Origin of the sequence: Wenzhouxiangella sp. 15190 (genome assembly GCF_003417465.1) — a bacterium.
Lineage (GTDB): Bacteria > Pseudomonadota > Gammaproteobacteria > Xanthomonadales > Wenzhouxiangellaceae > Wenzhouxiangella.
In genome coordinates, this window is record NZ_QVMV01000027.1 from 1 (window position 1) to 57,374 (window position 57,374).

General features: G+C 62.8%; 55 protein-coding genes and 1 tRNA gene (1 of these 56 running past the window's edge). 15 read left to right on the top strand and 41 right to left on the bottom strand.

Translation table 11 applies throughout. The annotated features are described in order from the left end of the window. From DZK26_RS06165 to DZK26_RS06210, 10 genes are all read right to left on the bottom strand, one after another. Positions 1-282, bottom strand: a 282-nt coding sequence (locus DZK26_RS06165; RefSeq protein WP_147316862.1) for a hypothetical protein, incomplete at its 3' end; no start/stop codon positions are given. Position 283: 1 nt separating this feature from the next. After that, positions 284-886 (bottom strand): energy transducer TonB, encoded by a 603-nt coding sequence (locus tag DZK26_RS06170; protein WP_181935615.1) that lies wholly within the window; start codon positions 884-886, stop codon positions 284-286. After that, positions 883-1,293, bottom strand: a complete 411-nt coding sequence (locus DZK26_RS06175; RefSeq protein WP_117238636.1) for a biopolymer transporter ExbD — start codon at positions 1,291-1,293, stop codon at positions 883-885. Before DZK26_RS06175 ends, DZK26_RS06170 begins: the two co-directional genes overlap by 4 nt. A 15-nt stretch (positions 1,294-1,308) precedes the next feature. Next, on the bottom strand, positions 1,309-2,292 hold the full coding sequence (locus DZK26_RS06180; protein ID WP_117238637.1) for a biopolymer transporter ExbD: 984 nt from the start codon (positions 2,290-2,292) through the stop codon (positions 1,309-1,311). A gap of 22 nt (positions 2,293-2,314) precedes the next feature. Further along, entirely contained in the window at positions 2,315-3,766 is a 1,452-nt protein-coding gene (locus DZK26_RS06185; RefSeq protein WP_117238638.1) for a MotA/TolQ/ExbB proton channel family protein, read from the bottom strand. Between the two features lie 18 nt (positions 3,767-3,784). After that, positions 3,785-4,576, bottom strand: a complete 792-nt coding sequence (locus tag DZK26_RS06190) for a DUF3450 domain-containing protein (protein ID WP_116898182.1) — start codon at positions 4,574-4,576, stop codon at positions 3,785-3,787. A 340-nt stretch (positions 4,577-4,916) separates the two neighbouring features. After that, a complete protein-coding gene (locus DZK26_RS06195) occupies positions 4,917-5,912 on the bottom strand; it encodes a class I SAM-dependent methyltransferase (protein ID WP_116898183.1) in 996 nt (331 codons plus the stop codon). Positions 5,913-6,059: 147 nt separating this feature from the next. Continuing rightward, the gene (locus tag DZK26_RS06200; protein ID WP_181918382.1) at positions 6,060-8,861 is read right to left on the bottom strand and encodes a TonB-dependent siderophore receptor; all 2,802 of its coding nucleotides are present in this window, start codon (positions 8,859-8,861) and stop codon (positions 6,060-6,062) included. A 286-nt stretch (positions 8,862-9,147) separates the two neighbouring features. Beyond that, positions 9,148-10,893, bottom strand: a complete 1,746-nt coding sequence (locus DZK26_RS06205) for a phosphoenolpyruvate carboxykinase (GTP) (protein ID WP_116898185.1) — start codon at positions 10,891-10,893, stop codon at positions 9,148-9,150. A gap of 139 nt (positions 10,894-11,032) precedes the next feature. After that, positions 11,033-12,295: a 6-phosphofructokinase gene (locus DZK26_RS06210; protein ID WP_116898186.1), complete on the bottom strand. Its 1,263-nt coding sequence runs from the start codon at positions 12,293-12,295 to the stop codon at positions 11,033-11,035. A gap of 374 nt (positions 12,296-12,669) precedes the next feature. On the opposite strand from DZK26_RS06210, the gene DZK26_RS06215 reads away from it, so the two are divergent. Then, the gene (locus DZK26_RS06215) at positions 12,670-13,230 is read left to right on the top strand and encodes an adenylate kinase (RefSeq protein ID WP_116898187.1); all 561 of its coding nucleotides are present in this window, start codon (positions 12,670-12,672) and stop codon (positions 13,228-13,230) included. Here DZK26_RS06215 and DZK26_RS06220 read toward each other — a convergent pair. Further along, positions 13,199-13,462, bottom strand: coding sequence for a sulfurtransferase TusA family protein (locus DZK26_RS06220; RefSeq protein WP_116898188.1), 264 nt, complete (start codon positions 13,460-13,462; stop codon positions 13,199-13,201). The genes DZK26_RS06215 and DZK26_RS06220 overlap by 32 nt on opposite strands. Here DZK26_RS06220 and DZK26_RS06225 point away from each other — a divergent pair. The 3 genes from DZK26_RS06225 (at position 13,461) to DZK26_RS06240 (ending at position 16,294) form a co-directional block, all read left to right on the top strand. Next, the gene (locus DZK26_RS06225; protein WP_116898189.1) at positions 13,461-13,955 is read left to right on the top strand and encodes a hypothetical protein; all 495 of its coding nucleotides are present in this window, start codon (positions 13,461-13,463) and stop codon (positions 13,953-13,955) included. The genes DZK26_RS06220 and DZK26_RS06225 overlap by 2 nt on opposite strands. A 396-nt stretch (positions 13,956-14,351) precedes the next feature. Beyond that, positions 14,352-15,710, top strand: coding sequence for a UDP-N-acetylmuramate:L-alanyl-gamma-D-glutamyl-meso-diaminopimelate ligase (gene mpl, locus DZK26_RS06235; protein WP_116898190.1), 1,359 nt, complete (start codon positions 14,352-14,354; stop codon positions 15,708-15,710). Further along, positions 15,707-16,294, top strand: a complete 588-nt coding sequence (locus DZK26_RS06240) for an LON peptidase substrate-binding domain-containing protein (protein WP_116898191.1) — start codon at positions 15,707-15,709, stop codon at positions 16,292-16,294. Before mpl ends, DZK26_RS06240 begins: the two co-directional genes overlap by 4 nt. Here DZK26_RS06240 and DZK26_RS06245 read toward each other — a convergent pair. Further along, complete coding sequence (locus DZK26_RS06245; protein WP_116898192.1) at positions 16,257-18,263, bottom strand: VTT domain-containing protein; 2,007 nt, start codon at positions 18,261-18,263, stop codon at positions 16,257-16,259. The genes DZK26_RS06240 and DZK26_RS06245 overlap by 38 nt on opposite strands. Before the next feature lie 87 nt (positions 18,264-18,350). Here DZK26_RS06245 and DZK26_RS06250 point away from each other — a divergent pair, with 87 nt between their 5' ends. Then, on the top strand, positions 18,351-19,172 hold the full coding sequence (locus tag DZK26_RS06250; protein WP_116898193.1) for an NAD(P)-dependent oxidoreductase: 822 nt from the start codon (positions 18,351-18,353) through the stop codon (positions 19,170-19,172). Between the two features lie 220 nt (positions 19,173-19,392). Here the strand turns inward: DZK26_RS06250 and DZK26_RS06255 are convergent, their stop codons facing one another. Continuing rightward, the gene (locus DZK26_RS06255; protein WP_116898194.1) at positions 19,393-20,682 is read right to left on the bottom strand and encodes a citrate synthase; all 1,290 of its coding nucleotides are present in this window, start codon (positions 20,680-20,682) and stop codon (positions 19,393-19,395) included. Between the two features lie 182 nt (positions 20,683-20,864). On the opposite strand from DZK26_RS06255, the gene DZK26_RS06260 reads away from it, so the two are divergent. Continuing rightward, positions 20,865-21,605, top strand: coding sequence for a hypothetical protein (locus DZK26_RS06260; RefSeq protein WP_116898195.1), 741 nt, complete (start codon positions 20,865-20,867; stop codon positions 21,603-21,605). Between the two features lie 93 nt (positions 21,606-21,698). After that, positions 21,699-22,799: a hypothetical protein gene (locus DZK26_RS06265; RefSeq protein ID WP_116898196.1), complete on the top strand. Its 1,101-nt coding sequence runs from the start codon at positions 21,699-21,701 to the stop codon at positions 22,797-22,799. A 114-nt stretch (positions 22,800-22,913) separates the two neighbouring features. Here DZK26_RS06265 and recG read toward each other — a convergent pair whose 3' ends face one another. The 7 genes from recG to DZK26_RS06300 form a co-directional block, all read right to left on the bottom strand. Further along, the gene (gene recG / locus DZK26_RS06270) at positions 22,914-24,971 is read right to left on the bottom strand and encodes an ATP-dependent DNA helicase RecG (RefSeq protein ID WP_181918383.1); all 2,058 of its coding nucleotides are present in this window, start codon (positions 24,969-24,971) and stop codon (positions 22,914-22,916) included. A gap of 28 nt (positions 24,972-24,999) precedes the next feature. Continuing rightward, positions 25,000-25,389, bottom strand: coding sequence for a RidA family protein (locus tag DZK26_RS06275; protein ID WP_116898197.1), 390 nt, complete (start codon positions 25,387-25,389; stop codon positions 25,000-25,002). 104 nt (positions 25,390-25,493) lie between these two features. Further along, positions 25,494-25,859, bottom strand: coding sequence for a four helix bundle protein (locus DZK26_RS06280; RefSeq protein WP_116898198.1), 366 nt, complete (start codon positions 25,857-25,859; stop codon positions 25,494-25,496). A 75-nt stretch (positions 25,860-25,934) separates the two neighbouring features. After that, positions 25,935-28,043, bottom strand: coding sequence for a bifunctional (p)ppGpp synthetase/guanosine-3',5'-bis(diphosphate) 3'-pyrophosphohydrolase (locus tag DZK26_RS06285; protein ID WP_116898199.1), 2,109 nt, complete (start codon positions 28,041-28,043; stop codon positions 25,935-25,937). 54 nt (positions 28,044-28,097) lie between these two features. Continuing rightward, positions 28,098-28,370, bottom strand: coding sequence for a DNA-directed RNA polymerase subunit omega (rpoZ, locus tag DZK26_RS14650; protein WP_116898200.1), 273 nt, complete (start codon positions 28,368-28,370; stop codon positions 28,098-28,100). Positions 28,371-28,441: 71 nt separating this feature from the next. Then, entirely contained in the window at positions 28,442-29,089 is a 648-nt protein-coding gene (gene gmk, locus DZK26_RS06295) for a guanylate kinase (protein ID WP_116898201.1), read from the bottom strand. Then, the gene (locus DZK26_RS06300; protein ID WP_116898202.1) at positions 29,079-29,948 is read right to left on the bottom strand and encodes a YicC/YloC family endoribonuclease; all 870 of its coding nucleotides are present in this window, start codon (positions 29,946-29,948) and stop codon (positions 29,079-29,081) included. Before DZK26_RS06300 ends, gmk begins: the two co-directional genes overlap by 11 nt. 122 nt (positions 29,949-30,070) lie before the next feature. On the opposite strand from DZK26_RS06300, the gene rph reads away from it, so the two are divergent. Together rph and DZK26_RS06310 are read left to right on the top strand one after the other, a co-directional pair. Next, positions 30,071-30,793 carry a ribonuclease PH gene (rph, locus tag DZK26_RS06305; protein ID WP_116898203.1) on the top strand — a complete coding sequence of 241 codons (723 nt, stop codon included), beginning with the start codon at positions 30,071-30,073 and terminating at the stop codon, positions 30,791-30,793. After that, complete coding sequence (locus DZK26_RS06310; protein WP_116898204.1) at positions 30,783-31,382, top strand: XTP/dITP diphosphatase; 600 nt, start codon at positions 30,783-30,785, stop codon at positions 31,380-31,382. Before rph ends, DZK26_RS06310 begins: the two co-directional genes overlap by 11 nt. 23 nt (positions 31,383-31,405) lie before the next feature. Here DZK26_RS06310 and DZK26_RS06315 read toward each other — a convergent pair whose 3' ends face one another. Both DZK26_RS06315 and DZK26_RS06320 read right to left on the bottom strand, forming a co-directional pair. Continuing rightward, a complete protein-coding gene (locus DZK26_RS06315; RefSeq protein WP_116898205.1) occupies positions 31,406-31,822 on the bottom strand; it encodes a type II toxin-antitoxin system VapC family toxin in 417 nt (138 codons plus the stop codon). Beyond that, positions 31,819-32,073 carry a FitA-like ribbon-helix-helix domain-containing protein gene (locus DZK26_RS06320; protein WP_116898206.1) on the bottom strand — a complete coding sequence of 85 codons (255 nt, stop codon included), beginning with the start codon at positions 32,071-32,073 and terminating at the stop codon, positions 31,819-31,821. The genes DZK26_RS06315 and DZK26_RS06320 overlap by 4 nt, the downstream gene beginning before the upstream one ends. A 35-nt stretch (positions 32,074-32,108) precedes the next feature. Between DZK26_RS06320 and DZK26_RS14165 the strand changes: the two genes are divergently transcribed. The 4 genes from DZK26_RS14165 (at position 32,109) to DZK26_RS06335 (ending at position 36,118) form a co-directional block, all read left to right on the top strand. Beyond that, positions 32,109-32,300 carry a hypothetical protein gene (locus DZK26_RS14165; protein ID WP_147306654.1) on the top strand — a complete coding sequence of 64 codons (192 nt, stop codon included), beginning with the start codon at positions 32,109-32,111 and terminating at the stop codon, positions 32,298-32,300. After that, positions 32,300-33,490 (top strand): radical SAM family heme chaperone HemW, encoded by a 1,191-nt coding sequence (hemW, locus tag DZK26_RS06325; protein WP_116898207.1) that lies wholly within the window; start codon positions 32,300-32,302, stop codon positions 33,488-33,490. The genes DZK26_RS14165 and hemW overlap by 1 nt, the downstream gene beginning before the upstream one ends. Before the next feature lie 92 nt (positions 33,491-33,582). Then, positions 33,583-34,875: an MFS transporter gene (locus DZK26_RS06330; RefSeq protein ID WP_116898208.1), complete on the top strand. Its 1,293-nt coding sequence runs from the start codon at positions 33,583-33,585 to the stop codon at positions 34,873-34,875. A 52-nt stretch (positions 34,876-34,927) separates the two neighbouring features. Next, a complete protein-coding gene (locus tag DZK26_RS06335) occupies positions 34,928-36,118 on the top strand; it encodes an ATP-binding protein (RefSeq protein ID WP_116898209.1) in 1,191 nt (396 codons plus the stop codon). 110 nt (positions 36,119-36,228) lie between these two features. Here DZK26_RS06335 and DZK26_RS06340 read toward each other — a convergent pair whose 3' ends face one another. The 19 genes from DZK26_RS06340 to DZK26_RS06430 all read right to left on the bottom strand — a co-directional run bounded on the left by DZK26_RS06340 (position 36,229) and on the right by DZK26_RS06430 (position 56,167). After that, entirely contained in the window at positions 36,229-37,278 is a 1,050-nt protein-coding gene (locus tag DZK26_RS06340; protein ID WP_147306655.1) for a sensor histidine kinase, read from the bottom strand. Between the two features lie 29 nt (positions 37,279-37,307). After that, positions 37,308-39,311, bottom strand: coding sequence for a PilX N-terminal domain-containing pilus assembly protein (locus DZK26_RS06345; protein WP_116898211.1), 2,004 nt, complete (start codon positions 39,309-39,311; stop codon positions 37,308-37,310). A gap of 32 nt (positions 39,312-39,343) precedes the next feature. After that, complete coding sequence (locus DZK26_RS06350; protein ID WP_147306656.1) at positions 39,344-40,078, bottom strand: PilW family protein; 735 nt, start codon at positions 40,076-40,078, stop codon at positions 39,344-39,346. 10 nt (positions 40,079-40,088) lie between these two features. After that, the gene (gene pilV, locus DZK26_RS06355) at positions 40,089-40,628 is read right to left on the bottom strand and encodes a type IV pilus modification protein PilV (RefSeq protein WP_116898213.1); all 540 of its coding nucleotides are present in this window, start codon (positions 40,626-40,628) and stop codon (positions 40,089-40,091) included. An 11-nt stretch (positions 40,629-40,639) separates the two neighbouring features. Continuing rightward, positions 40,640-41,143: a GspH/FimT family pseudopilin gene (locus DZK26_RS06360; protein WP_116898214.1), complete on the bottom strand. Its 504-nt coding sequence runs from the start codon at positions 41,141-41,143 to the stop codon at positions 40,640-40,642. A gap of 2 nt (positions 41,144-41,145) precedes the next feature. Beyond that, complete coding sequence (locus DZK26_RS06365; RefSeq protein WP_116898215.1) at positions 41,146-41,535, bottom strand: type IV pilin protein; 390 nt, start codon at positions 41,533-41,535, stop codon at positions 41,146-41,148. A gap of 326 nt (positions 41,536-41,861) precedes the next feature. Further along, positions 41,862-42,113 carry a type B 50S ribosomal protein L31 gene (locus DZK26_RS06370; RefSeq protein WP_116898216.1) on the bottom strand — a complete coding sequence of 84 codons (252 nt, stop codon included), beginning with the start codon at positions 42,111-42,113 and terminating at the stop codon, positions 41,862-41,864. A 93-nt stretch (positions 42,114-42,206) separates the two neighbouring features. Continuing rightward, complete coding sequence (locus DZK26_RS06375) at positions 42,207-44,366, bottom strand: primosomal protein N' (protein ID WP_116898217.1); 2,160 nt, start codon at positions 44,364-44,366, stop codon at positions 42,207-42,209. 47 nt (positions 44,367-44,413) lie between these two features. Beyond that, the gene (locus DZK26_RS06380) at positions 44,414-46,579 is read right to left on the bottom strand and encodes a carboxy terminal-processing peptidase (protein ID WP_116898218.1); all 2,166 of its coding nucleotides are present in this window, start codon (positions 46,577-46,579) and stop codon (positions 44,414-44,416) included. A 16-nt stretch (positions 46,580-46,595) separates the two neighbouring features. Continuing rightward, positions 46,596-47,261 (bottom strand): lipoyl(octanoyl) transferase LipB, encoded by a 666-nt coding sequence (lipB, locus tag DZK26_RS06385; RefSeq protein WP_116898219.1) that lies wholly within the window; start codon positions 47,259-47,261, stop codon positions 46,596-46,598. Positions 47,262-47,416: 155 nt separating this feature from the next. Then, entirely contained in the window at positions 47,417-47,686 is a 270-nt protein-coding gene (locus DZK26_RS06390) for a YbeD family protein (protein WP_116898220.1), read from the bottom strand. Then, positions 47,686-48,855, bottom strand: a complete 1,170-nt coding sequence (locus tag DZK26_RS06395; protein ID WP_116898221.1) for a D-alanyl-D-alanine carboxypeptidase family protein — start codon at positions 48,853-48,855, stop codon at positions 47,686-47,688. Before DZK26_RS06395 ends, DZK26_RS06390 begins: the two co-directional genes overlap by 1 nt. A gap of 9 nt (positions 48,856-48,864) precedes the next feature. Beyond that, positions 48,865-49,650 (bottom strand): septal ring lytic transglycosylase RlpA family protein, encoded by a 786-nt coding sequence (locus tag DZK26_RS14655; protein WP_116898222.1) that lies wholly within the window; start codon positions 49,648-49,650, stop codon positions 48,865-48,867. After that, a complete protein-coding gene (gene mltB / locus DZK26_RS06405; RefSeq protein WP_116898223.1) occupies positions 49,647-50,618 on the bottom strand; it encodes a lytic murein transglycosylase B in 972 nt (323 codons plus the stop codon). The genes DZK26_RS14655 and mltB overlap by 4 nt, the downstream gene beginning before the upstream one ends. 92 nt (positions 50,619-50,710) lie before the next feature. Continuing rightward, positions 50,711-51,805 (bottom strand): rod shape-determining protein RodA, encoded by a 1,095-nt coding sequence (gene rodA / locus DZK26_RS06410; protein WP_116898224.1) that lies wholly within the window; start codon positions 51,803-51,805, stop codon positions 50,711-50,713. Between the two features lie 5 nt (positions 51,806-51,810). Then, positions 51,811-53,610 carry a penicillin-binding protein 2 gene (gene mrdA / locus DZK26_RS06415; protein ID WP_116898225.1) on the bottom strand — a complete coding sequence of 600 codons (1,800 nt, stop codon included), beginning with the start codon at positions 53,608-53,610 and terminating at the stop codon, positions 51,811-51,813. A gap of 23 nt (positions 53,611-53,633) precedes the next feature. Continuing rightward, positions 53,634-54,125, bottom strand: a complete 492-nt coding sequence (gene mreD, locus DZK26_RS06420) for a rod shape-determining protein MreD (RefSeq protein WP_116898226.1) — start codon at positions 54,123-54,125, stop codon at positions 53,634-53,636. After that, the gene (gene mreC, locus DZK26_RS06425; protein WP_147306657.1) at positions 54,122-55,087 is read right to left on the bottom strand and encodes a rod shape-determining protein MreC; all 966 of its coding nucleotides are present in this window, start codon (positions 55,085-55,087) and stop codon (positions 54,122-54,124) included. Before mreC ends, mreD begins: the two co-directional genes overlap by 4 nt. Positions 55,088-55,120: 33 nt before the next feature. Then, positions 55,121-56,167 carry a rod shape-determining protein gene (locus DZK26_RS06430; RefSeq protein WP_116898228.1) on the bottom strand — a complete coding sequence of 349 codons (1,047 nt, stop codon included), beginning with the start codon at positions 56,165-56,167 and terminating at the stop codon, positions 55,121-55,123. 166 nt (positions 56,168-56,333) lie between these two features. Between DZK26_RS06430 and DZK26_RS06435 the strand changes: the two genes are divergently transcribed. Both DZK26_RS06435 and DZK26_RS06440 read left to right on the top strand, forming a co-directional pair. Then, on the top strand, positions 56,334-57,275 hold the full coding sequence (locus tag DZK26_RS06435; RefSeq protein ID WP_116898229.1) for a carbohydrate kinase family protein: 942 nt from the start codon (positions 56,334-56,336) through the stop codon (positions 57,273-57,275). Between the two features lie 68 nt (positions 57,276-57,343). Further along, positions 57,344-57,374: transfer RNA gene (locus tag DZK26_RS06440), tRNA-Met, on the top strand; it runs 46 nt beyond the window's last position.

Here is a 57,374-nt window from a genome sequence, read left to right on the forward strand (position 1 = left end):
ATTCTCCAGTTCGATGTGTGCTGAGCCGCGAATCTGCAGGACGTTTGCGCGATCGAAATCCTTCAGATCTTCGCCGCGCTCGTTCATGAGTTCGTTGAGCTCGTCCAGAGCGCCCGCCGGGTCGTCTTCCTCCATTAACTCGTAAGCGCCGAGCAGGTCTTCAGCAACGCGCGGATCGAGCATATCGGATTGCCCAAACGCTGGTGCCGCGCACAGAAGGAAGGCTGTGCCCGAAAACAGCAGTACGGCAACGAACGTCAGGCGATTGCAAACGAGGCTCACACTATTCCTCCAGAGTGAAATCGATGGCCGTGCGCACGCCGTATCGCGGCTGTGCCACATCGTCAACGATCTTGGGGTTATACCGCCAGCGCTGAACCGCCCTCAACGCTGCACGATTCAAGCACGAGTTGGTGGATTCAATAACTTCCGGGTTGACGACACTGCCTTCGGGTGTGACATCGAATTGGAGCACCACGGTTTCAACAGGTTCCGCCCGGCCCATACACCGCTGGGGATATTGCGGCGGGATGCGCACCAGCGGCTGGGCGTCCCGGTCCGGGTTGAAACCGGTACCGATATCGACATCCACGCCAGACAGGTCCGGCATGGCGGCCATCTGCACATTCGACGACGGCCGGAAATCGGGATCGCTGACCGTAGGCGGCGGGGGCGGCGGCTGGTCCAGGACCGGACGCTGCATATCCTGCCTGCGCCGGTCGCTCGTGTCCTCGATCTGTCGAGTCACGTTGATTTCGACCGACACGTCGTCGTCGAGCTGAACGTCCTGTTGCTGTGTGATGACCGTAGCCAGCAGCAGGAACAACCCAATGGTAACGATCGCGGCCGTCGGGATGCCGCCAAGAAGTCGAAGAACAGTACTCACGTTTGCTTAACCGAAACTGCAACCACATCATCAACGCCCGCAGCGCGAATCTGGTCGAGCACATCAACCAGATATTCGCTGTGAGCACCACCATCTGCCTGAATCACTGCGCTGCCGCGCGGGTTCTCACGCCGCAGCCGCTCGACGGCGGAGCGCACTCCTTCCATCGGCACCTGTTCCTGGTTGATCCAGATGGTATTGTCCGAATCAATCGCCACCAGAATGGACACCAGACGCTGAGCCTCCGCGGTGTCGGCATCGGGTCGATCGACCTCTACGCCAGGCTCCTTGATAAAGGTAGCAGTGACAATGAAAAAGATCAGCATGATGAATACGATATCAAGCAACGGTGTAACGTTGACATCGCTATCCTCACCGGAAGATCTTCTTTTGCTTCGTCTCGGCATAGTTCAATCAGACCTCTAACCGTCGTCGCGTTGTTGAATGGCGATCGCAGGATCGACACCCGCCTGTCTGGCCTGGTCTAGCACCAATACGCTTGTTTCGACCTCTGCATCCGGGGCCGCGTTCAACAGGACCACGCCTCTGGGATTTTCGGCTTTGAACGCCTCGAGCACCGGCTTGACCGAACGGGGGTCGATCATTCTTCCACGGTCAACCGTTACGAAGCCGTCATTGCGAACGCTGAGCACCATGCTTGGCGGCGGCCGGGTTTCCTCCTCGGGAGGATCGTCCTGCGGCGTCTTCATACCAATGCCGATCTCGTCGAGGAAAGTCGCCGTGACAATGAAAAAGATCAGCAAAATGAAAACGATATCGAGCAGCGGTGTGATATTGACTTCCGCCTCGTCGGTATCTCTGTCGGTCAAGCGGCCGGTGCCGCCATAGCCGTAAGCCATGGCGGTCTCGACTTCGAGCTCTTCGGAAGCTCGCTGCGCAACGATCTCGTTCTTGCGGTCGAGATAGCTCATCGAAAACACGCCGGTGAGGGATACGGCCAACCCCGTCATGGTTGGAATCGTGGCTTTCGATATCCCGTCGGCCATGGCGCGCGCATTCGACGCTCCCGTGTCCACGATTACCTGGAAGACCTCGATCATCCCGGTCACCGTGCCCAGCAGCCCGAGCAGGGGCGTGATCACGATCAGCGCCCTGATCGCACCCATGTACCGCTCGTTTTCAACCTGCACCTCGGAGATCAGGCGCTCGCGGAAAGCGTATTGCTGCCAGCTGCTGTCGTATTCCCGCCCCTCCCAGCGCTGACGCTGGCTCTTGCACAGCCGGGGGCCGCTAAACCAGAAATACAAAAGACGCTCTCCGATCAGCAGCCACATCAGCGCGGTGCTGCACAACAGCACCAGCACCACGGGGCCACCGGCATCGAGATAGCCGCCAATCGTATCAGCGATATGCGCTGGATTAAGCAGTTCCGCAAACACGGTCATTCAGCCTCGTATGCAGCCTGAGTTATTTATGGGCAGCGTCGGCAACGAAGCTGACCGACTGCTCTTCGAGAATCTGCGACAGTCGCCGCGAGGCGCCGGCCGCAAAGGCATGGAGCAGCAGAAGCGGCACTGCCGCGATCAGACCGAGTACCGTCGTAATCAGGGCTTGCGAAATACCGCCAGCCATGAGCTTGGGATCGCCGGTGCCGAACAGGGTAATCGCCTGGAAGGTCACGATCATGCCGATCACGGTACCCAACAGACCCATCAGCGGCGCGACGGCGGCCAGTACCTTGACGATATTGAGGCCACGCTCGAGCTTCGGAAGTTCCTCCAGCACTGCATCATCCAGATGCAGTTGCAGCGTCTCAAGATCCTCTGTCTTGTGTTCGTCGTAAGCCAACATGATGCGGCCCAGCGGGTTGGACTTGGACGGCGTCGAGGACTTGACCTGTGCCTTGACCTGCATCGAGGTGATCATCAACATCACCCAGCGATAGAGGGCCAGCAGGATACCGAAGATGGCCACAACGATAATCGTGTAGCCGATCCAGCCACCCTGGTCGATACGCTCGCGCAAAGTGGGCGTTTCCTTGACCAGGTCGAGCAGCGAGCCGAGTGACGGATCAATCATCCCGCGCACCACGCCGGAGCCGGAATGATTGTAGACGCGCTGTGCGGCTCGGACGGCGCCTCCGCCAGGCTGGCGGACAAGATATCGGAGCTGTCCGCCCTGATTGACCAAATAACCTTCTTCAGTAAAGGCTGAAAAGGGGCCAACCCGAACGACGGTTTGGCTTTCCGAGCGGTTGTCACCGAGGATGACCGGTGCGTCATAACGCACTATTTGGCCCTGCGCGCCGGCTTCCTGAAGCATGGTGTACCACAGGTTCTCGAGCTGATCGACAGTCGGCAGCGAGCTGGCCTGCGCCATTTCCGTAAGTTCTTCGCTACGCCCCTGGAACTGCGTCGAAATCAGCGAATCCTCGAGCTGTTCGGCCAGGTCTGTCGCGGCGGCCCGCGCCACACCGAACAGCTCGCCGAATTCACCCTGTCGCTCGGACAACTGCTGGCGCATCTCTTCAAGCTCGCGGTCGAGCTCGTTACGCAGGTTCTCCAGGCGACTGGCCTCTTCCTCGGCCGCAGCAACTTCGTTGCGTACCCGGTTCAGCTCTTGCTCCTGGTTCTCTTGCTGGCGAAGGAAACGTTCCTCGCGCTCCTGATTCTCCTGAGACACCTCCTGGCGCTCATTCTGCATAGCACGCAGCACCTGCTGGAGCGTCTGCGGCCCCTGCTGATTATCTTCCTGCGCAAGCAGGCTCGATGACAGCGTCGTCAATGCCAGTGCCAGGATGGCGACAAGCATCACGGCACGCGTGGCACTCCGGCTAAAGGTGGTGCGCTTGGATTTGTTGGAAGCCATAGTCACCCTTCCTTGGGGCATTTGATTCGCATTCATTTCAAAGTGGTTCATCACTGGTCCATGCCTCCCTTATTCCGCGTCTTTCGGAGCGCGCACGGGAACGTACATCAGCTCAGGCGGAATCTGTTCGCGCGCGATACGCGAAGCGGTCCTGATGTCCTGCAGGTAAGACGGGTCCAGATCGACCCAGCTGTCTTCTTCCGGCACGTAGCGCTTGAGCACTTCGTCGTTATCGGTGCGGAAGATCAGCGCCACCCGCCCGATGCGAAGGAATTCGACGTTTTCGTAGACCCGCCCGCCGGTTTCAATATCGCCGCGATAGGTCTCGATGGTACGGCCGTACTCGTTTTCGATCTGGTAGGCCTCGATCACCAACCGGAAGCGCTGGGCCGGCGACAATTCGGGGTCTTCGATGGCAGCCTGAAGCCGCTCGATGCGCGAACTGCGCTCATCCATCAGGAAGGGCAGATCGGCCTCGACCAGCCTATCCAGCGCACCAACCATATCGTCCATGAGCGGCTGCATAGCGCGCTGCAGGCTGGCGATATTGTTGATGTCTTCCTCGAGAGAGGCCAGTTCCTCACGCTGCGATTCAATCTGACGCTCCTGAGAAGCGTTATAGCGCTCGAGCTGCTCGAGCTGCTTGAGATTGGCCCGATAGTCGTTGAGCATCCGCTGGGTTTCAGAATCGATTTCGTCAATACGCTCCTGCGATCCAGCCGTATCCTCGGCCGCCTGGCGGCTCGTCTCAAGAATTGGATCGATTTCCTGCGTGTGAACGCTGAACGTGGCCAGCATTAGCGCGCTTCCGATGGCCGCTAAGCCGAGGCCGAGATTTCGTCGTTTGGTCAGTATCTTCATGCCCAGTCCGTCGTGTGGTTTGGGTGGTTGAGTTCTTGCGTGCCAGGGGCGCGCGTGGAAAGCTCGACATTCTACGCAGGTATCAATGGCTGACGCAAGTGAACCTGAAATATTAACGTCCGGCTTACAAATCGGACCCTCACTGAGTTGTGCGGGTAGCCGTCAGGATGCCCTTGCAATGCTTCTTGACCATTCGGGCCATTTTCTTCAAGGGCCTAGCCTGAACGTCCGGATTGTACCAGCACTTTCAGGCGCCGCGAACCCGAATTATCGCCCAGGCCCGGCCGGTCCACAAGCAGGCCGGTTCAACGGCTGAATGGCGCTGCGCGGGCGAGAAGGATCAGTCGTCTCCGGGGCCGTGCGGTGGGCGATGAAAAATATGGTATCTGCCAACCCGGTGACGCGCCTTGTAGAGCAATTCCCCCTCATCCACCAGCGTCAACCCCGCGTCCAGCCACGGTTGGTACCAGTTTTTGTCGGCCATCAACTGGTTGACCCGCAGCATGTCGTCAAGTCGGCCACGGCCGCTGACGAGCTGCTGCCAGGCGTCTTCCAGGGCGCCACGATTGTGCCGGAGGTCCCGTTCGCTCATCGCATTGACCCGGCGGGCAACATCCAGCACAAAACCCAACAACGGCGAGCCGCTGGCACGCGCCCGGGGCACAATCTCGCTCGCAGCCCGGTGGAGCCTTCGCCGAAAACCACCGGAATCAAGCTGCCCGGCGAGCCAGGACTGAATCAACCTGGGCACGCGCGACTGCTCCAGCAAGGCGTAATCATCGGCCTCGCGGCTCATCGTCGAGAGCATGTCCGATGAGAGCGCATGGCACAGCATGGCCAACCTGCCGCCGGGCTTGAGCATGGCGGTCAGGCGTGGTGCAACCCTTGACTGCTCGCAGTACTCAAGACCGTACTGACTGACGATCAAGTCGAGGCTGTTTTGCGGGCAATCCCACTCTTCCAGGGGGGTATGGTCGATAAAGGTCACCCGTGGAACCAGGGGCGCCAGCGAAGGATACGATTCGAGCAAGCGGTCCGGCGAAATCCGGGCGGCATCCACCGCGAAAATGGACCAATCGCGGTCATGCTGTAAGGCAAACTCGGCAGCCAGGAGGGCCAGAGCGCCATTGCCGGCACAGGCGTCTACGACGGCAGCACCGTCTTCCAGGTCGCGGAACAGGCTGTTCCAGAAAGCGGCTATCTCACCATCATAATTGCTGCGGAAATCTTCCGGCAGCGATGTCAGGACACCACTCGCCCAATAGCGAGACCAGTGTTCATGACAGCGGGATGCATTTCGGGAGTGCGGCTTGGCGCCGGGCGGGGACTGAGGCATGGGTAGTAATTATCCCACCGCTTATCGGCAACGTGCAAGACGAAGGCAGCAGCCGCCTGCATGAACGAGGCACAAAAAAAACCCGCCCTCTCAGTGGAGGGCGGGCAAAGGTTTTACCTTGGTTTGTCTTGCTATACAGCAATCAGCTTAGAAGCGCTGGTTGTACTCCACCATGTACTGGCGGCCGACAATCGGATAGAGCGACGTATCGACCGTCATGCTTTGGTCGATGATGGGATCCTTGTCGTTGACGTTGTTGATCCCCAGCGTCACCGTGCTGTTAAACGGCGTGTTATAGCTGTAAGACAGGTTGTGATGGGCCCAGCTGGCACGTTCGACCTTTTCGCCACCCGAGGTAGAGCATTTGGCCTGCAGGGTATCGATCTGGTCGATATCCAGCACGGCCGTCTCACAGTGCCCCGGAATGAACTGCGTGTGCCAGTTCAACTTGTGGTCACCCAGGCTCCAGGTCAGCGTCAGGTTGCTGCGGTATTCCGGCACCGTAAGCTCGGTGTAGTCCTGCAGTTCAGACGCCGGCGTAAAGCGCTGGTTGTACTCCAGAACATAGCTGGTCTGGAAGTTGACATCCAGATAGCCGGCACCCGCCATGTCGAGGCCATAGTTGAGCTTGACATCGAAGCCCGACGTATCGAACGAGCGGAAGTTGGTGGGCTGAGCCTGGTGTTCACTACCCGGCACAGCCGGCGTGGTGCTGTAGCAGGCACCGCCGTCGTAGGAGCCGTCGGAACACAGGGGAATGCCACCGCTGAAGTACATCCACATGACGTCCTGAGCACTCACAGGCGTAATCGCATCGTCGATCTCGGTGTAGTAGTAGTCAAGCGCCAGCGTGAGATCCTGGTTCATGACTTGACTGAAATCGAAGACCGTGCCCACCGAGTACTGCGTGGAGTCTTCGGCATCCAGATCCGGATTGGCACCGAAAACGGTTGCATTCTGAGTTTCCCAGGCAGCACCTGAACACTCTGCAAGATTTTCGTTAAACCCGGGCAGACCCTGCACATCCGCGAGCTGCGCGCGCTGATCCAGGCCGTAGAGCTCCTGCATGCACAGCGGGATGTTGTTGGCGAATGCCGCCGACCAGGAACCGGCCTGGAAGAGCTGATCCAGACTGGGGGCGCGGAAACCCTGGCCCGCGGAAGCACGGACGACCGCCCAGTCGGCAGCCTGCCAGCGCAGCGAAAACTTCGACGAAAGGTTGTCACCGAAGTCGCTGTAGTCGTCGTAACGCACCGCCACGCCGGCTTCAAGGCCGTCGACCAGCGTCACCAGCGACTCGCCGAACAGCGCCCAGCGGCTGCGATCACCGCCGGAACTGCCGCCGGAGCTACCAAGTACGTTGCCAGCCTCAAGCTGGTGCATGGCAAGGTCCATGTACTCTTCGTCGCGCGCTTCACCGCCGAAGAAGAACGAGATCGGCGCAGCACCCACATCCGGGCCGTCGAAGCCGACACCGAAGTCGACCTGGTGGACTTCCATTTCCGTCAGACGATCGGAGTTGGAGGCCGCACCGCCGAGTTGCTCGCCAAACTGATCAATCTGCATGGGGGTCGGCAGGCGCGGATCCCAGCCCGCGTTGGCCAGCTGGTTGACGCCCAACTGACTGAGGTATCCACGGCCCCATTCGTGCATGTTGTACTTCTGGTACTGGTAAGCAACCTCCCAGTCGAATCCACCGTGCATACCGTCGAAGCCGACCGTGAAGTCGCCAACATAGTCGTACTGGTTGGTGTCGCGGCTGGGCCCGATCATGTCGGCACGCAACAAGAGATTGTCACCCGGCAGCAGCTCGGTCAGAGTAATCTCCTGACCCTCGTAGGTAATGGTCTCTTCCGGGAGAGCCGGTCCATTCCAGCCCGGGGCAGCCGCCGCCGGGGCATAACGGCCGAAGCTCTCGGTCCGGGCGTACAGCCCGCGCGCGAAGAACCTCACGTTGTCGTTGATGTCGTAATTGGCATTGGCAAACAGCGACGTATTTTCGAGAGACGCGGTCAATGCCGAGATTCTCGTGTGGTCATAGGCGCAGAGGCCTTCCGGCGATGCCAGGCCGAACCAGGGGTCGGTGTCATTGGTGTAGTAATGATGTCCGGCACCAAAAGCCGACTCACAGGCGTCGTTGAACGGCAACGTCTGCCCGCGCTGGCCGGAAAGGATATTCTTCGAGTAGAGGCTCTGCCCCGGGGTCTGTGACCCGAACTCGGGGTTGTTGAAGCCGGAAGCGGCCGCCCACCAGCGATCACGCGTGAAGATAATATCCTTGGTCGAATGCTCCAGGCTGTAGGTGATATTGCCCTTGTCGCCGGCAATGCCGCCGGTAACCGAGAACAGCCGCTCGTCACCGCCCTTGCGATCGCTTCGGGTTTCGCGGATATTTACGTCAACGCCGCTGTAGTCTTCACGCAGGATGATGTTGATAACACCGCCAATGGCGTCGGAACCATAAACGGCCGAAGCGCCATCACTGAGGATTTCGATGCGCTCGACGGCGGCAAACGGCACGTTGTTCAGGTTCTGGGATTGGCCGTCCATCACCGGCGAGCCGGGAATGCGGCGACCGTCAAGCAGAATCAGCGTGCGGTTGGAGCCAAGCCCCCGCAGGTTGACCGTGGCCTGCCCCTGCGCGGTGTTGCCCGACTCTTCGCGAATCGAGCCGAACACGTTGAAGGAATTGTTTCGCAGAACATCGGAAACGGACTGATAGCCGGTCGCTTCGATGTCTTCGCGGTCGAGGGTGACGACCGGGGTGGCCTGCTCCGCTTCGAGGCGGGAAATTCGCGAGCCGGTGACCTGAACGCGGTCGAGGTCACTCGCCTCTTCGTCTTCGTCCTGGGCCGAGACCGGGGCAGCGGTCATCGCCAGGCTGGCGATCATACCCGCCCCGAGGGCGTAGTTGATTGCCTTGGCAAGTTGGTTACGGTTGTGCTTCATCAGACTCTCCATGTTGTCTTTTGATTTCTGGTTAAAGCATTCGATACTAGTATCGACAGCAATGTGTCGGAGCGGAAAACCCGCCACATCAGGCGTGCTGAAGCACGGCCCAAGCGTGACCCGGCCTCCGACTCAGCGCCGATACTAGCACTATCGTTTGGTAATGAAAAGGGTTATGTTAAGCGCGCGTAAACCTCCGAAATTTCGAGCCAAACCGCTCGAACAGCGGGGTTCCGGGCAGCCGGGAGGGCGCCCGGAGGGCCAACCGGCCCCGGTTGACACGGCATCAGCCTAACGCTTCTCTAATCCGCCCCAGGGTTTCATGCAGCGTCGACGGCACGCGCGAGCCGAAGGATTCGAGATGCTTGCCGATGGCCTCGATCTCCTCGCGCCATTCGGCCGGATCGATCCTGAGCAACTCTTCCATATCGGGCCGCTCGTCGAGTCCGTCGAGGTTGATCGACCCGGCTTCGGGAAGCGCCCCGACCGGCGTGTCGACCGCGTCGACCTGGTCACGGCATCGGGCCATGATCCACTCGAGTACGCGCATGTTGTCGCCGAAGCCCGGCCAGATGAAGCCACCGTCGGCGTCGCGTCGGAACCAGTTGACCTGGAAGATCTTCGGCGGTCGTGTCAGCTTGCCACCCACATCCAGCCAGTGAGCCCAGTAGTCGGCAAAGTGATAGCCACAGAAAGGCTTCATGGCCATTGGGTCGCGCCGCACGATGCCCACCTGGCCGGTGGCCGCGGCGGTGGTCTCGGATGCCATGCCGGCGCCGACGAGCACACCGTGGGTCCAGTCGCGGGCCTCGAGCACCAGCGGCGCCAGGCTCGCGCGCCGGCCGCCGAAAATGATGGCGTCGATCGGCACGCCGTCGGGGTTGTCAGCCTGGTCGGAATAACTCGGGCAGCGATCGATCGACACGGTAAAGCGTGAATTGGGATGCGCCGCCGGACCATGCTTGGGGTCGAAGGGCCGGCCGCGCCAGTCCTTCGCCGGCTTGCCCTCGCCCAGGCCCTCCCACCAGGGCTGATTGTCTTCGGTGACCGCAACGTTGGTAAAAATGGTGTCGCGATCGAGCATGGCCAGGGCGTTGGGATTGGTTTTCGCGCTCGTACCCGGCGCGACGCCGAAGAACCCGGCCTCCGGGTTGATCGCCCATAGCCGCCCATCCTCGCCCGGATGCAGCCAACAGATGTCGTCGCCGACCGTCCATACCTTCCAGCCGGCCTCGCGGTAGGCCTCGGGCGGGATCAGCATGGCCAGGTTGGTCTTGCCGCAGGCCGAGGGGAAGGCGCCGGCCACGTAACGAACCTCGCCTTCGGGGTTTTCGATGCCGACGATCAGCATGTGCTCGGCCAGCCAGCCCTCGGTGCGCGCCTGGTAACTGGCGATGCGAAGCGCGTGGCACTTCTTGCCCAGCAGCGCGTTGCCGCCGTAGCCCGAACCGAAGCTCTGGATACTCAGGTCTTCGGGAAAGTGCATGATGTAGCGGCGATCAGGGTCGAGTTCGCCGGTCGAGTGCAGGCCCTTGACGAATCGGCCGTCACGCTCGATGCGCGCCAGGGCATCACGACCCATGCGCGTCATCAGGCGCATGTTGGCCACCACGTAGGGGCTGTCAGTAATTTCCACGCCGCAGCGCGAAAACGGCGACTCGATAGGCCCCATGCAATAAGGCACGACATACAGGGTGCGGCCTTCCATGCAACCGGCGAACAGGCCGTTCATCAGGGCGCGCGCCTCGGCCGGGGCCATCCAGTTGTTGTTGGGCCCGGCGTCGTCCTCGCGCTCGGTGCAGACATAGGTGAGGTGCTCGACCCGGGCCACGTCGGCCGGGTCGGAGCGATGCAGGTAGCAGTCCGGATGGGTTTCGGGGTTGAGACGCTCGAGATCGCCCGACTCGACCATCTCGGCGATGAGCTTCGTGTTCTCGGCCCCGGAGCCGTCACACCAGTGAACCCGGCTCGGCCGGGTGTGGGCCGCGACCTGGTCGACCCAGTCGTTGAGCGCTTGCAGTTTGGAAGGCATCGTCACGCCGCTGTCGGAGATGAATCAAGGTCCGGCAGGTTAGCGGCTTGCCGGCCCGGAATCAATCACTCGCGATCGGAATTTCCAATACCTTCGGAGCCGGCCGGCGAGATATTCCAATACTCGCTTGCCTGGCTCCTCAAAACTCGAAATCGTCCAGCGTTCGATCGACGTAAACGAAATCCGGGCGCACGTACTCTGGCAGACCATCCTTGCCGTAAGACGGATAGGCTTCGCCCCGGATCAGCGGCTCGAGATAAGCGCGGCAGCTCGGCGTGATGCCGAAGCCGTCGGCCGATATGAATTTCTTCGGCATTTTCTTCTCGCGGTTGGCGATACGTGACAGTGGCGCCGACTCGATCTTCCAGCGATAGGGCTTGTTGCCGGTGCGCTTGATGACCGGCATCACGCCGGACTCGCCGGCCAGCGCGAGGTCGACGGCGCCCTTGCCGACGGCGCGGGCATGTTCGAGGTCAGTCGCCGAGGCGATATGGCGCGCCGAGCGCTGCAGGTAGTCGCTGACCGCCCAGTGACACTTGTAGCCGAGACTTTCCTTGACGACATCGGCCACCACGGGCGCGACGCCGCCGAGCTGCTTGTGGCCGAAGGCATCGGTCGTACCCGCATCGGCCAGGAACGTCCCGTCGGGCGTGCGCGCGCCCTCGGAAACGACGATCGAGCAATAGCCGTTGACCTCCACCGACTGCCGCACCCGGTCGAGAAACTTCTCTTTATCGAAAGGCACTTCGGGAAACAGGATGATCTGCGGCGGATCGCCCTTTTCCCGGCACGCCAGCCCGCCGGCGGCCGCGATCCAGCCGGCGTGGCGGCCCATCACTTCCATGATGAACACCTTGGTCGAGCTCGACGCCATGGCCATCACGTCCAGGCTCGCTTCCAGGATGGACACGGCCACGTACTTGGCCACCGATCCGAAGCCCGGGCAGTTGTCGGTTACCGGCAGATCGTTGTCGATGGTTTTCGGGACACCGATGCACTGCACATGAAAGCCGAGCTTGTCGCCGATCTGCGAGACCTTCCAGGCGGTGTCGGCCGAATCGTTGCCGCCGTTGTAGAAGAAATAGCCGATATTGTGCGCCTTGAACACCTCGATCAGGCGCTCGTACTCGCGCCGGTTCTCTTCAATCGACTTGAGCTTGTAACGGCAGGAGCCGAATACGCCGCCGGGCGTGTGGTTGAGCGCGGCCACTTCCGACTTCTTCAGCCTGGACGTATCGATCAGGCGCTCTTCGAGCGCACCCATGATGCCGTCGCGCGCGGCCAGCACCTTGCCGATGCGATCCCGGTTGTCCCGGGCCTCCTCGATCACGGCCGCAGCGGTGGCGTTGATCACCGGCGTGACACCGCCGGACTGCGCATAAAGGATGTTCTTCTTTGGCATGACGCGTTCTCGTGATCGAAGCCTGTCAGGAAGGATAGCGAATCATCGGCTTGTTCGCTGGTTGGCTGGTTGGCTGGTTCGGCAACTGCCGGCACTGCGGGGCGGCCCAGCCGCGATGGCCCAATGCCACCTGCAAGCGAGATCCTATCAGGGCTCACCCGCTTTCGCGGCGAAGCCGCCCACCAAGCCTTTCCGGCGCCGAACCAGCCAACAAGCTAACAAGCCAACCAGCGAACAATTCCTATTGTCGACTTTCTGGAAGCAGGCACTCCCCGACATTTCCTTCCCCCGCGTTTGACAGTCCCCACCCTTCCGGTTAGCTTTGACGGCTTGATCTTACATTAACTACGCGCGCAAGCGCGAGCGTCGAAATCATGCGAATCGTACTGCTCGGCCCACCCGGCTCCGGCAAGGGCACCCAGGCTGCTCTGCTGAAGGAACGAATAGGTGTTCCGCATATCTCCACCGGCGATCTGCTTCGCTCCGCCGTGGCTGAAGGAACCGAACTCGGCAAGAAGGCCAAGGCGGCCATGGACGCCGGCGAACTGGTCTCCGATGAACTGATGCTGGGCCTGATCGAGGAGAAGCTGGGCCAGCCGGAAGTCGAACCGGGTTTCATTCTCGACGGCTACCCGCGCAACCAGGCGCAGGCCGAAGCGCTGGACCAATTGCTCGAGCGCCTGGGACAACCGCTCGATCGGGCACTGGAGCTCGTCGTCGACGAAGAACAGATCGTCCAGAGGCTGGCGAAACGGGCCGAGGAAGAAGGTCGTTCCGACGATACCGAGGAAGTGGTGCGAAATCGCCTGGCCATCTATCGCGAACAGACCGCGCCGATCTCCGAACACTATGCCAAAAAGGGACTCCTGGTGCGGGTCGACGGTATCGGCGAAATCGAGACCGTCAACCAGCGCCTGGCCGCTGCGCTGGACTGACGCGGATTCGCGCCCGCAACAGTCCGTCGCGCGTGTCCGCCCGCACCAGTTCGTGACCGGTTCGCTGGCAAAAGACCGCCAGATCGAGTTCGGCCATCGGATCGGTTGCCAGCACCTCCAGTTCGGCACCGGGCGGGAGATCTTCCAGTGCCCGACGCGTTTGCCACACGGGTTCGGGGCAGGCCATGCCGCGGCAGTCGACGACTCGAACGTTGGAATCTCGCTCGCTCATGTCTGAATTCTTCTCGCGCCTGGTCGGCATTCTGCTGCTCAAGAACGGCCCGCAGGACATGCCGGCCGGTGTCGTGGCCCCAATGCTGGCTACGGGGTTTTATGTGGCCGCCACCGCACTGTCGCTGTCGGTCGGCGAGGGCCCGGAGAATGCGGTGGGCGTTCTGGTCCTGGCAGTCGCCCTGCCCGTGATCCTCGTTCGCATTGTACTCGGCCTTCGCGGCCACCCCTCGCGCTGGGGACAGACCCTGACCGCCCTGTTCGGCACGAGCGCTCTGTTGTCGCTGTTGTCGTTACCACTGGCCACCGCCGGTGGCAGCGAGCCGAACGCCATCGTGACGGTCGTCAGCCTCGTGCTGTTTTTCTGGTCCTTCACCGTGGACGGCCATATCTGGCGCCATGCACTGGACACATCCTTTGCCGTCGGACTGGCGGTGGCAGTGGTACTGTTCGCGGTATCGATGTACATAATTACTTCAGTAGCGGGTCTCTAGTGGTCCTCCAACCTGATCATTGCGAATTCAGTGGGTCTGTCAGCATTCAGGGCAAGGCGCGGCTCGCAGCGCAGGCGACGAAAGCTTGCCGGTTTTCCGCAGGCAAGAAGGCAAGCTGGAGTGCCGTCGCGCGTGAATGGCCGTAGCCCTTTACAAGAGCCGGAACGCCGCCATGAACGCTGACAGACCCACCCTTCGGGCGCTCCTGTGGCGCTCCGTTGCAGGGCAGGCGAAGCTGCATGGCGGCTTTCGCGCAGCGAAAGAAGCCTTGCGAGAGCAGCCGTTGGCCGTGTTGCGTCGCTTGCCAAGGGCTACGGCCATTACCTGCGCGCCGCGCCTTGCAGCGAAGCGCCACAGAAGCGCTGAATCCGTAATGATTAGATTGGAGGACCACTGGTGAAAATCCATATTCTCGGCATATGCGGCACGTTCATGGGCGGGCTTGCGGCCCTGGCCCGATCCGACGGTCACCAGGTCAGCGGCTCGGACGAAAACGTCTACCCGCCCATGAGCACCCAGCTCGAAGCGCTCGGCATCGAGTTGCGTGAAGGCTACGACCCGGATCACATCCCCGACGATGTCGATCTGGTCATCATCGGCAACGCGCTGAGTCGCGGCAACCCGGCCATCGAATTCGTGCTCGACAACGACATCCCGTTTGCCTCCGGCCCGCGCTGGCTCGGCGAGACCTACCTGCGCCGCCGCTCGGTGCTGGCGGTCGCCGGCACCCACGGCAAGACCACTACCGCGAGCATGCTCGCCTGGATCCTCGAGTACGCCGGCAAGAACCCCGGGTTTCTGATCGGCGGCGTTCCGGTCAACTTCGATGTATCGGCCCGCACCGGCGAGGATCTGTTCGTGGTCGAGGCCGACGAGTACGACACGGCCTTTTTCGACAAGCGCGCCAAGTTCGTTCACTACCGGCCGCGCATCGCCGTGCTCAACAATCTGGAATTCGACCACGCCGACATCTATCCGGACCTGGCCGCCATCCAGACCCAGTTCCACCACCTGGTGCGCACCATTCCCGGCAACGGCCGGCTGGTCGTCAATGCCGCCGACGCCAATCTGCGCGCCGTGCTCGAAAAGGGATGCTGGACGCCGGTTTCCGGATTCGGCCTGAGCGAAACCGGTGTCGGCGACTGGCAGGTCACACTGGAAGAGCCGGCGGGCCGCAAGCTGGCGATTCATCATGCCGGCCAGCCGGTCGGCAGGTTCGAATGGACGATGACCGGCCGGCACAGCGCGCTGAATGCGCTGGCCGCCATTGCCGCTGCCGAAGCTGCCGGCATCGAGCCGTCGACTGCCATCGAGGCCCTGTCCGAGTTTCGCGGCGTCAAGCGCCGTCAGGAACTGCTCGGTGAGCGCAGCGGCATCCACGTCTACGACGACTTCGCCCATCACCCCACGGCCATCCGCCTGACCCTGGAAGGCCTGCGTCGCGCGGTCGGCAACGCCCGCATCCTCGTCGCACTCGAACCGGCCAGCAACACGATGCGCGCCGGCTTTCACGTCGCCGACCTGCCGTCGGCGCTGACGGCCGCCGATTTCGTCTGGCTGCGCAGCTCCGAAGGTATGGACTGGGACCCCCACGAGGTGATCGAGAAAACCGGCGGGCAGGGCCGCCCGCGCAGCCGGGTGGAGAACATGCTCGAGGACATGCTCGCCGAGGCCCGGCCCGGCGACCATGTCATCTTCATGAGCAACCGCGGCTTCGAGAATGCCCCGCGACGATTCTTCGAGGCCCTGGCGTGAGCCGCGAAACGCTGCCGCTGTTTCCGTTGAAGACCGTGCTCTTCCCCGGTGCGCCGCTGAGCCTGCGCATCTTCGAACAACGCTATCTCGACATGGTGCGCGACTGCGCCCGTACCGCCACCGGCTTCGGGGTGGTCTGCGCCTGGCCGGCGGAACAGGAAGGCCGGGCCAAGCACGCCCGCATCGGTACCGAGGCAATGATGGTCGATTTCGACCAGCTCGACGACGGACTGCTGGGCGTGACCTGCCGTGGACAGCGGCGCTTCCTGATCCGCGAGACACACGCTCGCGACGACGGCCTGCTCATCGGCGAAGTCGATTGGCTGCCGCCCGAACCCGCCGTACCCGTACCGCCGCACTGTGCCGCCCTGCAGACCCTCATCCAGGAACTGATGCGCCACCGTGACCTGGCCGACCACTTCGAGGTCGACGTCGAGGACGCCAGCAGCCTGGGGAGAACCCTGGCGGCCAGCCTCGCCCTGCCCGAGGAACACGCCCAGGCCCTGCTGGAAATGACCGACCCGGTCGCCCGCCTGGAAGGCCTGATCAGTCTGCTTCAGGAAGAGGATTCCGAAGACGACTGATCAGGCGGAGTCCGCGCTCTCCGACGGCGCGGGGTTCGACCTCGCCCAGCGACCGCTCGAGCGCCGCCATGGCCGCTTCTCCGTCACCGCTATCGCGCCAGCGGTTGAACAGCCCGAACATATCGTCCATCGCCTCGATACGCACCTGGCCGAGCCACACGGGTACATCGCCCGGCTGGAGCCTGGCGCCCGAAGCCCACAGGCGAAGCACGTCGCGGCGACCGTCTTCCCGGTCGCGCACCATGATCAGCGCTTCCGGCCGGCCGGCGAAATCCCTCGGCAGGTGGGGCAGCCGTTCCGGCCGCGGGCGGGCGCTCAGCAGTGCCGACCAGCGCATGGAACGCTCCCCGGGCTGGCGCCAGCCGGCTTCGCTCAAACGTTCGACGAGCCAGGTCCGCGGACCCGCGTACTGGAAGTCGAAGCGCTGGTCTTCTTCCGCGCCCAGACGGGAACGCTCGGCCGGCAACGCACGCCAGCCACTGGCCTGCCAATCGCTGATCGACAATATCTGTCGGGGCAGTTCCAGGCGTGTGGCCTCGGCCAGTCTCTGATAGCCACCGTCGACCTGGAAGGCCGTGACCGAAACAAGCAGACCATAGAACAACAGGCCCAGCATTCCCGGATGCCGTCGCGACAGGGCGCGTTGCCGATAACCGATGCCGACCAGGGCCAACCAGCCGCCGCCCAGAGCCAGCGCGGCCACCAGCCCGAGCGGCGTGACCAGCCCGAGATAGAAACAGGCGAACGACACCAGCGCCAGCAATACCGAGTTGACCAGGTAGGCCCACTTGCGGTGCGCGGCGCGCATGTCCTTGGCTACCATCACGGCGAAGAAACCGAGCACGACCGTGGTGAGGGTCAAGCCGATGTGCGGCACCTCGCCATAGCCGGGCGCAGCCCCGGGGGCGGGAAACAGAAAGCCGAGCCAGCCGTTGAGCAGCTCGGCCAGCAGCCAGCCGCCAGCGGTCGCCGCCAGCCAGTGGGCGGCCGCGTTGCCCCTGCCCAGAGCGAGCATCAGCAGCGCCATCGACCCGGCCACGAGGATCAGTACGCGCAGATCCGCCGCGAGCGCAATGACGATCATCACCGGATCGGCCACGTGGTTGCGCAGGCTGGCCGCCACCGAGGCGAGTTGACGTTCGGCATCCAGCGTGCCGGCGGCAAACGGCGCGGCAATCACAACCCCCAGCAACACCGCCAGGCAGACCATCAGGAACAAGCCCAGCAGCGTGACCGAGATCAGCTCGCGCCGGCCGGGGCCGGTGCCGAACAGCGGCTCGACCCAGCGGCCGATCAGGGGATGCTCACTCAACCAGCGAATCAGGCTGCGCAGCCACCAGCCGCTGCGGCGCGCCGTGTAGGCATAAACGACGCGGGTAAGCCAGGTCACGGCCCACAGCACCAACAGCAGGGTGACGAGCACCAGCACCAGTCGTCCGGCAAACTCGGCAGCCAGTTCCAGCGAAGCGCCGAAAAGCAGCCCCGGCAACATGTAAATCGGCACCCATACGGCGCAGGCCGGAATGGTGGCCAGCAGCATGGTACGCGCTGGCAGGCTCATGGCACCGGCAATCAGCGCGCTGACCGGCCTCGTCGGACCGAGCAGGCGCCCCAGAAACACGCCCTTGCCGCCGTAGCGGACCACGGCCCGGCGCGCCCGGGCCATCAACTCGGGATGCCGGCGCAACAGCGGCCAGTCGTCGATCCGGTCGCGATAGCGCCGCCCGACCCAGTAGCTGGTCCAGTCGCCCCCGAGCGCCCCCATGAAAGCCGACAGCCAGCACCACATGAAAAGCACGGGGTCGCCGCTGACCACCGCGCCGATGATGAACAACAGGATCACGCCCGGCAGCAGCAGGCCGAGGACGGCGAGCGATTCGAAATATGCGAACACGGCCGACATGGCGATGAGCCAGCCCGGATGTGACTGGGCCAACTCGAAGATTCGATCGATCAGTGTCGATTCCATGGCCGGTGGCTCAGCGCGTGCCCGTGCGAAAGAGGCTCATGCCTCTTAGGATATGCTTTCAGTCTCGCATTGAGGAAACATCAAGCCATGACCGCATCACTCGAGGGCAAGACCCTGTTCATTTCCGGCGCCTCGCGCGGCATCGGCCTGGCCATCGCGCTCAAGGCCGCCACCGACGGCGCCAACGTGGCCGTCGCGGCCAAGACCGACCGGCCCCACCCCAAGCTGCCCGGCACCATCCACAGCGCTGCCGAGGAAATCGAGGCCGCCGGCGGCCGGGCACTGCCGCTGAAGGTCGATATCCGGGACGAGGATGCGGTTCGTGAGGCCATGGCGAAGACGGCCGATACCTTCGGCGGCATCGATGTACTGGTCAATAACGCCTCGGCGATCTACCTGGCGCCGACTCCGGAAGTGCCGATGAAGCGCTACGACCTGATGCACGGCGTCAACACGCGCGGCACCTTCGTGTGTTCCCAGGCCGCATTACCCTACCTGAAAAAGGCCGGCAACCCGCATATTCTCAACCTCTCGCCGCCGCTGAACATGGACCCGAAATGGTTCGCGCCGCACGTGGCCTACACCATGGCCAAGTACGGCATGAGCATGTGCGTGCTGGGCATGTCGGAGGAGTTCAGAGAGGACGCCATCGCGGTCAACGCGCTGTGGCCGAAGACCGTCATCGCCACCGCCGCGCTGGCGATGCTCGGCGATGCCGTCAAACCGGAGAACTGCCGCAAGCCGGAAATCCTGGCCGACACCGCCCACTGGATCCTGACGCAACCCTCGGGCGAGGTCACCGGCAACTTCTTCATCGACGAGGACGTGCTCGAGAAGATGGGCGTGACTGAACTTGACCAGTATGCGGTTCAGCCCGGGAAGGAGCTCTTACCGGATCTGTTTCTGTAAACGTGAATTCCGGGCAATAAGCAGGTCAGGAAATTCGAAATCCGAAGCACCAAATCCGAAACAAGCACGAAATTCGAATGACAGAAACAAACCCTCATGCGTCCCTTCGGGACCATGAGGACAAAACCGTTTCGAGCTTCGTGCTTCGAATTTGTTTCGGATTTCGGATTTCGAATTTCAGATTTTTAGGGTTCGAGGCCACCACACCTCGAACCAGCCATTAACGCTTGTCGATATCCACGTACTCGCGCTCACCGGCCCCCGTATACACCTGTCGGGGCCGCCCAATGCGGTGCGGGGTGGCGGACTGTTCGAGCCACTGGCTGACCCAGCCCACCGTGCGACCGATGGCGAACATGGCGGTGAACATGCTCTGGGGAATGCCCAGTGCCTTGTAGATGATGCCTGAGTAGAAGTCGACGTTCGGGTAGAGCTTGCGCTCGACGAAGAAATCGTCCTCCAGCGCGATCTGCTCGAGTTCCATGGCCAGGTCCAGCAACGGATCGGCCTGGCCCAGTTCGTCGAGTACTTCGTGACAGGCCTTGCGGATGATGGTCGCGCGCGGGTCGAAGTTCTTGTAGACACGGTGACCGAAGCCCATCAGACGGAACGGATCGTTCTTGTCCTTGGCCTTCTCGACGTACTTGCCGACCTGGTCGACGCTGCCGATCTCGTTGAGCATGTTGAGCACGGCCTCGTTCGCGCCGCCATGGGCCGGACCCCAAAGCGCGGCGATACCTGCGGCCGTACAGGCATACGGGTTGGCCCCGGTTGAGCCCACCAGACGCACGGTGGACGTCGAGGCGTTCTGTTCGTGGTCGGCATGCAGGATGAACAGCAGGTCGAGCGCCTTGGCGGCAACCGGGTTGACTTCGTAGTCCTCGGCCGGTACCGAGAACATCATGTCCAGGAAACGCTCGGAATAGTTGAGCGAGTTGCGCGGATAGGCGCTCGGCCATCCCCTGTAGTGGCGATAGGCGGCCGCGGCGATCGTCGGCATCTTGGCGATCAGGCGCTTGGCTGCCAGATCGCGCTGTTCGGGATCGTTGACGTCGAGCTTGTCATGGTAGAAGGCCGCCATCGAGCCGACCACGCCCGAGAGGATGGCCATCGGATGCGCGTTGTAGTGAAAGCCCGAGATGAAGTTATTGAGCTTCTCGTGGACCATCGTGTGATAGGTGATGTCGCGCTCGAAGGCCGAAAACTCCTCGTTGGACGGCAATTCCCCGTAGAGGAGCAGGTAGGCGACCTCCAGAAAACTGGAATGCTCGGCGAGCTGATCGATGGGATAGCCGCGGTAGCGCAGAATGCCGGCGTTGCCGTCGATGTAGGTGATGTCGCTCTTGCAACTGGCCGTGGCACCATAGCCCGGATCGTAGGTGAAGTAACCCAGCTCGGAATGCAGCTTGCTGATATCGAGGGTGGGATCGCCTTCGGTGCCGGCAACAACCGGCAGGTCGAGGGTCTTTCCGGATTCGTGGTCCGTCAGAGTGAGTTTGCGTTCGGTCACCGGGGCTCTCCTTCGGAATTTTGATGGTGCGCACGGCGTCAGTACCGCACCGTACGGGCCACTTAGTATCGCATATCGTTCAAGCGCGCTTTAGAAGAATTTCTGCGCAGGCGCGATGGCTCTTTCATACCGCCTTTCCGCCGTGGATAATGACGGCCCGGTTTCGCGCTACGGAGGCAGGCTTGCTGTCGCGACGACGACTCGTTTCATGGCTGTTTTTTGGCAGCCTGATCCTGCTGGCGGTGTCCTGGAGTAATCGCGACGACTTCGATCCCGACATGTGGATCCATCCCGCAGTGGCCGACGAGCCGCTGCAGAACCCGGTCGACGAGCCGGAGTTCACGACGCGGGCCAACGAAGTCGATTACATCGTCCGGCCGAAATACCGCTACGAGCTGACCGGCCTGGTCGTCTCCTTCAAGCGCTTTTCGCACGACTACGGCCTGCACAAGCGCTGGAACGATTTCATCAACGTCGCCGACGTGTGCGTGGTCTGGGGCGACAACGCCACCGAGGTGGATCTCAATGCCTTCGATTTCTGGAACGGCGAATTCACCTGTACGTTCGCAACCCGCGATGAGTCGGCCTGGCGCAGCTTCAACAAGGACAAGCTGTCCAACAACCACCTCATCACCGACGACCCGCGGGTGCGCGAAGTCGTCGACGAACTCGATGTGGGCGACCAGATCCGCGTCAGCGGCTGGCTGGCCGAATACGGCGAGCCCGGCGGCCCGTTCCGCAAGACATCCACCACGCGTACGGACACCGGGGATGGCGCCTGCGAGACCATTTACGTTGCCGACATGGAAATCCTCGGCTCGATGAGCACGATCTGGCGCAAGCTGTTCTGGCTGGCGCTCGCCGTGCTGGTGGTCAGCATCGTGCTTTGGTTCACCACCCCTCACCATAAACTCAGGCGTTGAGACCGAAACCCAGCCGGCAAGCATTGATAAAGGCCGGTTCCGCCATTACGCTGCCGGGCAGCAGCATTGGTTGAAACACGAGCGGAGGTTGAGATGACACGCAAGACTTTCGTATTGCTGGCAATCATGCTCCTGTGGCTACCGCTTTCGCTTTCGGCCAACGTGATCGACGCCGACGCCAGCGGCAACTGGTACAACCCGGACCAGGCCGGTCACGGCCTGCAGATCGAGGTACTCGACCTCAGCGAGGCCGTGGTTGCCTGGTACACCTTCGACAACGAGGGCACCCCGCTGTGGCTGTTCGGCACCGGCGAAATCCAGGGCGACACCCTGCGCGCCGAGCTCGTCGAGTATGCCGGCACCCGTTTCCCGCCCGATTTCGATCCGGATGAAATCGAGGGGGCTGCCTGGGGCGAGATCATCTTCCAACGTACCGGCTGCAACGCGGCAATGCTGGAATGGACACCGGCGACCGACGCTTATGCCGGCGGCGAGATGGCCCTCCAGCGAGTGACGCGGATCGACGGGCAACGCTGCAACACGCCTTACTGGGATCGTGAACTGAGCTTCACACCGGCGAGAAATTCCAGCGGCTTCCAGGCCCAGTTCTTCGACTATCCCGACGGCGAGAGCAACTCCTATGAACTCGAGGCCGGTTTTCGCACGCTGCCCGAACCCTGGGACGAACGCGGCGGCGTGATGATCCGCGGCAACAATCATTCCGACGACTTGATGATGGTGCTCTACCGCCGTCTCGACGGTCTCGAGCCCGACACCGAATACAACGTCGAGCTGGCCATGCAGTTCGCCACCAACGTGCCCGCGGGCTGCGTCGGCGTCGGCGGCCCGCCCGGCGAGTCGGTTTTCGTGCGACTGGGCGCAGCAAGCGAAGCGCCCGATTACGAGGTCGTCGACGGCTACCGCCGCGCCACGCTGGATCTCGGCCAGCAGTCCAGTGCCGGTGCCGATGCACTCAGTGTCGGCGACATGACCAGCGGAGCCGGCGACGAATTCTGCAGCGGTGCGCAGCCCCCGTGGCATCTCAAGCGCGTATCGACCGCCGGGCAGGATTTCACCGTCACCAGCAACGAGAACGGCCGCATCTGGGTCTACGGCCTGAGCGACTCGGGCTTCGAGGCCACCACGGTCTGGTACCTGACCGAGTTCACGGTGCGGCTGGCCCAGGCGGAGTAGACGCTTGACCCAATGCACAAAACCAAGGAACCACGGAAGACACTGAAAGCACGGAATGTAATGAATTCATTTTTTCTTTCCGTGTCTTCCGTGAATTCCGTGGTTCCGCTTCAGTCAGACATCGACAAATTGCTCGGCGTCGCCGAGCCAGCGTTCGATAATCGTGTCCGCGCCGGGCTTTTCGAGTGACCCGGCCAGGGCCTTGACCGGCTCGAGCAGGTCGGCGTCGCGGGCCAGGTCGGCGACCCGGAAGCGCAGCATCCCGGTCTGGCGCGTGCCCAGCACCTCGCCCGGGCCGCGCAGTTCCAGGTCCTTTTCGGCGATGACGAAGCCGTCGGTGGTCTCGCGCATGACCTCGAGCCGTTTCTGCGCGGTCTCGCCCAGCGGCGGCTTGTAGATCAGCACGCAGGCGGCCTGCTCGCTGCCGCGCCCGACGCGCCCCCGTAGCTGGTGGAGTTGCGACAGGCCCAGGCGCTCGGCGTTTTCGATCATCATCAGGCTGGCGTTGGGCACGTCGACACCGACCTCGATCACCGTGGTGGCCACCAGCAAGGCGACCCGGCCGGCGGAAAAATCGTCCATGACCGCCTGCTTTTCGGCCGGCTTCATGCGCCCGTGAACCAGGCCGACGCTGAATTCCGGCAACGCGCCCGACAATTCTTCGGCCGTGGACTCCGCCGCCTGGGCCTCGAGCAGTTCGGACTCCTCGATCAGCGGACACACCCAGTAAGCCTGCCTTCCTTCGCCCAGTGCGCGCCGGAGTCGCTCGACGATTTCCTCGCGCCGACCCTGGCTGAGCACCACGGTGGTCACCGGCTTGCGGCCCGGCGGCAGTTCGTCGATGACCGAGATGTCGAGACCGGCATAGGCGGTCATTGCCAGGGTGCGGGGAATGGGGGTAGCGGTCATGACCAGCTGGTGCGGGGAACGCGCGCCCTCGCTGCCCTTGGCCGCCAGCGCCAGGCGCTGGTGCACGCCGAAGCGATGCTGTTCGTCGACGACGATCAGGGCCAGGTCCCGGAACTCGACGCCTTCCTGGAACAGGGCGTGCGTACCGATGGCGATGCTGGCCTCGCCGGCCAGACGATCGAGCGCCTCGCGGCGCGCCCGGCCCTTGACCTTGCCGGCGAGCCAGACCGGCTCGATGCCCAGCGGCTCCAGCCATTGCGACAGGGTGCGATAGTGCTGCTCGGCCAGGATCTCGGTCGGCGCCACGATGGCCGCCTGCCGACCGCTGGCCGAGGCGGCCAGCAGCGCAATGGCGGCGACCAGGGTCTTGCCCGAACCCACATCACCCTGAAGCAGCCGGCGCATGGGTCGCTTGCCGGCAAGGTCGGCCATGATCTCGCCGGCCACCCGCGTCTGGGCGCCGGTCGGCTCGAAACCGACGACCTCGAGCAGGCGTTGCTGCAGGGTGTCGTCCGGCTCGAGTGAATGCGCCCGCTGACGCTCGCGAGCCCGGTTCAGCCGGGTCAGGGCCAGATGATGCGCCAGCAACTCTTCGCTGGCCAGGCGCTGCACCGCCGGATGGTGGCCGTCGACGAGCGCCGCGAGATCCTCGTCGGGACCCGGCCGATGGATGATGCCGAGTGCCTCGACCAGCGGCATCCGTTTCCCGTCGGCCAGCGGGTCGTGCAATTCGATCTGTCCGGAGAGCAGGCGTTCGACCGCGCCGTCGATCGCCTTCGCCAGCGTGGCCTGCGCCAGGCCCTGGGTGACCGGATAGATGGCCGTGAGATGTTTCGGCAGCGGCGGCGACTTGCCCGCCGCCAGCACCTGGCACTGCGGGTGCGCCATCTCGAAGCCCTGCGGCCCGAAACGCACATCGCCAAAGCAGCGCACCCGGTTGCCTTCGCGAAACATGCGCCGCTGCGAGGGATAGAAACGGAAGAAGCGCAGCGTGATCTGCCCGCTATCGTCGGCCAGGGTCACCAGCAGCATGCGGCGCCGGCGCTGCACGACTTCCTGATGCATCACCCGCCCCTCCACCTGGGCGCGGGTTTCGGGTCGCACGCGGTTCATCGGAACGATGCGCGTGCGGTCTTCGTAGCGCAGCGGGCGATGGAACAGCAGGTCCAGCTCGCGGGTGATGCCCAGCGCCTTGAGGCGCGAGGCCACCTGCGGCCCGACGCCGGCCAGCTCGCCGACCGGCCGCAAACCCTGATCCGTCACGATGCCAGGCCGAGTTCGTCGCGAACGATCAGTGCTCGCCGAGCACCATGATCGCGTCCATCTCCACCGGCACGCCCTTCGGAAGCGCGGCGACCTGGACGGCGGCCCGGGCGGGATAGGGCTCCGCAAAACGCTCGGCCATCAGTTCGTTGACCGTGGCGAAATGCGACAGGTCGGTCAGGAAGACGTTGAGCTTGGCGATATCGTCCATCGTCCCGCCGGCGGCCTCGACCACGGCCGCGAGGTTGTCGAAAACCCGGTTGGTCAGCGCCGTGAAATCCCCCTCGATCACCTCACCCGTGGCGGGATCGAGCGGAATCTGGCCGGAAAGATAAACCGTATTACCGGCGCGAACGGCCTGGGAGTAGGGGCCGATGGCGGCGGGTGCGGCGGACGTTTCTATTGGCTGTTTTGACATGTCGAAGATCTCCGGGCTTTAGCTGATACAAAAATTCGAAATACGAAGCACCAAATACGAAACAAATTCGAAGCACGAATTTTCGAAACAACGAACATCGATGCTCAGGATGAATTTCTGAGAATTGCACCCAGTATAAGCATGAGCTGCCGGCCTTCTTCCACCAACGCAGATCTTTGCTCAAGCAGGCTTTGATCATCCCGACAATCCAGGAGCCTGAGCCAGTATTGCGCCTCCTTGGATTCCTTACGGGCAATCCGGATTCGGTGGCGGAAATCCCGCTTGCTCAGGGCCTCGTTGGCTTCGATGTAATTGGCTCCTACGGAACCCGACGCCCTGATGAGCTGTTTGGCGTCCTCGATATTGCCGATGGTCCTCGGGAGTCCTTTGCAGAATTGCCTGACCGATCGGGCAAACTCGAAGGTCCGATCTTCGAGATCGTAGCTAGAGTTATCGGTCGTTTCGGTCATTCGAATTTCGATTTTCGAATTTGTTTCGGATTTGGTGCTTCGGATTTCGAAAATTCGGGCACCCCGCGCCCGTAATCATTCTCTCCCTACCCGTAATACGTGTTGATTCCGCCGCAGGCGCCGCATCACGCGGGCGAGTTGGTCGCGGCCGGTGACGGCGAGGGTGAACTGGAGGATGGCGGTCTCGCGCGTGGTGGTGGGTTGTTCGACGCGTTCGATGTTGGCGCCGACTTCGCTGAGGGTGGCCGAGACCGAAGCGAGCACACCGGGACCGTTGATGGTGACGATCTTCAGCCGCACCGAGAAGTAACCGTGCATCACCGGCGCCCAGTCGACTTCCAGGCAGCGTTCGGCGTGATCCTTTCTCAGCTCCGGCACGTTGGGACAGCGCTGGCGGTGGATGACCAGGCCCTTGCCGGGGGAGAGATAACCCATGATCGGATCGCCCGGCACCGGGTGGCAGCAGTTGGCGAATTCGATCGCGCTGCCCTCGGTGCCGCCGATAGTCAGCGCTTCGGATTCCGGTTCTTCGCTCGTCCTGCGCTGCGTCAGCGGCAACAGCTTGTGGGCGACGATCCGGGCGAGCATGTCGCCACGAGCGATGCGGATGAGCAGGTCCTCGAGGCGCTCGAGCTTGAGCTTCTTGAGGTAGCGGTCCAGCCGGCGCTCGGAAATCTTTTCCAGCGAGAAGCCGCGGCGCGCCAGGGCCTGGTCGAGCAGGCGGTGGCCGATGGCCACGGAGTCGGCCTGCTCGAGGTTCTTCAGGTGTGCGCGGATGCTCGAACGCGCCTTGGAGGTGGCCACGAACTCCAGCCACTCCGGCTGCGGCGTGGCGCCCTTCTGGGTGATGATCTCCACGGTCTGGCCCGATTCCAGGCGGGTGTTGAGCGGCACCGGCTCGCGATCGATGCGCGCACCCACGGCCTGGTTGCCCACGTCGGTGTGGATGGCGTAGGCAAAATCGAGCGCGGTGGCGTCGGCCTTGAGGTCGATGATCTTGCCCCGGGGCGTGAACACGAACACCTCGTCGGGAAACAATTCCGACTTGGCCGCATCCAGGAATTCCACCGAGTCGGTCGCGCGCGACTGCGTCTCGACCAGCTTGAGCAGCCATTCGCGTGCGCGCACGGCCGTCTGGCCGTCGGGCGTGGCCTTGTAGAGCCAGTGCGCCGCCGCGCCCTTCTCGGCGACGAGGTCCATCTCCTCGGTGCGGATCTGGATCTCGATCGGCACGTCGAAGCTGGTGTTGACCACCGTGTGCAGCGACTGGTAGCCGTTGGGCTTGGGCAGGGCGATGTAGTCCTTGAAACTGCCCGGCTTGGGCTTGTAGAGCGCGTGCACCACGCCCAGGGCCTGGTAACAATGCGGCTCCGAGTGCGTCACGATGCGAAATGCATACAGGTCCATGACCTGGTCGAAGCTCAGCGACTTGTCGCGCATCTTGCAGTAGATGCTGTAGAGCGTTTTGGTCCGCCCTTCGACCCGCGCCGGGATACCGGCCTCGCTGAGTTTCTTCTTGAGCGCGGCGGTCACCGAGTCGATGAGTTCGGCGCGATTGCCCGCGCCCTGCTTGACGCGGCCGCTCAATACCCGGTAGCGGTTGGGATGCCGATGCTGGAAACCGAGGTCTTCGAGTTCTTCGCGCAGTTCGTTCATGCCCAGGCGCGCGGCGATGGGTGCGTAGATTTCGAGGGTTTCGGTCGAGATGCGCCGCCGCGAGGGTGCCGTCATGTGGCCGATGGTGCGCATGTTGTGCAGGCGGTCGGCCAGCTTGATGAAGATCACGCGCAGGTCGCGGCTCATCGCCAGCAGGAGCTTGCGGAAACTTTCGGCATCCGCCTCCTGGCGGGTGCGGAACTTCATCTTGTCGAGCTTGGTGACCCCGTCGACCAGCTTGGCGATCTGCTCATCGAACTGATCGGCGAGATCGTCGTGCTCGATCTCGGTGTCCTCGATGGTGTCGTGCAGGATGGCCGCGGCGATGGTCTGGTGATCCATGCGCATGGCGGCGAGGATGTGCGCCACCGCCACCGGGTGCATGATGTAGTCCTCGCCGGACTTGCGTTTCTGACCCTCGTGGGCCGCGGCACCGATTTCATAGGCACGCAGCACGACGGCCACGTGCTCGGGTTCGAGGTAGGTATTGAGCAGGTCCCTGAGCTCACGGACCGGGGCAGGCAGCATGGCGGCACTCCGGTCGGCTACAGGGACCTCATGAACATGCGACGACGCGCCCGATCAATCCAGGTCGTCTTCGGGCGGCGCCGGAACTTCGGTCTGCATCGCCGCCAGGCGGGCGTCCAGTTCGGCCTGGAGCTGGGCGATGTTCTCGTCGGTGACTTCGCCCTCGGCGATCTCGCGCAGGGCGATGACCGTGGGCTTGTCGGACTCCTCTTCGACCAGCGGGTCGGCGCCGTTGGCGATCATGCGGGCGCGCTGGGCGGCGGACATGACCAGTTCGAAACGGTTCGGTACCGCCTCGATACAGTCTTCTACGGTTACTCGTGCCATGGCTTCTTGCTACTCCGGAAGTTGATCGGGGCTGTCCGGACGGTGTCCGGCCTGATCGCCCCGACGGAAAATCAATCGGTTATTGTACCGTCGGCGGCGGATTCGTCCAATAGGCGATCGACGAGATCCTGCTTTCGCTGGCGCCGTAGCGGCCAGCTGCGCACGATCGCCTGCAGGTCGGCCAGGGCCTGCTCGAATTCGTCGTTGACCACCATCCAGCGGAAGTCACCGCAGGCGGCGATCTCGCGCCGGGCCTCGCCCAGGCGGCGTTCGATCACCTCGGGCGTATCGGAGCCGCGCTGGCGCAGGCGCTCGGCCAGTTCGGCCATCGACGGCGGGAGGATAAAAATCGTGCATACGTCGGGATGGGAGCGCAGGATCTGCGCGGCACCCTGTACGTCGATCTCCAGCAGCACGTCGCGCCCCGCATCGCGAAGCCCTTCGACCCGATCACGCCGCGTACCGTAGTAGTTACCGAAGACCTCGGCGTGCTCCAGGTAATCGCCGGCTTCGATGCCGCGCCCGAATTCCTCGACCGAAACGAAATGATACTGCTCGCCGTCGACTTCGCCGCTGCGTGCCGGGCGGGTGGTATCGGATACCGACAGCGCCAGGTTCGGGCACTGTTCAAGCAATGCCCGGATCAGGCTGGTCTTGCCGGCGCCGCTGGGCGCGGCGATCAGGAACAGTTCACCGGCGACGTGAGGATCACTCGACATTCTGCACCTGCTCGCGCATCTGCTCGACCAGCACCTTGAGTTCGACGGCGGCCTGGCCGACCTCGGCCAGGGTGGCCTTCGAGCCCAGGGTGTTGGCCTCGCGGTTGAGTTCCTGCATCAGAAAGTCCAGGCGGCGCCCGACCGGCTCGTCGAGCGCCATCACCCGCCGCACCTCGGCGATATGCGCATCCAGCCGGTCCAGCTCCTCGTCGACATCGAGCTTTTGCAGCTGCATCACGACCTCCTGCTCGATACGCCCGGGATCGACGGAAACATCCAGCGACTCGAGCCTTTCACGCATGCGCTGATCCAGCGCTTCGCGGATGGACGGCAGTCGTTCGCGCACCGCCGAGGCCTGCGCCTCGATGCCGGCCAGGCGTTGTTCCAGCATGTCGGCAATGGCCCGGCCTTCCTGTTCACGGGCAGCGACCAGAGCGTCGATGGCCTCGTCGAGGAGATCGAGGGCCGGATCGAAGGCCGATTCGAGGTCGCTGTCGGCCTGTTCGACCAGCCCCGGCCAGGACAGCAGGTGCACCAGGTCGGGTTCGGCGCTGCCGCCGGCCAGGTCGGCGATGTCGTCGTGGGCGCGCAGCAGGTTGCGGGCAATGTCGATATTGATGCGCATGTCCGCGGCCGCCACGGCCGGGTCGGGCTGGAACTTGAGCGAGACTTCCACCTTGCCGCGGCCCAGGCGTTCCTTGAGCCGGCCCCTCACTCCGGGTTCCAAGGGGCGGAAGTCCTCGGGCAGCCGCAGGCTCAGGTCGAGAAAACGCTGGTTGACCGAGCGCAGCTCCCAGGTCACCTGCCCCACTTCAAGGCTCCCGGAGCGCCGGGCATAGGCGGTCATGCTTCTGATCATGGCATTGCAGTCATGTATGAATTCACCAAGGAACCTTTGAAGGCGCAGCAGTTTTCAGGGGTTTGGAAAGGAATGCAACATGGTACCCTTCCGGCACCTCCCAGAGAAAGGATTTCCCTGTTTTGACCCGACCTTCCGGACGCCAGAACGACGAACTTCGTCCCGTCTCGATCGAGCGCCATTTTACGCTGCACGCCGAGGGCTCGGTGCTGATCGCCTGCGGCGACACCAAGGTGCTGTGCAATGCCAGTGTCGAAGATCGCGTGCCGCCGTGGCTCAGAGGCAAGGGCCAGGGCTGGGTCACCGCCGAATACGGCATGCTGCCGCGGGCGACCGGCACGCGCAACATGCGCGAGGCCACGCGCGGCAAGCAGGGTGGGCGCACGCTCGAAATCCAGCGCCTGATCGGCCGCAGCCTGCGCGCGGTCATCGATCTCGAGGCCCTGGGCGAACGCACCGTCACGCTCGACTGCGACGTACTCCAGGCCGACGGCGGCACACGCACCGCCTCCATCACCGGCGCCTACGTCGCGCTGGTCGACGCCATGGATGCCCTGTTCGACAGCGGCAAGGTCAAGCGCAACCCGATCCACGGCCGGGTCGCGGCGGTGTCGGTGGGCATGCTCGGATCCGACGCCGTACTCGACCTCGATTACAAGGAAGACTCCACCGCCGACACCGACCTCAACGTGGTCATGAACGACGGCGGCGGCTTCATCGAAATCCAGGGAACGGCCGAGGGGCACGCGTTCCGACGCGACGAACTCGACGCCATGCTGGCCCTGGCCGACAAGGGCGTCGGCGAACTGATCGCCGCACAGGAAGCCGCACTCGATGACGCTTGAAGGGGGCAAGCTGGTTCTGGCCAGCGGCAACAAGGGCAAGCTCAAGGAGCTGGCCCATATGCTCGAGCCGCTGAAGATCTCGGTCGTCTCCCAGGCCGAGTTCGACGTCGAGCCGGTCGAAGAGACCGGCCTGACGTTCATCGAGAATGCGATCCTGAAGGCGCGCGAAGCCGCCCGCGTGTCCGGCCTGCCGGCGCTGGGCGACGACTCCGGCCTGGTGGTCGACGCGCTCGATGGCCATCCCGGCATCTACTCGGCCCGTTTTGCCGGCGAGAATGCCGATGACGCCGACAACAACGACAAGCTGCTGCGCGAGCTCGCCGACCTGCCGATGGAGCGCCGCACCGCCCATTTCCACTGTTGCCTGGTCTTGCTGCGCCACGAAGCCGACCCGGTGCCGATCATTGCCGAGGGCAGCTGGCACGGTCATATCCTGGAAGCGCCCCGCGGTGACAAGGGCTTCGGTTACGACCCGCTCTTCCACGACCGCGAACTCGGCGCCACCGCCGCCGAACTGCCGATGGAAGAAAAAGCCCGCGTCAGCCATCGCGGCAAGGCGCTGGCCGCTTTGATCGAACGATTATCGTAGGTCGGGGCAACGTCCCCGACGGCCTATGTTTTCCAGGGGTTGATCACGGGCACGCCAGCGGCTTCGAACGGCGAAGTATCCCGGGTGGCTACCGACATACCTCTCGAGTCGGCAATCGCGGCAATGTAACCATCCGGCGTCGACAGGCCGCGGCCCGCGACTCGCGCCCGGACCGCAATATCGGCATATCGATCGGCCGCTTCAACATCAAATGCCAGGACTCTTTCATCGAACAGGTCGAGCAATCCACTCAGCACCGTCTTCAACTGGTTCTTGCGCCGACCTCCGGGCAGAACACCAATCCCGAAGCGCAGTTCGGCCAGCGTGACGCTCGACAGGAAGACGGAATCGGCCACCTGGTCGTTCAGCCATTGCATCACACCCGGATTGGGCCGAGGCCGCATCGCCTCCGAAACAACGTTCGTGTCGAGCAGAATCACGCCAACTTCGCGGGCTCAGCCGGCGTCTTGTCGTGCGCTTGTTCAAGGCGATCGACCTCTTCATCGGACAAACCGACGTCACGCCCAAGTGATGCGAGCGCATCACCCAGACGAACCCGATCGACCGGCTTGACGGCGGCAGCCAGGATTTCACGCACCTCGGCTTCGGTGCTGCGCCCGTGACTGGCAGCCCGCAAGCGAAGCGCCCGGTGCACGTCCTCGGACAGTTTTCGAATGGTCAGGACAGCCATCAGCCTCTCCTCATATTGAAGGCAATGCTGTCATTATGAAATTTTTGCTGTCGCTTTTGCAAGCGGCAATCCTCAGCGAAATGCCTGGACAAGGGCGCCAGATCACCTGTTATGGCCATTTGAACATTCGAATTTCGAATTTGCTTGGAATTTGGTGCTTGGAATTTGGTGCTTTTTCTCCAGATATCTTGTCCTACGTGACTATTAGCCCGGTGATTCGCTACTGATGCTTTCTCTTCCCCCCCTCTCCCTTTACATCCACCTTCCCTGGTGCGTGGCGAAGTGTCCGTATTGCGACTTCAATTCGCATGCGCTCGACGGCGAATTGCCGGAGGATCGATACATCGATGCGCTGCTGGCCGACCTGGAAGTCGACCTGCCGCGGGTGTGGGGGCGGCCGGTGGTCAGCGTGTTTCTCGGCGGCGGCACGCCCAGCCTGTTTTCGGCCGCGGCCATCGACCGGCTGCTTTCAGGCGTGCGGGCCCGGCTGCAACTGGCGCCCGGTGCCGAGATCACGATGGAAGCCAACCCCGGCACGGTCGAACACGACCGTTTCGAGGCCTACCGCGCCGCCGGCATCAACCGCATCAGTTTAGGCATCCAGAGCTTCGACGACGCCCAGCTGAAAACCCTGGGGCGGATCCATTCCAGCGCGGAGGCCGAACATGCGATCGAAGCGGTCAAGTCCGCCGGCTTCGATCGCTTCAACCTCGACCTGATGTGGGCGCTGCCGGGGCAAAGCGTTGAAGAGGCCGTGAACGATGTCGAGCGGGCCCTGGCGTTCGGCCCGCGACACCTGTCGCATTACCAGCTCACGCTGGAACCCAACACGGTCTTTGCCAAGCACCCGCCCGCGTTGCCGGACGAAGACTCGGTGATCGCGATCCAGGAGGCCTGCGGCGAAAGACTGCACAATGCCGGACTTCATGCCTACGAAATCTCGGCCTGGGCCGAACCGGGCCAGGAAAGCAGCCACAACCTCAACTACTGGCGCTTCGGCGACTACCTGGGCATCGGCGCCGGCGCCCACGGCAAGATTTCCCTGCCCGGCGAAGACCGCATCCTGCGTACACGCCGCAAGTCGCACCCGCGGCCCTACCTCAAGGCGCTGGACGACGGCAGCTTCGTGGCCGAGGAGAAGGCCATTCCCGATTGCGAACTGGCTTTTGAGTATTTCCTCAACCGTTTCCGCCTGGACGAGGCCATTCCGATGGCCGAGTTCGAGGAGCGCACCGGACTGCAGGCCGATGCGGCTGCCGATGGCATGAAGCGCGCCGTTGAACTCGGCCTGGTCGAAATCGCCAGCACAGGACGTCGGGGATGTGACCCCGACCTACGTTTCGAACGCTCGACGATCATTCGGCGTACAGATCGTGGTCACCGGTTCCTGAACGACCTGCAGGCCTGTTTCCTCTAGGCACTAGGAAACCGCTAAGAACGACTGCGCGGGCACGTGTCAGTGCATGCGCTGTCTGACATAATCAGCGACGAAAACCCGGGACCTTCGTCATGCGCAGCATCATCGCCATCTTCACTCTGCTGTTCGGCATCGGGCTGATGCTGACCGGCAATGGCCTGATCGGCACCCTGCTGGGCGTGCGCGGCGGTATCGAGGGGTTTTCCAGTTCCGTGCTCGGGATGATCATGGCCGGCTACTTCACCGGCTTCGTCACCGGAACCTTCATCGTTCCCCGCCTGATTCGCGTTGCCGGCTACGTGCGCACCTTCGCCGCCCTGGCATCGATCTGCTCGGTCACCGTTCTGCTGCACGGCCTGTACCCGGACCCGCTGGTCTGGTTCGTGGCCCGGGCCGCGGCCGGCATTTGCATCGTCGGCATCTACATCATCATCGAGAGCTGGCTCAACGAACAAACGACCAACGAGCAGCGCGGACACATCTTTTCGGCCTACATGACCACGACGTTTGTCGGCCTGGGCATCGGCCAGTTGCTGCTGCAGGCCGGCGACGTCAACACCCTGCAACTCTTCGCCCTGGGCTCGGTTCTGATGTCGATTGGCCTGGTGCCGGTTGCGTTCACCCGGGTCCAGGAACCGCCGCTTGTCGAGGCCCACCGTCTCGGCCTGCGTAAGCTTTACGAAGGGTCGCCGCTGGGCGTGGTCGGCGCCCTGTTCTCCGGCGTCGGCACCGGCGCTTTCTGGGGCCTGGCGCCGGTCATGGCCGCCGGCATCGGCCTGAATCCTGCCGGCATTTCCGGCTTCATGGCCCTGAGCATCCTCGGCGGAGCGCTCGTGATGTGGCCCATCGGCCATTTATCCGACCGCCTCGATCGGCGCAAAGTCCTGGCCTGGGTCTGCTTGATGACCGGCATCGCCGCATTGGGCGCGCTGTGGCTGATCACCTGGGACCCGCGGCTGATCCTGGTCGCTGGTTTCCTGTACGGGGCGACGGCTTTCAGCATTTATTCACTGTCGGCCGCGCATACCAACGACCACATCGGAACTGAACACATGCTCGAGGCCACCTCCAGCCTGCAGCTGCTCTACGGCTCGGGTGCGATCGCCGGGCCGCTGACCGCGGGGTTTTTGATGCAGTGGATCGGGCCGACGATTCTGCTCGGCTTCATGGGCGGCGCTGCGCTGGTGCCGGCCGGTTTCGCGTTCTGGCGCATGTGGGTGCGCCCGCCGGTGTCCCGGGATAATCAGGGCGAATGGGTACCGCAGTTCGCCACCTCGCCGGCGGCGCTGGAGATGCTTCCTGATCAGGAGGACGAAACCAAAACGACCGGGGAGGATATCGAAGCAGGGCCCCGGGAAGATGCCAAGCCCCAAGCAAAATCCTGACAAATTCAAAGTGTCATTTTGAATTTGTCAGGATTCATGGCAGAATAGCGTCATGATCGAGCGCGACCTCGCCCCACACATCCTGAAGGCCGCAGACAACTTCGGCGCTGTCACTCTCACCGGTCCACGACAGAGCGGCAAGTCCACATTGTGCCGAAGCCTGTTTCCAGACTTTCACTACGCTAACCTGGAAGCACCCGATACTCGCCTGTATGCACAGGAAGATCCGAAAAGCTTCCTTCAGAGCCTCTCGGGCGGCGCAATCATCGACGAGATCCAGAATGTACCCGAGCTGGCTTCCTGGTTGCAGGTCGAAATCGATCGAAATACCGGACCCGGCCAGTGGATCCTGACCGGCTCGCAGAACTTCGCTATTTCCGAATCGGTTAGCCAATCACTGGCCGGCCGAACAGCCATGCTGAACCTGATGCCCCTGACACTCAATGAGGCTCAGCGCTTCAAGTCTGACGTGACGAATTCACTCGAGCAGGTCCTACTGCATGGCGGCTACCCCAGGATCTACGACCAAGGCATGGATGCGGCGGAGTGGTTGGCTTCCTACGTGGCGACCTACGTAGAGCGCGACGTCCGCTCGATTGCCTCAGTTTCCGACCTGACCGCATTTCAGCGATTTCTGGGCTTGTGCGCAGGCCGTAGCGGACAGGTGCTCAACTACTCGGCACTGGCCAATGACTGCGGGATTTCCCAACCTACCGCCAAGGCCTGGCTTTCAATTCTTGAAGCCAGCTTTCTGGTATTTCTAGTCCCTGCATGGTCCGGGAACATTCGCAAGCGTCTGACGCGAAGCCCCCGCATGGTTTTTGCCGACTGCGGACTGCTGTGCTGGCTGCTCGACATTCGCAACTCGAATCAGCTTCGCACGCACCCACTTCGCGGCGCTGTGTTTGAAAGCTGGGCCCTGGCCGAGGTCTTCAAGCGTCGTCTGCATGCCAACGAACGCAGGGGAATGTATTTCTACCGGGATCAAGCCGGATTGGAAGTCGACCTCGTCCTCGAAACTGGTGGCAAGGCCGACCTGATTGAGTTCAAATCCGGTCAGACGATCTCCAGAAACATGACCCGACCACTCAGTCGGCTCGTCGATCTGCTCGGCGAAGACTACGTGCGAAGCGCCTCGGTGCTATATGGCGGCGAGGAGACTCAAAGGCGCTCAGACGTTCGAATCCTGCCCTGGCATGCCACAGCGGAATTGGCCATCGAGGCACTGAACGAAATCGACTGAGCCGCCTCGCCTGAGCCATCGAGCAAGTGGCCATCCTGCAAAAACGACCGGACTGTCGTCCCGGAAACGCCGAAGGCGTTATCCGGGACCCCCAAGAAACAACTCCCCACCTACTCCAACGGCAACAAGAGTTCGACGCGGAATGTATTGCCGTCCCGACGCGTCCGCAGGTGGGCGCCTTCTTCCCAGGCCAGTTCAAGGCGCTGGCGGATGTTTTCCAGGGCCGTTCGATTGCCCGGGACGGGTTTGGAATCCTTCGCGGGTACCGGGTTCTCGATAACGAATCGCAATCGCTTCCTTTTCGACAACCCGCCGCGGATCGAAAGCGTGCCCCCATCGGGCAGACGCGATATGCCGTGCACCACGGCATTCTCGATCAACGGCTGGATCAGCAACGCCGGCAGTTCATGCTCGAGCGGCAAGTCGTCGGCCAGTTCCCAGTCCACGTTCAGACGCTCACCCAGGCGCAAGGCTTCCAGGCGAAGGTAGCCGCGCACCAAATCCAGTTCGTCGGCCAGCGAATGCGTCGCACCCGAACGCAGGCCGGTTCTCAGCAGATCCGACAGATCAAGCGTGGCCTGCTCGGCCTGGTCGGGCTTGTCGTGGACCAGGCTGGCGATTGTGTTGAGGGCGTTGAACAGGAAATGCGGCCGAATGCTGGCCTGCAGTGCGTCCAGTCGGGCGCGTGACTCTGCCACAACCTGTTTCTGCCAGCGGCTCTGAAGGGCCAGGTAACGCGATACGGCGAAGCCGCCGACCAGCGCGAACAGCATGTTGCGCAACAGGAAAAAGAGGGGATTCTCATGCGCCACGAGCGCGAGGGTCGACAGCCAGGGGTCGGCCCCGATAACGATCAAGGAAGTAATCCCAACAACCAACTGGACGACCAGGAAGAAGACCGTCGCTTCCGCCAGCGCAATGCGCGCGGGCAGGTAGCGAACCAGGGAGCAATGCAGCGCGACCACGACGACGCACACCCACACAATGAATACGGCCTTCAGACCGAAAACCGGCCAGAAATCCGAGAAGGCGTGAATCTCGATCAGGCTCAGGCAAAGCGCCAGAAGAATGCCCGCGAGCAGGAAAACCAGTAGGCTGGAAGAGGAATCGCAGAACCGGCTGCGCCCGGGGCGCAGCCGGTTACGGTTAGATGATGGCACGGCAATCAAGCACTGCCACGGTCACCGAATCAGGAGTCGGGCGACGGCAGGGCAGAACAACCCTCAAAGTCTGAGCTGGTATCACGCCAGCCCAGGTTTTCACGCCAACCACCAATGATCATATCCGTCTCACTGTTGATCCCCATGCAGTCGCACTTGGGGATCCACTTATGCCAGGCGAACTGATTCCAGATATCGCCGTCCAGATCCTCGATATCCGCGTTGTATTCGGTATTCTTGTCTGGATGGTTGCAATAATCGTCATCGAAGTGACTTGGGTTTTCGTAATAGTCATCGTTGGAATCTGCCGGCAGACTGCTTTCCTTCTTGCTTGCGCACAGCAACTCGTGCCTCATCTTCAACAGCCTGCGGCAGTCATAGACAAAGGATTGGTTGCCACCACCATTCCAGCTCAGGTCTGTAGCCTCGAGATTGAAAGGAAAGTCCGAGTCCGGATCCCAAAGCCATTTATTGGGATCAAAGCCATAAGAATCCGGGGGCCAGTTATCGGTCAACACGAAATCCGGAATCAGTCGCCCGAAACGATCCCGAGGCCGCGTGCTCGCGTCCTGGTGCTCAAGCATTGGTGCTGTTGAATCGCCGCAAGTACCAAAAACAATATCAAGCCCGCACCAATTATATGACGCGGGATTTCCGTCAGTATCGCTAAACTTGGGATCACCGGAACCATCATATCCGTCGAACTGAACCTCTCTATCACCCCAAGGCAAGACACTGCTCGCTAGTAGCACCGGTCGATCATTGTGCATCTTTACCTCGTAGGAACCTGAAGAAACTTCCTCTTTTACGACAGGATAGGCAAGCGCATCGCGTTCAAGCAAATCAGCCGCAACAGCCTCGCTCGAGGCCGGGTCCGGCGTCAGGTTGGTCGCCACGACGCTGCCCTCAGGCGCACCACCACTACCACCGCCGCCAACATCGAAACCACCACCAAGAGACACGAGCAATCCCTTAAAATCCGGAGTTCCCTTCCATGTCAACGTGCCACGCACAATCAAGATACCGTGACTGCCCTTCTTGGTATTACCCTTGACAGTCAGATCGCCATCGACATAGGTGATCGCAGGATTCCCTTCTGAGCCAAATTGCGGCTTTCCGGGAAGATCCTTAACGTCACTTTCGGACCAATAGCCACTATCGTCCGAAGTTTCCGAGTGGTCCGGCAAACCAAGCTTCAGCCAAAATATAAACTGTGCCAAATTTAGAGGCTTGTCCCACGGTTCAGGCATATCGCCGTGGGTAATTCCACCTTCCAGGTTATCCAGCACCTGCTTCTTCAATGGGTCCCTGAGCTTTGCAGCATCTGTAGGAGTCTGCGTCACAACAGCAGGGCCGCACATTCCATCCATTGATAGAGAGCCAGAGGTAGGCTCGTTGAAATCACCCACGGGACCCGGCAGACAAAATGCGCATGTTGGATCGGCGGGGGCTGCTTCAGCGACCTGCACTTCGATCTCTCGCGTTGATATGACGGCTCCGTCGCCGCTTAAGGCTTCACCTTGGTTAAGGATAAAAAGCTTGGACGGGTTTTCGATCCAACTGTCAACCAGATTGCCATCCTCATCGTACACTTCCGATTCCGCCCAGTTCTGGCAACAATACATCCGTTGTTTCAGTTGCGTCCCGTCATCTGTTGTCCCAATCGTGGCAAAATCACCATTTGCCGGATATTGCCACACGAGATTGTCGGTCAGGGCATCGTCAGTGTCCACGCTGTGAGCGTAGCCACAAAGGATATCGTAGTCATCATGCTGCGCGTCCGTATCGGGCCAAAAACTGTCGTCATTAAGAATGTCATCCGCATTGTCATAAAACAGATCGAGCGAGCGGCCAACACCTTCCGATGCAGCCTCAAAGGATTCAGCTTGCGTGCGCGCATTGCCCGACATCCTTTCCTGCATGATAGTGCCATTCATGGCGGCAACGCCAATTACGGTCAGCACAAGCAGAATCAGCAAACTGAGAACCAGCGCAACACCTGATTGACTTTTGCAAGCGACGCCTATATTCATTTCGTCATTCTCCTTAAAGGGAACTCGCCCAGCTAGCTTCCGCTAGTCGCGAAAATCCTGTCCATGGCCGAATTCCTGAATGTTGCAACAAGCTCGACGAAGCGTTCCTCCAGATCACCGGATGAACCGCGAAGACCTTCGAATGTCATTCCGATAATGACGCCGATGCAACGATCATCGGGAGCCACTGTATCGACCTCTTGACAGACGTGATCAGTGACTCGATCGTTATCGCCTTGTATCAGACGAAAATTCAATCCGGTAACGCCCGCGATAAGCGCCTGGCTATCGACATCGGTCCGTTTACCGTCTTCATCAACATATGCACCTTCGCACATCAACTCATCAGTGTCTGCGTTGACGTAATATCGATTCTCCACCGCGTAATACTTTCTGGTGTCGTCAGTTTCGGAGAAGGGATCCGAGCAATGCCCTCTACCGGCATATCGTATTACGAGCTCGGTGCCATCATCGGATACTACGGCCATACGGTCGCTGATCTCGTCGGCATTGCCGATGGTCAGGGTCATTTCATCACGAAAACCGGCGTTTCTGACGTCACGAACAAGGTAGTCGCTGGCAAATCTCACGTTTTCCTGTAGCCGAGACAACCGGTCGACATCTTCGTATGTCGACTTAGTCGACACGTACATCAGGATAACGCCGCCCAGCAGGAACAACGACAAGACCATAGCAACCATCAATTCGATGAGGGTAAAGCCCATGCGAAGTGGTGGTAGCATCGATCGCTTAGGAATCGTTATCATCAACTTCGTCCTACAGATAAGTCGGCCGACAAACCATCACGATCCTTCCCCCAAAGGTTTCCTTATCGGAGTCCAGTTCGAATCGCGCTTCGGTCCACGTAAAAGAAAAATTGATCTCCTGGTAGTCAAGCGGCTTTTCAGCAGTCCCGGCAGGCGTACTACTTACACTGAAGTCATCCTCCCGCACCGCCAGGCTCGGTGGCGCAAATCGAGTGGCGTCAGTCCATCCGCCGTCGCCAAGACTGGACTTGTTCCAATCCGTTACCAACCCTTTTGCAACTTCCTTAACTACATCGCTTGTCAGACACCCATCGGAATCCAGGGCAGTTGTGTCTGGATCGCTGACTTCCAACGTGATGCGCTGCCATAATCGCTCCTCCAAATCAAGGGTAAGCGCCGATGCGGCCGAGTAGTAGGACGCGGAATGCACGTTCTTCAGTGAAGTTATCATCAGCGCACCAAGACCTACAAGACCGATGGACAAAACCAGCAACGCGATTAGCGCTTCGATCAATGTCAAACCACTTTGACGATGGAATTTCTTGATCATTGTTGGGTTCCTTATTTTCCCGAGCACGATGCCGCGCTGGACGAGAGCTGGCCGGTTGGCATAATGTCGATTTCCCTACGCTGGCGGTCACCGGAGCAGTTAGTATGCTTGAGCACAAGGCTTATCGGCCCGAATGGCTCCAGGTAGCCGCGGCTGTTGAACGTCAGTGACGATGCCCCGCTAAGCAGAACATCGTTGTAGCTTGCGCAACGCAGCACGCCAACGGTGCATTCTTCAGAGTCTTCGGTACTGTCGGGGCTTCTTACTTCAGCACTCCATCCATCCGTTCCGGAAATCAAGTCAACGTCAATACTCTTGTTTCTTCGAATGGCCTCGCTGCGTGCAAAATTGATCAATGCAACGAGTTCGTTCGTCTGCCCGGTTACCTCGTTGTTACGGATTAGGTTGGACAATGAAGGAACCGCGATGGTCAACAGAATTGCCGCTACGGCGATCGCGACGATCAACTCGATCAGCGTAAAACCAGCTGTTCTCTTGAATTTCTCGTGGCCCATAATCAGTTTCCCCAGCACCGGTCGGTATCAGAACCACCGTGGCCTTTATTGCCCTCGTCATCCAGAGTGAAGGGACTGCAGTCATCTCCGCTTTGCGGACCGTCCGATTTAGCGGTGGCTGTCACCGTGTAGGAGGTCGCTTCATCAGCAACCGTTATTGTGTAATAGCCGTCCTGAGAATCTTCAGGGCTGGAAACGCAGTTCTCATAGGTGCTTGTTCGGGTAAAACACCGCTCCAGTTGCTGCGCCGTTTCCATCAACGACGTAACAGCATCAGCCCTTCGACCTTTCTCAACCTGCGCCTGATAAGACGGCAGCGCGATGGCCACGATGATTGCCAGAATGGCGATCGTGATCATCAGCTCGATCAATGTAAATCCGCGCTCTCTCATTGCATGACTGCCTTTTCGTGTTCTCCCGGCCCGGATTATGGCGGATCGGGGGCGGGGACGCCAATCAGCCGCAAATCCGTTTTGCGGGAATTTAACAGTCTAGGAGTTGCGCGCGGCGGCGCAAGGACTTGCCGATGGGCGGCAGTCTGCGGGAGATGAGCGGTGGATTTGCGGCAGCAAAGTCGCCTTCAGAACACAAGAATCCAGCGGAAACCCGCGGGAAAGCGAAATGCCACCATGAAAATCGGAAGGTCGGTTGCAGATTTTCATGGCACCTGGCCGCTTCTTGATTCGCGGCCAGGCGAAAGGGCCCGCATAGCGCGGACTTACTTCTTGCCCTTGCCGTAGCGCTGCTTGAAGCGATCGACGCGGCCACCGGAGTCCATGATCTTGTGCTTGCCGGTGTAGAAGGGGTGCGACTTGCTCGAGACTTCCACCTTGACCAGCGGGTACTCGTTGCCGTCTTCCCACTTGATGGTTTCCTGGGTCTTGACGGTCGAGCGGGTCTTGAACATCAGGTCGCTGGAGAGGTCCTGGAACACCACTTCGCGGTATTCGGGATGAATTTCGGGTTTCATGGCACTCGATTCCTGGGTCGGTCTTTCAGAAAATAGCCGGGTATTTTCATTCATCAGGGTGCTTTTTGCAAGCGAGAGGCTCCAGCCCTGATCCTACAGGTCAAGCGGATCGACATCCACGTGCCAGCGAACGCGGCGCGCGCCCGGTAGTTCGTGCAACGCGGCCAGTTGCGCGCTCAGTCGATTGGCGAGCCTCGCCCGGCCGGACGCCTGAATCCACAGCTGGAATCGCCAGTAGCCGCCGCGGCGCGCCAGGATGGCCGGCAGCGGCCCGATTACCTCGACATCACCGCCCGAAAGCAACCTGGACGCTTCGATCAGAAAGCGCCTTGCCGGTTCGGCCTGGTGCGCCTCGGCCCGCAGCATGGCCAGGGCACTGGCCGGCGGCAGTTGCGCCTGCACGCGCTCTTCCAGGAGCGGTCGCGCGTAGGCCAGGTAGTCGCCCCGCCCCAGTGATTCCAGCAAGGGGTGCTCCGGGTGACGCGTCAACAGCATGAACTCACCATCCCGGTCGCCCCGGCCGGCTCTTCCGGCCACCTGGGCGACAGCCTGCCCGAGCCGCTCGGGTGAACGGAAATCCGCGCTGAACAGCGACTGGTCGACATCCAGTACCGCCGCCAGCGTGACGCCGGGCAGGTGGTGTCCCTTGGCCAGCATCTGGGTGCCCACCAGAACACAGGGCTCGCCCTTGCGGACCTGCTCGAGCAGATCGTGAAACTCGTGCTTGCCGCTCATCGCGTCGCGATCGACCCGGTGAACCGGCACCTCCGGAAACAACCCCGCCACCTGCGATTCCAGGCGTTCGGTGCCCGCACCCAGCGCCACCAGCTCGGGTGATTCACAATCCGGGCAGCGCCGCGGTTCGGGCCGCTGGCTGCCGCAGTGGTGGCACTGCAAACTGCCGCGACCCTGGTGATAGGTCAGGTGCGCGCTGCAGCGTTCGCAGTCGGCCTGCCAGCCGCACTCGGTGCACATCAGCACCGGCGCATAACCACGGCGGTTGCGATACAGCAGCACCTGGCCGCCCTCGCCCAGGTGGCGGCGCATGGCTTCGACCAGCTCCGGCGCCAGGCTGGCGCGCGAACCGCGCTGGTCGACGATCCGCCAGCGCGGCTGGCGAGCGGTACCGGCCCGACGCGCCAGGCGCAGCATCCGGTAGCGGCCCTGATCGACGTTATGGAGGCTCTCCAGGGAAGGTGTCGCCGTGCCGAGCACCACCGGAATGTCGGCCAAGCGGGCGCGCAGCACCGCCACGTCGCGTGCATGGTAGCGGGCGCCTTCTCCCTGCTTGAAGGAGGCATCGTGTTCTTCGTCGACCACGATCAGACCGGGCCGGGCCAGGGGCAGAAACACCGCCGAGCGCGTGCCCACGATCACGCGCGCGGCACCCGAGCGGGCCGCGCGCCAGCACGCCAGGCGCTCGCCCTCGCTCAGCCCGGAGTGATAGAGGTGGGCGGTCTCACCCAGGCGCGATTCGATGCGCCGCACGAGTTGCGGCGTCAGGCCGATCTCCGGGGCCAGGATCAGCACCTGCCGGCCGCTCTCGAGGATGTGGCGCGCCGCCTGCAAATAGACCTCCGTCTTGCCCGACCCGGTCACGCCGGCGAGCAGGAAGGCGCTGAAGCGCCGGCGATGGTGCAACACGGCCGCCAGGGCGGCGCGCTGTTCGTCGTTGAGCGCCGGACCTTCGACGGGCGTCGGCGGCGGGGGCCGATCGAGCGCGCCCAGGTAACCGTCCCGGGCCATGCGTTGAATGATGTCGCTGGCCGCACCGCTGCGCGCCATCAACTCGGCGCGCTCGAGCGGACCCTCGAGCAGGCAGCGCTGCACTTTCTCCTGCCGGGGCGCCCTCGAAAGATCGGCCCGGCGGCCCTCCTCGGTGAGTTCCCAGGCCGCGGGCGGCGGCGGGCGAAAGCCCTTGCTGCGCCTGAGCGCGCCGGGCAACAACAGGTTGACGGCCTCGCCGGGTGGAAAGACATAGTAGCGGGCGCACCAGTCGATCAGCTCGAGCAGGTCGTGCCCGATCAGCGCCTCGTCGAGCACCGCCTCCACCGCTCGCAACGCACCGCGCGATTGCGCGTCGGGCGCACCGTGCTCGAACACGAGCCCGACCAGGCGGCGGCGCCCGAAGGGCACCAGCACGCGGCTGCCCGGCGGCGGCAGGGGATGGTCGGGAACGGGAAGGTAGTCGAACAGGCGCGGCAGCGGCACGGGGACCGCCACGCGCGCCACCGTCGCGGGTGACGCGCTCATTCAGGCCGGAGGTCGGACGCGGAGGAAGCGCCGGGAGCCACGACCGCCTACTGCGTCTGGCGATGCGCCAGCAGACGCTCCTGGTCCAGGTCGATCAGGTCGCTGAGAATGCGGACCGTCTCTTCGAGGTAGAGATCCTCGTCTTCCTCTTCCTCTTCGCCTTCGTCTTGTGCCTCGGCGCCGTCTTCCTCGCCTTCAGCGGCGGCATCTTGTGACGCTCCATCGGACTCTTCGGCGTCATCGGCCATGGCAACGCCGTCGTGGGCGCCGAAGCGGTCGGCACGCCGTTCCTCGGCCTCTTCCATTTCCTCACGACGCTCGGATTCGAGCAGCGAGATGGTCTTGCGCTCGCTGTCAGCTTCCCATTCGGCCATGTCCTCGGCCAGTTCGACCAGTTCCTCGTCGGACTCCAGCCGCATCTCGTGGCGATGCCGGGCCAGTTCGATCAGCGGATCGAGATCGGCCACCGGCTCGAAGTCGGCCGGCTCGATCTGCGCCCAGGGCATGGCGAAGTCCAGGGCGCTTTCACCGTATTCATCGGGGTCGCCGGGGGTGGGCAAGCGAATGTCGGGAATCACGCCCTTGTTCTGGGTCGAACCGCCGACGACGCGGTAGAACTGCGCCATGGTCAGCTTGAGCTGGCCCAGCTTGGTGTCTTCGTCGCGGGCCATGTTGTCGAGATCGATCAGGTTCTGGACCGTGCCCTTGCCGAAGGTGGGCTCGCCGATGACCACGCCGCGGCCGTAATCCTGGATGGCGGCGGCGAAGATCTCGGAAGCCGAGGCGCTGCGCCGGTCGACCAGCACGCCCAGCGGGCCTTCCCAGGCCATGCCCGGCTCGTTGTCGCTCTTGAGTTCGAGCTTGCCGCGCGAGTCGCGCACTTGCACGACCGGCCCGGTGTCGATGAACAGGCCGGTCATGGTGGTGGCCTCGATCAGCGCACCGCCGCCGTTGCCCCGCAGGTCCACGACCAGCCCGTCGACGTCCTTTTGCTTGAGTTCGTTGATCAGCTTGCGCACGTCGCGCGTGCTCGAGCGGTAGTTGGGTTCGTTGCGCGAGCGGCCCTCGAAGTCGACGTAGAACACGGGCACGCGAATGACGCCGATGCGGCGGGTGCCGTCGCCGTCGGGCAGCTCGATGACTTCGCTGCTGGCGGCCTGCTCCTCGAGCTTGACCTCGTTGCGCACGATCCGGATGACGTCCGGGGGGCCGCTCATGCCGGTCTCGGCCGGCAGCACTTCCAGGCGAACCACGGTGTCGCGCTCACCCCGGATCTTGTCGACGACGTCGTCCAGGCGCCAGCCGACCACGTCGGTTATCTCGCCGTCTTCGCCCTGTCCGACACCGACGATGCGATCACCGGGCTGGAGACGACCATCGAGGTCCGCGGGGCCGCCGGGAACGATTTCCACCACCGTGGTGTATTCGGTCTCGCGCTGCAGCATGGCGCCGATACCCTCGAGCGACAGGCGCATCGAAATCTCGAAATTCTCCGAGGTGCGCGGCGACATGTAGGACGAGTGCGGCTCGATCGAGCGCGTGAAGGCGTTCATGAAGAACGAGAACACTTCCTCGCTGTTGAACTCGTTGATGCGACGGCGGAGATTCTCGTAGCGCTCGCTCAGCGTCTCGACGATTTCCTCTTCATCCTGATCGGCCAGCTTGAGACGCAGCCAGTCGTTCTTGACGCGCTTGCGCCAGAGTTCGTCGAGCTCCTCGTCGCTTTCCGCCCAGGGGGCCTCGGAACGATCGAAGCGATAGTCCTCGTCGACGTCGAAATCGAAGTCCTGCTCGAGCAGGCTCAGCGCGTGGCTAATGCGCTCTTCGGATCGCTCGACATAGCGGTTGAAGATGTCGTAGGCCGGCTCGAGATCCGCCGTTCGCACGGTATCGGCCATGTGATCGCGGTACTCCGAGAGCGCCTCTACGTCGGAGGCGGTGAAGTACATGCGGTTGGGATCGAGTGCCGACAGGTACTGATCGAACACGCGCTGCGAAAACGCTTCGTCGAGTTCCGGGCTGCGGTAGTGATAGCTGGTCATGAAGCGCGACGCCAGCCGGCTGGCGAAGCGGTGCTTGGTCTCCGGACTCAGGGAGACGGCGGACTCAGCGGCGGCGTTCGCCGGCGTTGCGGGCTGCTGCAACAGCAGCGCCCCGACCACGAGCGCGGCCAGTACGGAAACGAGAGAGATTCTGATCGAGTTGATATTCATATCGGATATGACCGGATCAAGCGGTGGAAGTTTGGCCTGCGTCGATAACGGGCCTGTCACCTGTCACCGGATGGTAACCCATCAGTGAGCAAAACGCCGTCACCAGGCGGCCGGCCATGTCCTGCCAGTCGGTCGTACCCACCTGGTCGACGACCTGGGTCATGGACAGGCCGCTGAAGCCGCAGGGATTGATCAACGAAAACGGCGCCAGGTCCATGTCGATGTTGAATGCCAGGCCATGGTAGGTGCGGCCACGGCGAACCTTCAGGCCGATCGAGGCGATCTTGGCGGCGTCCACGAACACGCCCGGCGCGCCCGCCTGCCGGCCGCCTTCGACACCCATTTCCGCGAGCACGTCGATGACCGCCTGCTCCAGGCGGTCGACCAGGCAGCGCACGCTCTCGCCCTTGCGCTCGATATCGAGCAGCGGATAGGCCACGACCTGGCCGGGCCCGTGGTAGGTCACCTGCCCGCCGCGGTCGGTCTGGACGACGGGAATATTGCCGGGATTGAGCAGGTGTTCCGGCTTGCCGGCCAGGCCCTGGGTAAATACCGGGTCGTGCTCGACCAGCCACAACTCGTCGGGCGTATCGGCATCGCGAGAATCGGTAAATGCCTTCATTGCCTCCCAAACGGGCTCGTAAGGCTGGCGACCGAGCCAGCGCACAGTCAATTCATCCATGCCGTGATTCATCCTGACCCCTGACCCCTGTCATCCCGGCCACTGAGCCGGGATCTCGCACGCTGGCGCAGCCGATGAGTGCGAGGTCCCGGATCGAGCCCGGGACGACAGACGCATCCTTTTCTTCACACTTCACACTGAACACTTAACACTTCCTACAGCGTCATCTTCACCACATCGAGCGCGCGCATCTCGGTGTAGATGATTTCCAGGTGCCGCCGCGACTGCGCCTCGACGACCACGGTAATGCTTTCATAGCGCCCGTGCCGGCTGGGCCGGATCCTGACGTCCCGGTCCTCGGGCAGCTCGGCATGGCGCGCGATCACGCCCAATACCTCGCGCAGCGAATCCTCGCCGGCGGTCACCATGGCCTTGACGGGCCAGCGGCAGGGAAATTCCAGGGGGCTGTGCTGTTCTTCGGCCATCAATCGCCGCCGAACAGCCCGCCGACCCACATCCGGAAGCCGTCGATACTGCGCCCGAAAAAGCCGGCCTGCTCCACGCCGTCGAGCGCCACCAGCGGGCGGTCGGCCAGGTCGTTGTCGTCGAGCGAAACCACCACGCGCCCGGCCTGTTCGCCCTCGGCCAGCGGTGCGGTCAGGGTGCCCTCGACTTCCAGCCGCGCTTCGAGCGCGTCGTAACGGCCGCGCGGAATGGTCACGAACAGGTCGCGGTCGACGCCGAGCGAGACCTCGTCGGCCTCGCCCTTCCAGATCGGCTCGACGCTGATCTCGTCGTCGGCCGCGTAGAGCTGGTAGGTCTCGAAAAAGCGAAAGCCGTAGTTGAGCAGGGCCTGGCTGGCAGTCGCACGGGCATCCTCGCTGTCGGTGCCCATGACCACGCTGATCAGGCGCATGCCGTCGCGCATGGCCGAAGTCACCAGGCAATAGCCGGCCGACTCGGTATGGCCGGTTTTCAATCCATCGACGGAGGGATCACGCCACAGCAGGCGGTTGCGGTTGTGCTGACGGATGCCGCTGTAGGTGTACTCGCGCTCAGAATACCAGGCGTAGAAGTCCGGAAACCGGCTGATCAGGGCATCGGCCAGCCGCGCCACATCGCGGGCGGTGGTGTATTGCTCCTCGTGCGGCAGGCCGGTGGCGTTGACGTAGTGCGTGCCGGACATGTCGAGATTGCGGGCGGCCTCGTTCATCATTTCGGCGAATACTTCTTCCGAGCCGCCGACATGCTCGGCCAGGGCCACCGAGGCATCGTTGCCCGACTGGATGATGACGCCCTTGAGCAGTTCCTCGACGGTCACCCGTGTGCCGACCTCGATGAACATGCGCGATCCTTCGGTGCGCCAGGCCTTCTCCGAAATGAGCACTTCATCCGAGAGCGAGAGATTGCCCTCGGCGATTTCGGAGAACACCACGTAGGAGGTCATGATCTTGGTGATCGAAGCCGGCTCGACGCGGGCGTCGGGCTCGCGTTCGGCGATCACGGTATCGCTGTGGAAGTCGACCAGCACGTAACTGGTCGCGCCCACCGACGGCGCCGCTGGCACGGGCGACTGGGCGTTCGCAAGCGGGCCACCGGCCAACAGCAGGCCGGCAAGCAGAATGGATTGGGCGATTCTTGGAACAGGATTCATGAGCAAATCTCAAGGATAAACGTAACGGGCCCGGCCCAGGCCGAGCTCGGCGACACGGTCGACCAGGGCGATGGCACGCTCGACCTCGTCGATCGGTCCGAGTCGAACGCGCCAGAGGCGGCCGGCGTCGGTGCGCGTGCGTTCGGAGTCAATGGGTCCGATTCCGGCGCGTTCAAGGTCATTCACGACCCGGTGGGCGCGTTCGCGCTCGGAAAAGGCGCCCACCTGGACGTAGACCGGCACGCGCGCCGGCCGGGGTGTATGGCCGGGACCGTTGTCGAACGTGATCGCCCGGACTTCGACCGGGGCGGTACCCCGTTCGGTCATGCCCAGCTCGCTGGCGGCCGCCCAGGACAGGTCGATGATGCGATCCGGGTGAAAGGGCCCGCGGTCGTTGACGCGCACGACGATGCTATCGCCGGTATCGAGGCGGGTCACCTCCACCCAGGTCGGCAAGGGCAGCGTGCGGTGTGCCGCGGTGAGCTGATAGAGATCGTAGGGCTCGCCCGAGGAGGTCGGGCGGCCTTGGAACTTGGTGCCGTACCACGAAGCCGTACCGCGCTCGCGATAGCCTGCCGCGCTGTCCATGACGCGATAGCGGCGGCCCAGGACTTCGTACGGGCTGTGATTGCCATAGGCGCTACGCGGTTCCGGCTGCGGATCGGGTCGCTCGATCAGGTCCGGATCGAGCCGCTCCGACGGCGGGCCGTCGGGCGCCTCGCGCACCGCTTCGCGGCCGCAGGCAACCAGCACGAGGGCGAAGGCGAACAGGACCGGCGCGCGAAGGCCCTTCATTGGCGTTGCTCCCGGATTTCGCCGGCGAGCTGCGTGACGGCCATGGCATACAGCGGCGAGCGATTGTAGCGGGTGATGACGTAGAAGTTGTTCAGACCCACCCAGTACTCGTGCCCTTCGGCCTGCTCGAGCTCGACCAGCGTCGCCTCGGTGTCGCCGGGCAGGTCGCCGGCATCGAACTGCACCCCCATGTCGGCCAGCTCGTCGAGCGTATGCGCCGGCTTGAGCGAAAAATCCTTCTGCGGGGGCTCACCGGACAGTTCGGCCGGCAGCGCGATCGGCTCATCGGCCCGCCAGCCGTGCGTGGCCAGGTAGTTGGCCACCGAGCCCATCGCATCGGGCAGGGAGCGCCACAGATCACGCTTGCCGGTCTCGTCCATATCCACGGCATACGCGCGATAGCTGGAAGGAATGAACTGCCCCACGCCCATGGCGCCGGCATAGGAACCCCGTACCTCGCTTACCGGCAGGGCTTCTTCCTCGGCCAGGCGCAGAAAGTGCCCGAGCTCGTCGGCGAAAAACTCGCCCCGCTTGGGATAGTAGAAACCCAGGGTCGCCAGGGCATCGATGACGCGATAGCTGCCGGTGTTGAGCCCATAGCTGGTCTCGACACCGACGATGGCGACCATCACCTCGGTCGGCACACCGAAGCGGTCGGTGATCTCGGCCAGCAGATCGGCGTTGGCACGCCAGAACTCCACGCCGGAACTGATGCGCGTGGGCGTGATGAAGATCTTGCGGTACTCGTGCCAGGGCTTGCTCTCGGCCGGCCGCGTGATGGCGTCGATGATCGACTGCTGGTAGGTCGCATCACCCAGTACGTCCTGTACCTTTTCCGGGTCCAGTCCGTATTCGGCAACGACACGATCAACGAATGCCGCCGCGCCCGGATGCGGCTCTTCACTCTCGCTCGCAGCGGCTGCCGCAGTCATCGTCAGGGCCATGGCAAGCAAGGCAAATCGCAGCATCGTCGTCTATCACTCTTTTATTAAAGGGAATTCACTCGAGAATATAGAGGGCGGAGTAAAGAAAAAGTTTGGCCCCGCTACCAGGGGGAATTCTATCCCATGAACCTTCTTCGGCTGTACAGCCCCATCACCAACCCGAAGCCGACCAGCATGGTCACCGCCGAGGTGCCGCCGTAACTGACCAGGGGCAGCGGCACGCCAACCACGGGCAAAATGCCGGAGACCATGCCGACATTGACCGCAAGGTAGACAAAGAACATGAAGATCATCGCCCCGGCGAGCAGGCGCCCGAAAGCGTCCCGGCACTGGCTGGCCAGGTGCATGCCGCGAAGAATGATCGCACCGTAGAGGATCAGCAACGCTACGACGCCGATGAAACCGAACTCCTCGGCCAGCACCGCAAAGATGAAGTCGGTATGCGGTTCGGGCAGGAATTCCAGATGCGACTGGCTGCCTTCCAGCCAGCCCTTGCCCGACAGGCCGCCGGAACCGACGGCGATTTCCGACTGAATGATGTTCCAGCCCTCACCCAGCGGATCGGTTTCCGGATCGAGGAACGTTCGAATGCGATTGCGCTGGTACTCGTGCAGGTTGAGCCAGATTAGCGGTGCAGCCGCTGCCAGCAGCGTACCCAGCCCGAGGATCAGCCGCCAGCGCAGTCCGGCCAGGAACAGCACGCAGGCACCACTCATACCCACCAGCACGGCCGTGCCCAGGTCGGGCTGGATGACGATCAGCCCGACGGGCACGCCGATGAGCATCGCGGCGATCAGCACGGTTCGCCAGTCCGGCGGCAGCGGCTTGCGATGCATCAACGCGGCCAACGCCAGCGGCAGCGCCAGCTTCATGGCTTCCGAAGGCTGGAATTGCATCAGGCCCAGATCCAGCCAGCGCTGTGCGCCGCGCCCGACGCCGAAAAAGGCGACCGCCACCAGCAGCAGGATCACGGCCACGAACAACGCCGGTGCCCAGGCCTTGAGCAGGCGCGGCGGCAGTTGCGCGACGAACAGCATCACACCCAGCCCGGCGGCCATTCGAACCCATTGCCGCCAGACCAGCGCCATGCTCTGTTCGGTCGCCGAATACAACACGAGACTGCCGAACGCCATCAACAGCAGGAGCAGGCCCAGCAGCCAGGGATCGAGCCGCAGCCGGGTCAGACCGCCGATCAGAAAGGAATTCGACATCGAAGTCACAGCCCGGCCTCGAGGGCAGCATTCAGGACCGTTGCGGCAATCGGTGCGGCCACACTGGCACCGCCGCCGCCGTGCTCGGCGACCACGGTGACGACCAGGCGCGGCTCATCGATTGGGGCGAAACCGGTGAAGAGCGCGTGGTTGCGCAGGAACTCGGGCAGTTCGTCCTGTTCGCGATCGTCGACTTCCTCGGCATCGAACGGTCGTCCGAAGACCTGCGACGTTCCGGTTTTTCCGCCCATGCGCACATCGAGCCCGGATTCAACGGCCCGCGCCGTACCCCTGGGGCCGTGGATCACCGCTTCCATGCCTTCGTGGACCGCCTGCCACTGACTCTCGTCGTGACGCACCATCTGCACCGGTTCGCGCTGACCGATCAGAGTCGGCGTGGCCGTTTCCCCCTTGCCGGCCAGGGCGGCCGTGGCGTGGGCCAGCTGGATCGGGGTGACCACGGTAAAACCCTGGCCAATCCCGGTAATCACCGTCTCTCCCGGAAACCAGGGCTGGTTGAAGGTGGCCCGCTTCCAGGACCGCGTGGGCAGGATGCCGCTGTTTTCCCCGGGCAGATCCAGCCCGGTGCGACGACCGAAACCGAACAATGCCAGTTCGCGCGAAATCCGGTCGATACCCAGTTCGACGGCCAGCTTGTAGAAATAGACGTTCACCGACTCGGCCAGCGCCAGCTCCAGGTCGACGAGTCCGTGGCCGCCCTCCTTCCAGTCGCCGTAAGTGCGACTGTGTCCGGGCAGCCGGTACTGGCCACTGGAAAAGATTTCCGTCTCGGGACTGATCACGCCGGCCTGCAGGCCGGCCATGGCAATGAAGGGCTTGACCGTGGAGCCCGGCTCATAACCCCCGGAAAGTACCCGGTTGAACAGCGGGCGCATGTAATGCCCCAGCAACCGGTCGTAATCGGTGTGGCTGATGCCGTGGACAAACAGGTTGGGATCAAAACCGGGCTTGCTGACCAGTGCACGCACCTTGCCGGTCTCGGCTTCCATGAGCACGACCGCCCCGGCAAAATCGCCGAGCGCCTCGTAGGCGGCGCGCTGGACGTCGAGGTCGACATTGAGCCGGAGATCCTCGCCCGGCCGCGGATCGGAGCGTTCGAGCACGCGCAGCACCCGGCCCTGTGCGTTGGTTTCGACGCGCTCGAAGCCGGCACGCCCGTGCAGGCGCCCTTCATACTGATGCTCGATCCCCGTCTTCCCCACATGGGTGGTGGCGCGATAGCGGTCGGCGTCGAGCCGTTCGCGATCATTCTCGTCGATGCGCCCGACATAGCCGACGAGATGGGAAAACAGCTCGCCGTGCGGATAATGGCGCGTCAGATAGGGCTCGATGTCGACACCGGGCATCCGGTGGCGATGGATCGCCAACCGGGCGACCTCTTCGGCGTCGAGGTTGCTCTTGAGCGTGATGGACTCGAACGGTCGTGAGCGGATTCTTTGCCGGTCGAAGCGCCGGCGCTCGTCGTCGCTGACCGGCACCAGGTCGGCCACCCGGGCCAGCGTGTCCTCGAGGTTGTCGGCGCGTTCTGGGACGATCACCAGCCGGTAGGCGGGGCGGTTCTCGGCCAGGACCCGGCCCTGACGATCGACGATCAGGCCGCGATTGGGCGGCAGCGCGCGCAGGCTGATGCGGTTTTCGTCGGCGCGTGCCGCGAACTGCTCATGGTCTCCCAGTTGCAGCAGCCCAAGGCGCAGGACCAGCAGGCCGAGTACGGCCAGCATTAGCACGAGCAGGACCTGAAAGCGGCGATTCACCAGCGCCAGCGCGCTTCGGGAATCGCCCATGCCGCCTGTCCGGGAATCGCTGATCATGGCCCGCGGCGGCGCTCACGCTGTCGCAGTGCATCGAGCAACAGGAACAGCCACGGCCACAGCAGCATGCCGACCACGGGCGCCATCCACCACTGCCAGGCCGGCCACTGATCACCGACCAGGCCGATGGTCCACAGCTGCACGATTCGGTCGTTGAACAACAACAACATGACCACGGCCGCCTGCTGCCAGGGCGGGAAGAAACGAATGCGGTAGCGGAAGCGTTCGGTCAGATAACTGATGATGACCAGGCTCAGGGCATGCTGACCCAGCAGGGAGCCGGTCAGCAGGTCGAGCACGAGGCCGCCGATGAAGGCCTGGCCGAGATACCGAAGCCGGCCGGCTTCGAGATTCCAGTAAATCAGCACCAGCGCCGCCCAGTAAGGCCTTGCGTCGGCAATGGCTTCGGGCAGGGGCATCAGGGTCAAGGGCAACACGGCCACCAGCGAGGCACCCAGAGTCCAGTTGGCGAATCTTTTCCTGTTCACGGCGTCGCTTCCGCCGCCGGCTCTTCGACGGACCCGTTGGGCTCATCGCCGGCCTCATCCGAATTCTCCTCGGCATTGCCCGAATCCGCCGCATCCGAAGATGCGGGCGAGGAATCGGGTTCGGGAGAATCGACCACCAGCACGTGTCGTGCCCGGTCGAGCCGGGCCAGGGGCTGTACTTCGGCCCGGGCAAAGGCCTCGCCGACCGGGCGCGACAGCGACTCCACCTCGGCGACCGGCAACCCGGGAGGGAAAGCACCGCCGAGTCCGGAGGTCACCAGGACGTCACCGGGCTGCAGGTCGACGTTCATCGGCAGGTCGGTCAAGCGCAATTGATTGATGCGGCCGGAGCCGTAGGCCACCGTGCGCAGGCCCGTGCGCTGGACGCGCACCGGCAGGGCGTGGTCGGGATCGGAGATGAGGATGACCTGCGCGGTACTGAACGCCACTTCGTCAACCTGGCCCATGACCCCGTGCGAATCCATCACGGGCTGACCGGCGGTCAATCCGTCGCGGCGGCCTCGGTTGATGAGTACCCGATGCGACCAGGGATTGAGATCGATGTTCATCAGCTCGGCGGTCTCGAACCGGGGAGCGACGCGCTGCGAGGCTTCCAGTAGCGCGCGCAACTCCCGATTGTCGTCGCGCAGCTCTTCGAGCAGCGCGACTTCGGCCTGCGTCTCTCGCAGATGCCGCTCGAGCCCGGCAATGCGATCCATCAATTCGTGACGGGCGCGCATTTCCTCGCCGAGACGCTGGCCCAGGCCGAACGGTGCCTCGACGGCCAGGACGACCGGCTCCAGGGCACGCCAGGCGAGACCGCGGAGTGAATCAACATAGCCGCCCCGGTAGTCCAGGGTCATGAGCACGATGGACAGCAGGCCGTAGAACATCAGCCGGGCAATGCGGGCGGCCGCCTCGCCGTCGATCGTCGCAGGCCATGAACCGCCGCCTGGAGTCACAATTCCCTCGGGTCTCCCCAGTCAGGGAGCCGGTCAGCTTGCAAAGAAGAAATCGCCCTTGTTCTCATCCATCAGTTCGAGCGCCCGGCCACCGCCGCGCGCCACACAGGTAAGCGGATCGTCGGCGATGATCACCGGCAGGCCGGTTTCTTCCATCAACAACTTGTCGATGCCGCGCAACAGCGCGCCGCCGCCGGTGAGCACGATGCCGGTCTCGGCGACGTCGGCACACAGTTCCGGAGGCGTCTGCTCGAGCGCCGTCTTGACCGACCCGACAATGCTCGACAGCGCCTCGCTGAGCGCCTCGAGCACCTCCTGGTTGTTGAGCGTGATCATCTTGGGCACGCCCTCGGCGAGATTTCGGCCCGAGATCTGGATCTCGTTGTGATCATCCTGCTTGTGGGCGCAGCCGATCTCCATCTTGATGCGCTCGGCCGTGGACTCACCGATCAGCGTGCCGTAGGAGCGTCGCACGTAGTTGGTAATGGACTCGTCGAAGTGGTCGCCGCCCACGCGCACTGAGCTGGAATAGACGATGCCGTTGAGCGAGAGCACGGCCACCTCGGTGGTACCACCGCCGATATCGAGCACCATCGAGCCGCGCGCTTCGTGGATCGGGATACCGGCACCGATGGCCGCGGCCATGGGCTCTTCGATCAGGAAAACCTCGCGGGCGCCGGCGCCTTCGGCCGACTCCTTGATGGCCCGGCGTTCGACCTGGGTCGACGAGCACGGCACACAGACCAGTACGCGCGGGCTCGGCCGCAGGAAGCGCGAGGAGTGCACTTTCTTGATGAAGTGCTGCAGCATCTGCTCGGTCATGTTGAAGTCGGCGATGACGCCGTCCTTCAGTGGCCGGGTGGTGCGAATATTGCCCGGTGTTCGGCCCAGCATTTGCTTGGCTTCCGTGCCCACCGCCGCGACTTCCTGCGGTCCGCCGGGACCGCGCTCCATGCGCACGGCCACCACGGACGGCTCATTGAGCACAATGCCCTGCCCGCGCACGAAGATCAGAGTATTGGCCGTGCCCAGGTCGATGGACAGGTCATTCGAGAAGATACCGCGGAGTCGCTTGAACATGATTTAGGGGGAGTCGCCTGTCAGCGTTGCAAAAGACCGACTAATGTAGCAATGCCGGGCATTTCCGGCAACCGTAAAAATTCGTGAAAGCCCGAATTCTCGGGGCTTCGCGCCGACGATTGGTTACAATGCGCCGCTCACTCACCGACTATCCGAGGGCAATCTCATGTCCGTGCTCATCTGCGGCTCGCTGGCCTACGACAACATCATGGTCTTTCCGGAACGCTTCAAGGACCACATCCTTCCCGACAAGACCCACATGATCAACGTCGCATTCCTGGTGCCCGAGCTGCATCGCAACTTCGGCGGAACGGCCGGCAACATCGCCTACAACCTGCGCAAACTCGGCGGCGATCCGCTGCCCATGGCCACCGTCGGCCCGGACTTCGACGACTATGCCCGCCACCTCGAGCGGCTCGACATCAACCAGGACTACGTGCGCTGCCTCGGCGACCACTGGACCGCGCAGGCCTATATCACCACCGACCTGGACGACAACCAGATCACCGCCTTCCACCCGGGCGCCATGGGCGAGGCCCACTGCCAGCCCGTGCCCGAGGACGACGACATCGACTTCGGCATCGTTTCGCCCGACGGCAAGCAGGCCATGCTGGATCATTCCGAGCAGTTCCGTACCGCCGGCATTCCGCACATTTTTGACCCCGGCCAGGGCCTGCCGCTTTTCAGCGGCGAGGAGCTGCAGCGCATGATTACCAATGCCGACTGGCTGGCGGTCAACTCCTACGAATGGGAAATGCTCAAGAAGAAAACCGGCTGGGAACATGCCGACATCACCTCGCGGCTCGACGGCGGCCTGGTCATCACCCTCGGTGGCGACGGTTCGGAATTGTGGACGGGCGAAGGCAAAACGCACATTCCAGCGGTCAAGCCGGAGCAGATCACCGACCCCACCGGCTGCGGCGACGCCTACCGCGCCGGCCTGCTCTACGGCCTGGAGCGCGGATGGGATCCGGCCGATGCCTGCCGGCTCGGCGCCGTTCTCGGCTCACTGAAGATCGCCGAATCCGGGCCGCAGAATCACGACTTCCACCCGGCGCAGATCGCCAGGCGCTTCGAGGCCGAGTTCGGTCAGGCCATGCCGGAATAAACCGGCGTCAAGCAACTCCGGCGCTTGACTTTATCCGAGGAAACGGAAAAAATACGCGGCTCGCTTGTGGCTACGTAGCTCAGTTGGTTAGAGCACAGC

Coding starts and splice junctions, on each gene's coding strand:
- DZK26_RS06345 (WP_116898211.1), bottom strand. CDS start 39,311: ATGAATATAGGCGTCGCTTGCAAAAGTCAATCAGGTGTTGCGCTGGTT.
- DZK26_RS06365 (WP_116898215.1), bottom strand. CDS start 41,535: ATGAGAGAGCGCGGATTTACATTGATCGAGCTGATGATCACGATCGCC.
- pilV (WP_116898213.1), bottom strand. CDS start 40,628: ATGATCAAGAAATTCCATCGTCAAAGTGGTTTGACATTGATCGAAGCG.
- mrdA (WP_116898225.1), bottom strand. CDS start 53,610: ATGGGCGATTCCCGAAGCGCGCTGGCGCTGGTGAATCGCCGCTTTCAG.
- DZK26_RS06285 (WP_116898199.1), bottom strand. CDS start 28,043: ATGCTGCCTGCCCCGGTCCGTGAGCTCAGGGACCTGCTCAATACCTAC.
- DZK26_RS06280 (WP_116898198.1), bottom strand. CDS start 25,859: ATGACCGAAACGACCGATAACTCTAGCTACGATCTCGAAGATCGGACC.
- DZK26_RS06195 (WP_116898183.1), bottom strand. CDS start 5,912: ATGCCTCAGTCCCCGCCCGGCGCCAAGCCGCACTCCCGAAATGCATCC.
- hemW (WP_116898207.1), top strand. CDS start 32,300: ATGCTTTCTCTTCCCCCCCTCTCCCTTTACATCCACCTTCCCTGGTGC.
- DZK26_RS06180 (WP_117238637.1), bottom strand. CDS start 2,292: ATGACCGTGTTTGCGGAACTGCTTAATCCAGCGCATATCGCTGATACG.
- DZK26_RS06375 (WP_116898217.1), bottom strand. CDS start 44,366: ATGAGCGCGTCACCCGCGACGGTGGCGCGCGTGGCGGTCCCCGTGCCG.
- DZK26_RS06220 (WP_116898188.1), bottom strand. CDS start 13,462: ATGAGCGAGCGAGATTCCAACGTTCGAGTCGTCGACTGCCGCGGCATG.
- DZK26_RS06370 (WP_116898216.1), bottom strand. CDS start 42,113: ATGAAACCCGAAATTCATCCCGAATACCGCGAAGTGGTGTTCCAGGAC.
- DZK26_RS06435 (WP_116898229.1), top strand. CDS start 56,334: ATGTCCGTGCTCATCTGCGGCTCGCTGGCCTACGACAACATCATGGTC.
- DZK26_RS06330 (WP_116898208.1), top strand. CDS start 33,583: ATGCGCAGCATCATCGCCATCTTCACTCTGCTGTTCGGCATCGGGCTG.
- DZK26_RS06395 (WP_116898221.1), bottom strand. CDS start 48,855: ATGAATCCTGTTCCAAGAATCGCCCAATCCATTCTGCTTGCCGGCCTG.
- DZK26_RS06310 (WP_116898204.1), top strand. CDS start 30,783: ATGACGCTTGAAGGGGGCAAGCTGGTTCTGGCCAGCGGCAACAAGGGC.
- DZK26_RS06250 (WP_116898193.1), top strand. CDS start 18,351: ATGACCGCATCACTCGAGGGCAAGACCCTGTTCATTTCCGGCGCCTCG.
- DZK26_RS06265 (WP_116898196.1), top strand. CDS start 21,699: ATGACACGCAAGACTTTCGTATTGCTGGCAATCATGCTCCTGTGGCTA.
- mltB (WP_116898223.1), bottom strand. CDS start 50,618: ATGCTGCGATTTGCCTTGCTTGCCATGGCCCTGACGATGACTGCGGCA.
- DZK26_RS06350 (WP_147306656.1), bottom strand. CDS start 40,078: ATGATAACGATTCCTAAGCGATCGATGCTACCACCACTTCGCATGGGC.
- DZK26_RS14655 (WP_116898222.1), bottom strand. CDS start 49,650: ATGAAGGGCCTTCGCGCGCCGGTCCTGTTCGCCTTCGCCCTCGTGCTG.
- DZK26_RS06190 (WP_116898182.1), bottom strand. CDS start 4,576: ATGAAGATACTGACCAAACGACGAAATCTCGGCCTCGGCTTAGCGGCC.
- DZK26_RS06200 (WP_181918382.1), bottom strand. CDS start 8,861: ATGAAGCACAACCGTAACCAACTTGCCAAGGCAATCAACTACGCCCTC.
- DZK26_RS06430 (WP_116898228.1), bottom strand. CDS start 56,167: ATGTTCAAGCGACTCCGCGGTATCTTCTCGAATGACCTGTCCATCGAC.
- DZK26_RS06360 (WP_116898214.1), bottom strand. CDS start 41,143: ATGGGCCACGAGAAATTCAAGAGAACAGCTGGTTTTACGCTGATCGAG.
- DZK26_RS06175 (WP_117238636.1), bottom strand. CDS start 1,293: ATGCCGAGACGAAGCAAAAGAAGATCTTCCGGTGAGGATAGCGATGTC.
- DZK26_RS14165 (WP_147306654.1), top strand. CDS start 32,109: ATGAAATTTTTGCTGTCGCTTTTGCAAGCGGCAATCCTCAGCGAAATG.
- DZK26_RS06320 (WP_116898206.1), bottom strand. CDS start 32,073: ATGGCTGTCCTGACCATTCGAAAACTGTCCGAGGACGTGCACCGGGCG.
- rodA (WP_116898224.1), bottom strand. CDS start 51,805: ATGTCGAATTCCTTTCTGATCGGCGGTCTGACCCGGCTGCGGCTCGAT.
- DZK26_RS06225 (WP_116898189.1), top strand. CDS start 13,461: ATGTCTGAATTCTTCTCGCGCCTGGTCGGCATTCTGCTGCTCAAGAAC.
- DZK26_RS06335 (WP_116898209.1), top strand. CDS start 34,928: ATGATCGAGCGCGACCTCGCCCCACACATCCTGAAGGCCGCAGACAAC.
- lipB (WP_116898219.1), bottom strand. CDS start 47,261: ATGGATGAATTGACTGTGCGCTGGCTCGGTCGCCAGCCTTACGAGCCC.
- DZK26_RS06300 (WP_116898202.1), bottom strand. CDS start 29,948: ATGATCAGAAGCATGACCGCCTATGCCCGGCGCTCCGGGAGCCTTGAA.
- DZK26_RS06275 (WP_116898197.1), bottom strand. CDS start 25,389: ATGTCAAAACAGCCAATAGAAACGTCCGCCGCACCCGCCGCCATCGGC.
- DZK26_RS06205 (WP_116898185.1), bottom strand. CDS start 10,893: ATGCCTTCCAAACTGCAAGCGCTCAACGACTGGGTCGACCAGGTCGCG.
- DZK26_RS06245 (WP_116898192.1), bottom strand. CDS start 18,263: ATGGAATCGACACTGATCGATCGAATCTTCGAGTTGGCCCAGTCACAT.
- DZK26_RS06215 (WP_116898187.1), top strand. CDS start 12,670: ATGCGAATCGTACTGCTCGGCCCACCCGGCTCCGGCAAGGGCACCCAG.
- DZK26_RS06185 (WP_117238638.1), bottom strand. CDS start 3,766: ATGAACCACTTTGAAATGAATGCGAATCAAATGCCCCAAGGAAGGGTG.
- rpoZ (WP_116898200.1), bottom strand. CDS start 28,370: ATGGCACGAGTAACCGTAGAAGACTGTATCGAGGCGGTACCGAACCGT.
- DZK26_RS06210 (WP_116898186.1), bottom strand. CDS start 12,295: ATGCCAAAGAAGAACATCCTTTATGCGCAGTCCGGCGGTGTCACGCCG.
- DZK26_RS06380 (WP_116898218.1), bottom strand. CDS start 46,579: ATGAATATCAACTCGATCAGAATCTCTCTCGTTTCCGTACTGGCCGCG.
- gmk (WP_116898201.1), bottom strand. CDS start 29,089: ATGTCGAGTGATCCTCACGTCGCCGGTGAACTGTTCCTGATCGCCGCG.
- DZK26_RS06390 (WP_116898220.1), bottom strand. CDS start 47,686: ATGGCCGAAGAACAGCACAGCCCCCTGGAATTTCCCTGCCGCTGGCCC.